This window comes from Bradyrhizobium diazoefficiens (assembly GCF_016616885.1).
Classification (GTDB): domain Bacteria; phylum Pseudomonadota; class Alphaproteobacteria; order Rhizobiales; family Xanthobacteraceae; genus Bradyrhizobium; species Bradyrhizobium diazoefficiens_F.
Genome location: NZ_CP067102.1, coordinates 1253401 through 1310601, shown reverse-complemented (window position 1 = coordinate 1310601; position 57201 = coordinate 1253401). Strand labels below are relative to the sequence as shown.

Sequence of the window (57201 nt, the reverse complement as noted above, 5' to 3'; positions counted from 1 at the left end):
ACCGACAAGGAAAACCTCGCGCCCTATCGCGTGATCCATTTCCTCGCGCTCGCTTTCATCGCGACCCACCTCATCCCGCCCGACCATCCGGGGCTGCAATGGAAGGCGCTTCAGATGGTGATCAAATGCGGCGAGGAATGGCTCGCCGTATTCTGCGTCGGCGTATTCCTGTCCTTCGCCGGCCATCTCATCCTGATCACCGGTGCCAATCTGGTCGTGATGCAGATCGGGGTGAGCCTTGCCGGTTTCGCGGCGATGACGGCGGTGGCCTATTATATCTCCTGGTCGAAGCGTCAGGACGAGCCGGCAGCTGTACGGCAGCGAGCCTGACGCTCGGGCCTACCGGCGATTTGTGCTAGGCACAGCCCGCAGGGCTGCGCTATGCCGGATAGACAGGCCGCGGTAAAAGCGCGCGGTCTCGGCGCAGCAGGCGAGGTCATGGCAAAAGGTACGAGCGAAGCGGCTGAGAGCGCGCCCCGGCGCGGTCGGCCGCGCTCGATCGAGACCACGAACGCCATCCTCGAAAGCGCCTATGCGCTGATGGCGACGACTGACCTTGCCGCGACCACGATCGATGCCGTTGCGCGCCACTCCAACGTCTCCAAGATGACGATCTACAAATGGTGGCCGTCGCGGGAAGCGCTGCTGATCGACGCCTTTCTCCATCACGCCGCCCAAATGCTGCCGCTGCCGCCGGTGAGTGCGGGCACGCCTGCGGCGCGTGCGCGCCGCCATGCCGCGGCCTATGCGGAGGCCTTGCAAGGCGAGTTCGGCAAGGTGCAGCTTGCGGTCATCTCCGAATGCATCTCCAAGACCGGCTCGGCCGAATTGTTCTATGCCCGCTACCTTCAGTTCCGCCGCGATGCGTTGGTGGAGATGATCGCGACCGGTCAGCGTGACGGCAGCATTTTGGCCGCGGCTCCGGCGGAGGATCTCTACGACGCCATCTACGGCAGCCTGTTTTATCGCTATGTCTTCGGCATTGCGCCGATCACGCCGGCCTATGCATGCAACCTGGTCGACCTGGTGTTGCGGCCGAAAGGCTAGCGCACCGGCTTCACAGGCTGCGACAGCTTTTCCGTGCGGTCGCGCTCGGTCATGTCCACGACCGTCTCCATCGGCGCCGTCAGCTCGTAGACATAGGAGACATCGGTGAAGTAGCGCTTGGCTGTACCACCGAGCGCTTCGGGCGCGACGCGGTCGAGCAGGATCAGGCCGAAATCCGAATCCGGCCGGCGCGTCGCCTCGCTGGTGTTGAACTCCTCCCAGCGGAAATGAAACACCGTCTCGGGCTCCTCGCCCGTGACCGTCCAGTTTGCGGTGATGTGCGGATGCTTGCCGACCAGCGACAGGCCTTCGTCCGAATGCGAGGCGAGCTCGAAGAACAACAGCGACAGGCTCTGGGCGGCGCGTGCGCTGACTGCGATGTCCGGGCCGGTGACGGCGATGCGATCGGCGTGCGGAATGGCGCGCGCCTCGAACAGGCCCTTCAGCTTGACGCCCTGCCACTGGCTCTCGCTGAGCAGCGAGACCACGTTGGACATGGCGTGGATGCGGCCGATCAGCAGCTCGCGCGCGACATCGATGTCGGAGCCGTGGCGCAGCGTGCGCGTCACGATCGACTGGATCACCGCAAGGATGTTCTTGACCCGGTGGTTGAGCTCGTCGATGACAGCCGTCAACCGCCGCTCGAAGCCGATCCGCACCTGGATCTCGCGGCTGAGCCTCAAGTTATTGTAGGCGACGTAACCGAACAGGCCGCACACCATCGCGGTGATGGCGAAGCCGATCGCCGCGACGATGATTGCGGTCTGCTCGGCGCGCCGTGCCGAATTGGTCTTGGCGTAATAACCGAGCTGCCAGTCGCGGCCGCCAAAACTCACGGTGCGCGTTGCCGACGGGGCCTGCCCATCCGGCGTCGTCATGCGGGTGGAGACGACGCCCTGGTCGTTGGCAACGAGCTCGCTGCCTTCCTTGCGCGGGTCTTTGAGCGCGACCGAGAACAACGACAGATCGTCGTTGGTCAACATCAGCGAAGCCAGCTCGTAGGAAAAGGTGACGAAGCCGACCGGCTCGGTGGCGCCCTCGGGAATGACGGGGGCGGCCACGATGACGCCGATCGGCCCGTTGCCGCCCAGGAGCGGTATCGGGTCGGAGGCAACCGACCGCTTCTCGACCCTGGCCCGCGTCAGCATGGCGTTGCGAACCGGGTCGTTATCGTAGCTGCGGCCCGGCAGCGCCTTGGTCTCGTCGCTGCGCGGCTCGAGGTCCATCAGCACGTCGATCGGCTGGGTCAGGCTTGCCGGGTTGATCGGCTTGTCGTTGTAGTCGCGGATCTGCGGCTTCGGGAAGCCGGCGGCCGCGATCGCGGTCTGGGCCGCGGCAAGCTCACTCGGCTGCAGCCGGGCGACCCAGCCGGCCACCACGAAATCGGTCTTGAAGGCGTAGATCGCCGAGCGCAGCGGCTCCAGCATGTTGGGCTTCAGCACCGACGGCGCGCGGAACAGGCCTGAGGCGACACGCGCCAGCAGCTCGCGTTCGGTCGACCTGTCCTGGACGAGGCTCGCATGAACGTCGATCGCCCGCGCCAGCGCAATCCGGTCCAGCGCCAGCTCCTGGTCGTGGACGCGATAGGCCGCGAGCCCGGAGAGCAAGGCTCCGAGCAGAGCGATGAAGCCGATGATGAAACCCAGCCGGACCACGCGACTACTCAGGCGAAGGCAGGAGGTCGGCAATAAACGCGGAGCATATCAACGCCGCTCGAACGGCCATGTGCCGAAACAGGGGGAGCCCAGTGGCAGGGATAATGACGGAGGTGGCATCTGTACGCAACTTCGGTCGCCCAAAAAGCTTAATCCGCCCGGCCGATCGTCTGGCCAAGAAAGGCTCTGCTCCGGGCGCCGGAGGTAGACAATCGCCATGTCCGAAATTTGTTCCGCTGATGCGGTTTTGCCTCAGACGTTAACGACGGAAAATGCCTGTGCCATGTCGCCGCGGCCCGTCAGCCCGCCCGTTTCAGCCCACCTTTGGTCTCGATGAAGCCGACGATGCGGTCGAGCCCCTCGCTCTTCTTCAGGTTGGTCATGACGAAGGGGCGCTCGCCGCGCATGCGCCTGGCGTCCGTGTCCATCTTCTCGAGGGAGGCACCGACATGGGGCGCGAGGTCGATCTTGTTGATGACCAGAAGGTCCGAGCGGGTGATGCCGGGGCCGCCCTTGGACGGAATCTTGTCGCCGGCGGCAACGTCGATCACATAGATGGTGAGGTCGGCGAGCTCCGGAGAAAAAGTGGCAGCGAGATTGTCACCGCCGGATTCGATCAGCACAAGATCCAGCCCGGGAAATTTGGCGCGCATGTCGGCCACCGCGGCGAGATTCATCGAAGCGTCCTCGCGGATCGCGGTGTGCGGGCAGCCTCCAGTCTCGACGCCGGCGATGCGGTCCGGCGTCAGCGAGCCCGATCGCACGAGGAATTCAGCATCCCACTTGGTGTAGATGTCGTTGGTGATCGCGGCGATGTCGTAGCGCTCGCGCATGGTCTTGCAGAGCAGATCCATCAGCGCGGTCTTGCCCGATCCCACGGGGCCGCCAACGCCGACACGCAAGGGGCCGTGAGAAGTTGCCATGTCACTCGCTCTCTCTTGATCAGTTGAAGGCCGTACCGCTCACGAGCGAAACAGCCGCGTATATTGTGTCTCGTGCCGCAGGCTGGCGAGGTCGGCGCGAAAGGTCGCGCTGCCGAGGTCATCCAGCGTCGCGTTGAGCGCCCGATAGGCGGTTATGGCGACGGCAGCTTCCAATTTCACCAGTACGCGCTGGCTGTCGGTCTGGCCCAGCGGAATGAGCCGGCTCGCCGCCGAAATCCAGTTCGAGACCAGCGCGTGCAGGAAGGCGTGCAGCGTCGACGCCAGCGGCACCCCGTGCAGCGCGGCGACGACGCCGACCGCGACAGGATAGACCAGTGGCGACCGGCATGCCGCGACCATGGCATCGAGGCCCTCGGCATCCCACGCCGCGCCGGAGATGTCGATGAAGGCGCGGCCCTGCGAGGTCGTCTCGAGCTGCCGTTCGCGCGACGGCACGAAGGCGGCAGCGAGCTCGGCGATATCGTTCAGCACAGCGTGTTCGCCGGCTTCAGCGGCACGATAGGCGTGGACCAGGAAGGTCGCATCGCAAAAACCGGAGCCGTCGCCGAGCATGGCATCTAGCCAATCAGCCAATGTCGCGACGTCGGTGACGTCCCCCGCTTCGACCGCCCACTCGATGCCGCTGGAATAGGAGAATCCGCCGACGGGAAACGCCGGCGACAGCCACGTCATCAGCCGGTACAGCGCTGCCGCCTCGCGCTCGGCGAGGTCGCCGACATTGACCGGCTCATTTGTGGTCATGAGCATGCTTGTGGCCGTGGTGATGGTCGGGATGATCGCAATGCTCGTCGTGGTGATGGTGATGATCATGCCCATGGTCATGCGCGGCATGGTCGTGTTGGTGGTCGTGGCCGTGGTGATCATGGCCATGATCATGATGGCCGTGATCATGATGATCGTGATCATGATGATCGTGATCGTGATGTCCATGGTCATCGTGGCCATGCGCATGGCCAGCCTCGGCATAGGCCCCGCCTTCGGGATCGAACGGCGCCTCGATCTCGACCACCCGCGCGCCAAGCCCCGTCACCATGGCCTCGATGACGTGGTCGCGGCGAATGCGCAAGGCTTTGGCCATGAGCTGCGTCGGCAGATGGCGGTTGCCGAGATGCCAGGCAACGCGGATGAGATGGTGCGGGTCGCGGCCGCGGATCTCGAGCAGCGGCTCCGGTGCCGCGACCACTTCGACCAGCCGGCCGTCCTCCAGCACCAGCGCATCGCCACCGCGCAGCGCGACGGCGTTCTCCAGGTCGAGCAGGAACTCGAGCCCCCGTGTCCCCGTCATCGCCATACGGCGGCGGTGCCGATCGTCGAAATCGAGCACGACCGTATCCGCCGGCGTTTCCGTGAAGCGGTGCTGCCCCTTGACCTGCGTCGCCCGGATCATGTGCTGTTACCTCGTCTCGACCTTTTCGGGCGTGATGACTTCGATCTTCGGCGGCGCCGTGAAGCATTTTACCGCGACGCGGCCGAACGTCTTCATGTGCTCCTGGCCGCGATGCGGCACCAGTGCTTCGGCATTCTCCCACTGCTCGACGAACACCATCTTGCTGGGATCGGTGACGCTCTCATGCAGATCATAGGCGATATTGCCGGGTTCTTTCCGCGTTTCCTTGATGCAGGCGGTGGCGGCTGCAATGAATTCGGCGCGTGTTTCGGGCTTGATGGTCAAGGTGGCAACGACGTAGATCACGAGAAATCCTCCCGGCTTTTCTTCTAAAGATTACGATACCGGGCGGGACCTTAGACCAGCCCGGTTCGAACGCAAAACCGGAAAAGCCGTCCCAAGACATGCAATCGGGCAGGCTCCGGGAACATGCGTTGAGGCGCTATTTCAGTACATGAAATATCGCTGTGCCATCGGCAGCACCTCGGCGGGCGCGCAAGTGAGCAATTCGCCGTCGGCACGCACCTCATAGGTCTCCGGATCGACCTCGATATTGGGCGTGGCGTCGTTGTGGATCATGCTCTTCTTCGAGATCTTGCTGCGGGTGTTCTGGACCGCATAGAGCTTCTTCTCGATGCCGAGCTTTCGCGCGAGGCCACCGGTGATGGCTGCCTTCGAGGTGAAGACCACAGACGACGCCGTGCGCGCCTTGCCGAAGGCGCCGAACATCGGCTGGTAATGCACCGGCTGCGGCGTCGGGATCGAGGCGTTGGGGTCGCCCATGGGCGCCGCGACGATCGAGCCGCCCTTGACGATGCAGTCCGGCTTGACGCCGAAGAAGGCGGGCGACCACAGCACGAGATCGGCGAGCTTGCCCTTCTCCACCGAGCCGATCAGCTTTGATACGCCGTGCGCGATCGCGGGATTGATCGTGTACTTGGCGATGTAACGCTTGACGCGAAAGTTGTCGTTGTCCTTGCCCTTGTCCTGGGCGAGCTGCCCGCGCTGCTTCTTCATCTTGTCGGCGGTCTGCCAGGTCCGGATGATGACCTCGCCAAGACGGCCCATCGCCTGGGAATCCGAGGACATCATCGAGAGCGCGCCGAGGTCGTGCAGGATGTCCTCGGCCGCGATGGTCTCTTTCCGAATGCGGCTCTCTGCGAACGCCAGATCTTCCGCAATGGAGGGATCGAGGTGGTGACACACCATCAGCATGTCCAGATGTTCGTCGATGGTGTTGCGGGTGAAGGGCCGCGTCGGATTGGTCGAGGACGGCAGCACGTTCTTCAGACCGGCGACCTTGATGATGTCAGGCGCGTGACCGCCGCCCGCGCCCTCGGTGTGGAAGGCGTGGATGGTGCGGCCCTTGAACGCCTTGATCGTGTCCTCGACGAAGCCGGATTCGTTCAGCGTGTCGGAATGCAGCATGACCTGAATGTCGTAATCGTCGGCCACCGACAGGCAATTGTCGATCGCGGCCGGCGTGGTGCCCCAATCCTCGTGCAGCTTCAGCGCACAGGCGCCGGCCTTGATCATCTCGACCAGCGCGGCAGGGCGCGACGCATTGCCCTTGCCGGAAATGCCGAGATTGACCGGGAAGGCATCGAAAGACTGGATCATTCGCCCGATGTGCCAGGGGCCGGGCGTGCAGGTCGTGGCGAAGGTGCCGTGCGAGGGGCCGGTGCCGCCGCCCAGCATCGAGGTGACGCCGGACATCAGCGCGTGCTCGATCTGCTGCGGGCAGATGAAATGGATGTGGCTGTCGAAGCCGCCGGCGGTCAGGATCTTTCCCTCGCCCGCGATCACGTCGGTGCCGGGGCCGATGATGATCGTGACGCCCGGCTGGATGTCGGGATTACCGGCCTTGCCGATGCCAGCGATCATGCCGTCCTTGATGGCGACGTCGGCCTTCACGATGCCCCAATGGTCGACGATCAGCGCATTGGTGATGACGGTGTCGGCCGCACCCTGCTTGTTGGTGACCTGCGACTGTCCCATCCCGTCACGGATCACCTTGCCGCCGCCGAACTTCACCTCCTCGCCATAGATGGTGAAATCCTTCTCGACCTCGATGATGAGATCGGTGTCGGCCAGCCGCACCCTGTCGCCGGTGGTCGGGCCGAACATGTCGGCATAGACGGAACGCTTCATCTTCACGGACATGTCAGCCCCCAATTCCCCACATCATCAAAACAGGCGTTTCGCCGCCTTCACCGTCTCATCGAATATCGAGTCCAGCCTGGCATTGGCGCCTCGGCAGCCCGCCACGACATGCTCCGCCCAGATCGCATAGGCGCCGAGATCGTTGCGCTGCACATCGCTCGGGTTCGGCACGATGCGCGCGCGGATGTTGCTGACCTTGTCGGCGATCTTGATGAGCTTGGCGCCCGGCGATTTATGCGGGGCGTCCTCGATCTGCTTCTGTCGTCGTTCCGTCTGAGACAGGTTCATATCATCGGTGCATTCGACGACGAGAGAGGCGACACGATCGGAAAATTTCTGCGCGAGCTCCTCACGCGTGGTGCCGGTGTCCTCGATCGTGTCGTGCAGCCAGCCGGCCGCGACCAGCTCGGCATCGGCGCCATCGGTCGCATCGGCGAGCAGGTTCGCGACTTCGGCCAGATGATTGATGTAGGGCTCCTCGCCCCGGCCCTTGCGCGCCATGCCGTTGTGGCGGCGCGCGGCGAGCTCGGCGGCTTCGGAAACGAGGCGGATCGGTGACAGCATGGCAAGAACCTCCGTTTTCGCCTCAACCCTGCCAGGCTTTGCTCGTTCCTGTGGAGTTCACAGCTTCCCCATGACGTCGCCACGGAAACCGTAAATGGTCTTCTTGCCGGCGAGCGCGACCAGTTGGACGTCGCGGGTCTGGCCGGGTTCGAAGCGGACGGCGGTGCCGGCGGCGATGTCGAGGCGCATGCCGCGGGACTTCTTGCGGTCGAACTTCAGCGCCGGATTGGTCTCGAAGAAATGGTAGTGCGAGCCGACCTGAATCGGGCGGTCGCCGGTGTTGGCCACCGTCAGCGTCACGGTCTTGCGGCCGGCATTGAGCTCGATCTCGCCGTCCTGGATGAAGAGTTCGCCGGGGATCATTCTATCCTCCTCGTCATTCCGGGGCTCGCGCAGCGAGAACCCGGAATCTCGAAACCAAAACCACTGGATTCCGTGTTCACCCTTCGGCGCCCCGGAATGACGAATTCAAACTACCTGATCGGTTCGTGCACGGTGACGAGCTTGGTGCCATCGGGGAACGTCGCCTCGACCTGTATGTCGTGGATCATCTCGGGGATGCCCGGCATCACCTGGTCGCGGGTCAGCACCTGCGCGCCGGATTGCATCAGCTCGGCGACGGTGCGGCCGTCGCGCGCACCCTCAAGGATGAAATCGGAGATGATCGCGATCGCCTCGGGATGGTTGAGCTTGACGCCGCGGTCGAGCCTGCGGCCCGCCACGATCGCCGCCATCGAGATCAGAAGCTTGTCCTTTTCGCGGGGAGACAGGTTCATGCGAAATCTCTTCCGTTCAACACTTCAATTCAGCCAGCCATCAATTCAGCCAGAGTCGCGGCAAGGCCGCGCCTGTGCGCGCCAGCACGGCCATCATGTCGGCGCGCAAACGCGCCGCATCTTGGGCACAGAACCGCGCCATTGCAAAGCCATTCCAGGCCGAGATTCCGACCTCGCCCGCGAAAGATTCCGATGCCTCACGAATGCGCTCGACCAGCGCCCCATCGCCGGGCACGATCAGGGCCGTGCCGATCGCAGCACCCGCGTTGGCGACCGCCGCGCGCGCGAGTTTGGCGCCGATATTGCCGTCGAGCCTGATGGTCTCGGCAAAGACCAGCCTGCCGCCACGGCGCAACCGCCAGCGGTCGACGAATTCGCCCTGCTCCACGCGCTCGCCCATGGCGGTACGGCCGAACACGACGATTTCACAAAGCAGGAGCGAGGCGGCCTCGTCGAGTTCGATGTCGAAGCGGCGACGAACCCGGGCGCGATCAAACAGGATCGTCTCCTGGGGCAACCAGCCAAGATGCGCGCCAGCGGCAACCCTCAGGGAAATGTTGAGCTGCGCAGCCGCGCCCGGCGCGCGATAAACCTTTTCGGCGGCCGCCGTAGTCAGCGTCAGACGCGCAGCGTCGGCGGCCGAGATCTCGATGTCGAAGCGATCGCCGCCAGCGACGCCGCCGGCCGTGTTGACGAGCACGCCGGACAGGCCATCGTCCTCCGGCGAGGGAAACCGCACGCGGAGCGAGCCGGATTCATGCAAGGTACCACGCCGCGTCACGCCGTCGCGGGCGTGCACGTCGAAGCGCACCACGCCGCGGGCGCGATTGGCTTCGAACACCGAAGATGTCGCCAAAGATGTGACCAAGGCGTCGCTGCGCATCCGTCTCCTCCAGCCGGCCGCGGCAGGATTTTTTGAGCCTACAATTTCCCGGCTTACAGCGCCATCTGGCGGCTGATCTCGCTGGCGTCGAGATTGGAGCGGTCGCAGGTGAACTTCACCGCACCGCGATCCATCACCGCGAAACTGTCGCCGAGCTCGCAGGCAAAGTCGAGATATTGTTCGACCAGCACGATCGCGATGTTGCCGAGGTTGCGCAGGTAAGAGATGGCACGGCCGATGTCCTTGATGATCGAGGGCTGGATGCCCTCGGTCGGCTCGTCGAGCAATAGCAGCTTCGGCCGCATCACCAGCGCACGCCCGATCGCAAGCTGTTGCTGCTGGCCGCCGGAGAGATCGCCGCCGCGCCGGCCGAGCATGGACTCCAGCACCGGAAACAGCGAGAACACGTCGTCCGGGATATGCTTGTCCTCGCGCTTGAGCGGGCCGAAGCCGGTCTTGAGGTTCTCCTCGACCGTCAGAAGCGGAAAGATCTCGCGGCCCTGCGGCACGAAGCCGATGCCCTTGCGCGCCCGCTCATAGGGCTTGAGGCTCGTGATGTCGCTGCCGTCGAACACGATCGCGCCCGAGGAGATTGGATACTGTCCGACCATGGCGCGCAACAGCGAGGTCTTGCCGACGCCGTTACGCCCGAGCACGCACGTCACCTTGCCCGGCTCGGCCGCGATCGACACGCCGCGCAGCGCCTGGGCCGCACCGTAGAACAGGTTGATGTCCTTGACCTCAAGCATCGCTCAGCGCCCCAGATAGACTTCGATGACCCGCTCGTTGGACGAGACCTGGTCGATGGTTCCCTCCGCAAGCACGGTGCCTTCATGCAGGCAGGTGACCTTGACCCCGAGCTCGCGCACGAACGTCATGTCGTGCTCGACCACCATGACCGTATGGGTCTTGTTGATCTCCTTGAGCAGCTCGGCGGTGAGATGCGTCTCGACGTCGGTCATGCCTGCGACCGGCTCGTCGACGAGGAGCAGTTTTGGGTCCTGCGCCAGCAGCATGCCGATCTCGAGCCATTGCTTCTGGCCGTGGCTGAGGCTGCCGGCGAGGCGGTTGCGGGCCTCGGTGAGGCGGATCGTCTCCAGCACCTTGTCGATGCGATCCGACTCCGCCGTGCTGCCGCGCCAGAACAGTGTGCCCCTGACGCTGTGATCGACATTGAGCGCGAGCAGGAGGTTGTCCTGCACGGTCTGGCTTTCGAACACCGTCGGCTTCTGGAATTTGCGGCCGATGCCGAGCTCGGCGATGCGGGTCTCGTCCAGCCGCGTCAAATCGGTGACGCCGTCGAACAGTACGGTGCCCTCGTCCGGCTTGGTCTTGCCTGTGATGATGTCCATCATCGTGGTCTTGCCGGCGCCGTTCGGGCCGATGATGGCGCGCATCTCGCCGGGTTCGAGCGTCAACGACAGATTGTTGATGGCGTGGAAGCCGTCGAACGAGACGTGCACGCCGTCGAGATAGAGCATTGCGGAGGTCGCACGGGTATCCATGACGTTCATGACCGCTTCTCCGCCATATCAGGTTCGGTGACGCCGTCTTCGGCCGCCGCACTCGCGTGGGCCTGCGCAGGACGCGTCTCTTTCGACGCTTCCCGCCAGGCATTGAAGGTACCGACGATGCCCTTCGGCAGCAGCAGCGTCACCAGGATGAACATCGCGCCCAGCATGAACAGCCAGTAAGGTGCGAGCGCGCCGGAGGTGAAGAACGTCTTGGCGTAATTGACGACGACGGCGCCGAGCGCCGCGCCGATCAACGTGCCGCGTCCGCCGACCGCGACCCAGATCACCGCCTCGATCGAATTGCCCGGCGCGAATTCGCTGGGGTTAATGATGCCGACCTGCGGCACATAGAGCGCGCCAGCCACGCCCGCCATGCAGGCCGACAGCGTGAACACGAACAGCTTGTAGGATTCGACGCGGTAGCCGAGGAAGCGGCTGCGCGATTCCGCATCCCGGATCGCGATCAGCACCTTGCCGAGCTTGGAGGACACGACGGAGCGGCAAATCAGGAAGCTGAGGATCAGCGCCAGACAGCTCAGCGCGAACAGCGCGGCACGCGTGCCCTCGGCCTGGACGTTGAAGCCCAGAATGTCCTTGAAGTCCGTCAGGCCGTTGTTGCCGCCGAAGCCGAAATCGTTGCGGAAGAAGGCGAGCAGCAGCGCATAGGTCATCGCCTGCGTGATGATCGACAGGTAAACGCCGGTGACGCGGGAGCGGAACGCAAGCCAGCCGAAGCAGAAGGCAAGCAGGCCGGGCACAAACAACACCATCAGCGCCGCGAACCAGAACATGTCGAAGCCGTGCCAGTACCACGGCAGTTTCGAGTAGTTCAGGAACACCATGAAGTCGGGCAGGATCGGATTGCCGTAGACGCCGCGGCTGCCGATCTGCCGCATCAAATACATGCCCATGGCATAGCCGCCGAGCGCGAAGAAGGCGCCGTGGCCGAGCGAGAGGATGCCGCAATAGCCCCAGATCAGATCGATCGACAGCGCGAGGATGGCGTAGCAGACATATTTGCCCCACAGCGCGACCAGATAGGTCGGCACTTGCAGGAACGAGCCCGCCGGCAGCAGCAGGTTGGAGAGCGGGATGAGGATGCCGCAGGCAGCAACGATCGCGAGGAAGATCGCCGCGCCGCGGTCCAGCGATCGCGTCAGCATGTGAAGGGTCATGCTTCCACCGCACGGCCCTTGAGCGCGAACAGGCCGCGCGGCCGCTTTTGAATGAACAGGATGATCAGAACCAGGATCGCGATCTTGCCGAGCACGGCGCCGGCGACCGGCTCCAGGAACTTGTTGGCGATGCCGAGCGTGAAGGCGCCGACCAGCGTGCCCCAGAGATTGCCGACCCCGCCGAATACCACGACCATGAAGCTGTCGATGATGTAGCTCTGGCCAAGATTGGGGCTGACATTGTCGATCTGCGACAGCGCCACGCCGGCGATGCCGGCGATGCCGGAGCCGAGCCCGAAGGTCAGCGCGTCGACGCGCGAGGTGGCGATGCCCATCGAGGCCGCCATGCGACGGTTCTGCGTCACCGCGCGCATCTCGAGACCAAGCGCGGTATAGCGCAGCATCGCGAGGAGGATCATGAACACCGCGAGCGTGAAGACGAGGATCCAGAGCCGGTTATAGGTGATGGTGATCTGGCCGAGATCGAACGCGCCGCTCATCCAGGAGGGGTTGCCGACCTCGCGGTTGGTCGGGCCGAACATGGTGCGCACCGCCTGCTGCAGCACCAGCGACAGGCCCCAGGTCGCAAGCAGCGTCTCCAGCGGCCGACCGTAGAGGAAGCGGATGATGCTGCGCTCGATCAGCACGCCGATGGCGCCGGCGACGAGGAAGGCGAGCGGCACGGCGATCAGCAGCGAATAGTCGAACAGGGCGGGGTAGCGGGTGCGGATCACCTCCTGCACCACGAAGGTGGTGTAGGCCCCGATCATCACCATCTCGCCATGGGCCATGTTGATCACGCCCATCACGCCGAAGGTGATGGCGAGCCCGATCGCGGCGAGCAGCAGCACCGAGCCGAGCGACAGGCCGTACCAGGCATTCTGCACCGTGGACCAGACTGCGAGCGAGCTCTGGATCGAGCTGATCGCGCTCGCCGCCGCCTTCGTGACGGAGGCCGGCTGGTCGGTGCCGATGTCGGACAACAGCGCCAGCGCCTCCTGATCGCCGCGCGCCTTGATGGTGGCGACGGCCTCGAGCTTCTGCACCTCCGTGGCGTCGGACTTGAACAGCAGGATGGCCGCGCGGGCGTCGCCGAGCGCGGCTTTGACCGATCTGTTGGTTTCCTTGGCGAGCGCGCTTTCGACGGGCTCGAGCGCGGTCTCCTCATGCGACTTGAAGACGGACTGCGCGGCCTGGAGCCGCGCGCCCAGATCGGGCGACTGCAGCGTCAGGCTGCCGATCGCGGCGTCGACGCTGCGGCGCAGGCGGTTGTTGAGGCGGACGGCGCTGGCGCTGTCGGGCACGCTGGCCACGGGCTCGCCGGTCGCGGCGTCGATGGATTTGCCGTCGGTGCCGGTGACGTAAACTTTTTTGCTGTCCGGATCGGCCATGAGACGGCCGTCCTGGAGCGCGTTGATGATGGGAAAGGCAAGCTTGTTGCCGCTGCTTGCGACCGCGCTGATCGCTTCGTCCGTATCGGAATAATCGTCGTTGGCAAATTTGGCGACCGCATCCTCGAACGGACCGGCAAAGGCCGGCAGCGCGAACGCGATCAGGAACAGCGAGAGCACAAAGGTAGAGAGACGAGCGGATAGATTGGTTGGCACTGTGGATCACCCCGGCAGAAGTGGGGAGAAGACGGCGGAATAGCCGTCTTCTCCCATTGTGCAGTCGAACGTCAGATCCGGATCAGGAGCCGGAGCCGAGGCACTTGTTGGTCTTGGTGTTGAAGTTGCCGCACTTCTTGCCGACCCAATCGCCGATCAGGTCCTTGGAGCCGTCGAGCTCCTTCGACCAGGCGTCGCCAGCGACGAGACCCGGGGTCTTCCAGACCACGTCGAACTGGCCGTTGCCCTTGATCTCGCCGATGAACACCGGCTTGGTGATGTGGTGGTTCGGCAGCATCTTCGACACGCCACCGGTCAGGTTCGGCGCCTCGATGCCGGGAAGCGCATCGATCACCTTGTCCGGATCGGTCGACTTCACCTTCTCGACGGCCTTGATCCACATGTTGAAGCCGATCACGTGGGCTTCCATCGGGTCGTTGGTCGTACGCTTCGGGTTCTTGGTGTAGGCCTGCCAGTCCTTGATGAACTTCTCGTTCGCCGGGGTCTTGATCGACTCGAAGTAGTTCCAGGCGGCGAGATGGCCGACCAGCGGCTTGGTGTCGATGCCGGCGAGCTCTTCCTCACCCACCGAGAACGCGACCACCGGGATGTCCTTCGCCTTGATGCCCTGGTTGCCGAGCTCCTTGTAGAAGGGGACGTTGGCGTCGCCGTTGATGGTCGAGACCACCGCGGTCTTCTTGCCGGCCGACCCGAACTTCTTGATGTCGGCCACGATCGTCTGCCAGTCGGAGTGACCGAACGGCGTGTAGTTGATCATGATGTCTTCCTGGGCGACACCCTTCGACTTCAGGTAGGCCTCCAGGATCTTGTTGGTAGTGCGCGGATAGACGTAGTCGGTGCCCGCGAGCACCCAGCGCTTCACCTTCTCGTCCTTCATCAGATAGTCGACGGCCGGGATCGCCTGCTGGTTCGGCGCGGCACCAGTGTAGAACACGTTGCGCTCGGACTCTTCGCCCTCGTACTGCACGGGGTAGAACAGGATGTTGTTGAGCTCCTTGAACACCGGCAGCACCGACTTGCGCGACACCGAGGTCCAGCAGCCGAACACGACCGAGACCTTGTCCTTGGTGATCAGCTCGCGCGCCTTCTCGGCGAACAGCGGCCAGTTCGAGGCGGGGTCGACGACGACGGCCTCGAGCTTCTTGCCGAGCACGCCGCCCTTCTTGTTCTGTTCGTCGATCAGGAAAAGGATGGTGTCCTTCAGCGTGGTTTCGCTGATGGCCATGGTACCGGAGAGGGAGTGCAGGACGCCGACCTTGATGGTGTCGTCCGCGGCTTTGGCACCGGAAATGGACGCCAGACCGAGCATCAGTCCGGTGGTCGCGGCGAGAACGCCGCGGCGGCTAAATGACGCCGCTATATCGTGAATGGATTTGGTAGGCATGGATGTATCATCTCCCTGACGCAGACGTGAAAAACGCTGCGAAACGGCCCCACGGCCGCCTGCGATTAACGGAATCGCAAGAACCATGCCATGGGCTGAGCACCTGCCAAGTGATTGGTCAGTCTAGACAATTCTGCCGCAATCGAAGTTTAGTCGGAGCCTTCCTGCTCAAAACTTGGGCGAATAAAATGGTTGCTTATGCGGCAGCCAGTTTATTTTTTGAGCAAAATGCCGCCGATGGCTAAAATTCCGGCATAACTATTTTTGCACCGCAATCGACGCCAGGTGAACGCCTGCCTTGAAAGCGCCGCGTCAATGTTCCATATGACTGTGGAGATCGCTTGCGAATCGAGCGGTCGTTGCGAGCCGCGTGTTCTTAAGCCCTCTACGGGCGTCTGGCTTGCCCCATATCTCCCAAGCCATCCGACACCCCAAACACGCAGGTGTCTTCACGACACCCCTTTGCGCGTGCCCCGCTAACTGCGCCGGGCGCCCGCTTTTGACATATGAAAAGAGCCCTCTTTTGACTTCCTTTCAGGACTTCGGCCTTGCCGAACCCATCGCGCGTGCCCTCACCGAAGAGAATTACGTCACCCCCACCCCCATTCAGGCCCAGACGATTCCCACGGCGCTGACCGGCCGCGACGTCGTCGGCATCGCCCAGACCGGCACCGGCAAGACCGCGTCCTTCGCGCTGCCGATCCTGCATCGCCTGCTGGAGAACCGTATCAAGCCGCAGCCCAAGACCTGCCGCGTGCTGGTGCTGTCGCCCACGCGCGAACTTTCGGGACAAATCCTCGACAGCTTCAACGCCTATGGGCGCCACATCCGCCTATCCTCGACGCTCGCCATCGGCGGCGTGCCGATGGGCCGCCAGGTCCGTGCCCTGATGCCGGGCGTTGACGTGCTGGTTGCCACCCCCGGCCGCCTGCTCGACCTCGTGCAGAGCAACGGGCTGAAGCTTGGCAGCGTCGAATTCCTCGTGCTCGACGAGGCCGACCGCATGCTCGACATGGGGTTCATCAACGACATCCGCAAAATCGTCGCCAAGCTGCCAATCAAGCGGCAGACGCTGTTCTTCTCGGCCACCATGCCGAAGGACATCGCCGAGCTCGCCGATGCCATGCTGCGTGACCCCGCCCGCGTCGCGGTGACTCCGGTCTCCTCGACCGCCGAACGCATCAACCAGCGCATCATCCAGGTCGATTTTTCGGCCAAGCCCGCCTTCCTGACCAAGCTCCTGAAGGACGAGCCGATCAACCGCGCGCTGGTGTTCACCCGCACCAAGCACGGCGCCGACAAGGTCGTGAAGACGCTGGAGAGGGCCGGCATCGCCGCCAGTGCCATCCATGGCAACAAGTCGCAGAACCATCGTGAGCGCACGCTCGCCCAGTTCCGCTCCGGCGAGATCCGCACCCTGGTCGCCACCGACATCGCTGCCCGCGGCATCGACGTCGACGGCATCAGCCACGTCATCAATTTCGACCTGCCCAACGTGCCAGAGACCTATGTGCACCGCATCGGCCGCACCGCGCGCGCCGGCGCCGACGGCACCGCGATCTCGCTGGTCGCAGGCGGCGAGGAGCTCAGTTATCTCCGCGACATCGAGCGGCTGATCAAGGTGGCGCTGCCGCGCGAGGACCTCCGCACCGATGCCGGCCGCCGCGATGCGGGCGCTCCCCCGCAGCAGCAACGGCAGGGCCGGCCGGGCGGCCGCCCGGGCCAGCGTCCGCAAGGCGCACGGCACAATGACGGACGGCGTAGCGACGAAAGGCATGGCGATGGACGCCACCACAGCGCCGGCAAGCAGGGCGACGGACGGTCCGGTGAAGGCCGGCATAGCGAGGCGCGGCATGCTGACGGACGGCGTGTCGAGGGGAGGCCCGCTAATGGCCCGAAGGCCTCGAAGGGATCTCGCAATCGTCGCGCCGGTGGAAAGATGCAGTCTTCGCAAACCGACCGCCCGGAACAGCGTTCAGCGCATAGCGCGGGGACGCCTGATGGGATACAAGGCGTGGCCTTTTTGCGCCGTGAGAGTCGGCCGAACGGCCACCCGAACCGCAAACCCCATTCGCACTAGCCGTCCACGACCTGGAGAAATTCATGGCTAAGGAAGAGCTGATCCAGTTCGAAGGACTGGTCACCGAAATCCTCCCCGACGCGCGCTACCGCGTGCAGCTCGACGCCGGGCACGAGATCGTCGCCTACACCGCCGGCAAGATGAAGAAGAACCGCATCAAGACGCTGGCGGGAGACCGCGTGACGGTGGAGATGTCGCCCTACGACCTCGAAAAGGGCCGGCTGATTTTCCGCCACAAGGACGAACGTCCCAGCGGAGTGGGCGGGCCTCCTCGTCCCGGGCAGCGCGGCGGCCAGTTCCGCCGCCGCTAAGCGGGCCATCCACGCGCGAGCGCGGAAGTAAAATGCCGACCTGTATGCTGATCCGCCTGGGCATCACGGCGGATCAAAAAATCGTGCGCGTCAGGATTGTTTTGCGGCCTTATTTCCAATAAAATCGGTTAATCGATTTTCGGCCGGACGATATTAGCATCCACCGGTACAGCCGGTTCAGACACGCTGACGACCCTTCCAGAAATTCGATCTAACCCGCCTGCGAAAGTGGGCTTCGACACTGCATATCTGAGAAGGACTACCCCGTGAGCATGGGAACCGTGAAGTGGTTTAACGCGACCAAGGGCTTTGGCTTCATCCAGCCCGACGATGGCGGCAAGGACGTGTTCGTTCACATCAGCGCGGTCGAGCGTGCGGGCCTCGGCTCGCTGCGCGAAGGCCAGAAGATCTCCTACGAGATCGTCGCCGATCGCCGCTCCGGCAAGTCGGCTGCCGACAACCTCCGCGACGCAGGCTGATTTCCAGCGCGAGCGCACCGACAACGAAAAAGGCCGTGCGGGATGCACGGCCTTTTTTATGCGGTATCGACGAGCTCGCCCGCTAGGCCAGCCACAGACGACAACGCCGCGCGGGACTGGATGGTCCCGCCCCTCGGCCTCTCGGCTGCCAGTTCGTCTTGCTAGTTCGTCTTGCTAGTTCGTCTTGCTAGTTCGTCTTGGCAGCCGCGCCGCCGCTGCCACTGGCACTGCTGCTCAGCGAGCCGGCCTGACTCATCGTGGTGCTGAAGTAGTTGTCGCTGTCGCCGAGCGTGACGCGGCGCTGGCAGATCGGCAGGCAGCTATAGGATTCCCGCTCGATCCCGCGATAGACGGTGACGAGCCGGTCGCTTGGGCCTTCGACCTGGATCTGCCGATCGACCAGGATCTCGCCGCCACGGTCGAGCGCGATGAAGTTGGTGGCGCCGTAACCCTTTCCGGTCACGACGATCATCCCGCCGGGCTGCAGCGTCACGTCGGCGATCAGGGGATTCCCGACCACGATCGTTGCCACCTTGCCGGGCAGCCGCACGAGCTTGGCCTGGTCGACATTGACCGCGATAGTATCGGCGGTGGGCTCGGCAAGGCCGATGGCCGGCGAAGCCAGCATCGCAGCCGCAGCCAGGAGACAGATGCGCGCATGACGGCGCAGGAACTCTTTACGCATACTCTTACCCCGGGACGTCACAAACCGGCAGAATCGATCAGGAAGCGGAGCCGGCGCCCGACCCGGTTAACCTGCCTGTAATTCGTGAACGTTCCGCAAACTCGGCAGGTATTGTTTGAACGGACTGGCGTTTTTGTCGCCCCGGCGCTGGGTGCAATCCTATTGGCGGAACGGGTAAGCAAGCTGACCGCCGATCTCCTTCGGCATTGTCGCTTCGTCCTTGCCGTAATCCTGCGGCAGTTCGCCCTTCGGCATGCGGAAGGTCCCGAACAGCACATCCCAGATCGGGAAGGTGCCGGCAAAATTGGTGTCGCCGCCCTCCTCGAGCGAGGTGTGGTGCCAGCGGTGGAACACCGGCGTCGCCAGCACATATCTGAATGGCCCGAAGGTCCAGTTCAGATTGGCGTGCACGAAGGCCGAATGGAAGGTCGTGAACGGGCCGACCCAGATCATCACGTTCGGCGAAATGCCGGCCATCAGCAGCACGACGTCGACGCCGATGGTGCCGAGCATCAGATTGACCGGATGGAAGCGGGCCGCCGAGATCCAGCTGATCTCCTCGGAGGAATGATGGACCGCATGATACTTCCAGAACCCGCCGCCGTGAAACAACCGGTGCAGCCAGTACAGCATGAAGTCGGCCAGGACCAGGAACAGCACGCCCTGCACCCAGAGCGGCAGTTGCGACAGCGGGCCGTGGCCATTGTCGTAGAAGGCGATCAGCTCGTCGGCGTCGTGGATGTTGAAGACGATGCCCGCGGTGACGATCAGGAGTCCGATCCGCATGGTGCGGGCGAACACCGGCACGAAAAACCAGTAGCAGATGTCCGTCACGATCTCGCGCTTGCGCCACCACGACGGACCGGCATTGCAGGCCCAGAAATGCTCGAGCACGGTGAAGACCACTGCGAGCATGAGAGTGACAGGGATCACCTTCTGGACGGTATCGCCGAGCATCAGGGCGACCTGCATGGGTAGGCTCGACATCATCGCTTCTGTTCCAGTCTGCTGATCCCCCTTACGCCTACTCCGCGAAATTTAAGGGAGGATGAAGTTGACGGCGCATTCGGAGCTGGAATGAATTGAGACGGCCGCCTTAAGGCGAAATTCACTCTGGCCAAAAGCATCGCGCGAGGCGCGCGTTTGACCGATCGAATTAACTCTACCGAAAGAGCTCGGCTCACATCTTCGCCGTGTCAAGACAGCGCCGATCGAGGCGACCTCACCCAGATGGAGTTTAGTTCATGAAGAACCTGATTGCGCGTTTCGCGAAGGATGAATCCGGCGCCACCGCCATCGAATACGGTCTGATCGCCGCTGGCATCGCGCTGGCCATCATCGCCGTCGTCAACCAACTCGGCACCACGCTGAACGGCAAGTTCGCCTCGATCAGCACCTCGCTGAAGTAAGCCGACCGGCAGACGACGGCAAAAGCCCCGGATTTCCGGGGCCTTTGTTTTTTGGATAGTGCGAGTTCCAGTGGCGTTGCGTAAGCACAGAACCGATGCCGCGATTGCGGCGAACGAGGCGGACACAGCGCGAGGTGACGCGTCGGCCTATTGGGTCTGCCTCGCGCTGCTGCTTGCCATGGTCACGCTCGCGATGCGCATCGCCAGCATGTGGTGAGCCTTGCGGCGCCGGTCGCCGGCCCCGCGGCAGCTGCGATCGTTGTCGGTTTGTTTAGCACTGCCCGCTAGCATGCGCCGACGCCCCGATCCGGGCGACAGACCCAGGCCTCAAGACGCAGCCCATGATCCTCGACCTCGCGCGCCTTCTGCTCTTCCCGGCCCTGATGGCGTTCGCAGCCGCTAGCGATCTCTTCACCATGACGATCTCGAACCGCGTCTCGCTGGCGCTGGTGGTCGGTTTCTTCGTGCTCGCCTTTGCCGGTGGCATGGCACCTTACGAGATGCTGAGCCATGTCGGCGCCGGCGTGCTGCTCCTGGTCGCGGCTTTCACTTGCTTTGCGATGGGCTGGATGGGCGGCGGCGACGCCAAGGTCGCAGCCTCCGTGGCGCTCTGGTTCGGCTTCGCCCCATTGATGGACTTCCTGCTCTACGCATCGCTGTTCGGAGGCGCGCTGACCCTGCTCTTACTCCAGTTCAGGCAATGGCCGTTGCCTTACGGGCTTGCCGGCCAGGCCTGGCTGGCACGGCTCCACGACAAGCAGACCGGCATTCCCTACGGCATCGCGCTCGCACTTGGCGCATTGATGGTCTACCCCGAGACCGAATGGGTGAAAGCGATCGACCTCGCTCACCTCGCGCTGCGCTGAACGCCCGGATAAACCCTGCGTTAAGCCGATTTAGATACGCCTCATTAACCATGCTTTGACGAATAGCTGGTCAACTGCCGATTACGGCGGCGGCAACGTCGCGGCGTTCTGTGGAAAGTGAAGCGTATGAATAGGGCACGCATAGTCGTCCTGACGGTCGCCATCTGCGCCGGCGGCGTCGCCGCGTATCTGGCGAGCGGCTCGGACTCTGCGCCGCCTCCAATGGCTCCGGTCGCACAGCTTCCCACCACCGACGTACTGGTCGCCAAGAACGACATCGGGCTCGGCCAGACCGTGAAGCCGGAAGACGTGCAGTGGCAGACCTGGCCGACCGCGACCGCCAGCTCCACCTTCATCCGCCGCAGCGAACGCCCCGAGGGCGCGACTCAAGTCGTGGGCTCGATCGCGCGCGCCCCCTTCATCCAGGGTGAGCCGATCCGCGACCAGAAGCTGGTCAAGGCTGACGGGTCCGGCTTCATGGCCGCGATCCTGCCGAGCGGCATGCGCGCCATCTCCACCGAAATCTCGCCGGAGACCGGCGCGGGCGGCTTCATCCTGCCGAACGATCGCGTCGATGTGCTGCTGACGCGCCGCCTCAAGAACCCGGACCAGAGCGCCGGCGCCCAGGATATCGTCACGTCCGAGGTCATTCTGGTCAATGTCCGCGTGCTCGCCATCGACCAGGCGCCGAAGGAGAAGGACGGCCAGAACGCGGTGGTCGGCAAGACCGTGACGCTGGAACTCAATGCCGCACAAACCCAGCTGCTCTCTTCGTCCCGCCAGGCCGGAACGCTGTCGCTGGCGCTGCGCAGCATTGCCGACGTCAAGACCAGCGAGATCACGCTCGATGATTCCGCGCAGAAGCGCGATGGCGTTTCGATCATTCGCTACGGCATTCCAACCCAGGCGGCGAAGGCACGATGAGGGCAGTCGATATGAAATGCAGGCCAGGTCTGGCGACGATGCGGACCTCGATGGTTCGCGCCCTGTCGTTCTCGGCCGCTCTCGCGCTGACGCTCAACCCCACGCTGACGCCCGTGATTGCAGCAGATTACCGTCCCGCGGCGCCGGTTGCAGCCGACGGCCAGATGAATGCGCGCTTCCTGTCGCTCGGCGTCGGCAAGTCGATCGTGATCGACCTGCCGCGCGACATCAAAGATGTGCTGGTTGCCGATCCCAAGATCGCCAACGCGGTGGTCCGCTCGTCCCAGCGCGCCTACATCATCGGCGCCACAGTCGGCCAGACCAACATCGTGTTCTTCGATTCCGCCGGCCAGCAGATCGCGGCCTATGACATCGCGGTCAAGCGCGACCTCAACGGCGTGCGTGCGGCGCTGAAGCAGATCCTGCCCAATTCCGACATCCAGATCGACGGTCTCGGCGACGGCATCATCCTGACCGGGACTGCGGCCAACCCGCTCGAAGCGCAGCAGGCCAACGACCTCGCCGCACGCCTTGCGGGCGGCGCCGAAAAGGTGGTGAATTCGATCGTGGTCCGCGGCCGCGACCAGGTGATGCTGAAGGTGACGGTCGCCGAAGTCGCACGCAGCGTCATTAAGCAGCTCGGCATCGATCTCACCGCGAACCTGAACTACGGCACCTCGGTGGTGACCTTCAGCAACTCCAACCCGTTCACGGCGCTTGGCAAAAATCTCGTAGACGGCAACGCTCTGAACACCAAGTTCGGAGCGACGCCGTCGGTGCAGGCCACCCTGCGGGCGATGGAAACCGCAGGCGTGATCCGGACGCTGGCCGAGCCGAACCTGACCGCGATCTCCGGCGAGGCCGCGACCTTCATCGCCGGCGGCGAATTCCCGGTGCCGGCAGGTTATGCCTGCGATCCCACCACGCATGTCTGTACCACCCAGATCAGCTTCAAGAAGTTCGGTATCTCGCTCAACTTCACCCCCGTAGTGCTGACCGAAGGCAAGATCAGCCTGCACGTGATGACCGAGGTCTCGGAACTGTCGAACGAAAATGCGATCACGCTGTCGCAGGCCGTGACCTCGACCTCGGTCAACTCGCTGACAGTGCCGTCGATCAAGACCCGCCGCGCCGAAACCTCGCTGGAAATTCCCTCCGGCGGCGCGATGGCGATGGCCGGCCTGATCCAGCAGCAGACCAAGCAGGCGATCAGCGGATTGCCGGGGCTCATGCAGCTCCCGGTCCTCGGCAGCCTGTTTCGCAGCCGCGACTTCGTCAACAACACGACCGAGCTGGTCGTGATCGTGACGCCCTATGTCGTTCGCGCGGCGTCGCCAAAGGACCTGTCGCGGCCGGATGACGGCTTCGCGGCGCCCGCGGATCCGCAGGCCGAACTGATCGGCAACATCAATCGCATCTATGGCGTGCCGGGCCGGACCGAACCGGCAAAGAACTATCGCGGCACCTACGGCTTCATCACGGACTGATGGCGGAACGGGGACACAGTATGATCACAACACGACCCCAGACCCGCTACCGCGCCGCCGGCCTCGGTGGCGCGCTCATCGGTATCGCGCTCGCGCTCGGCGGCTGCCAGCACGACGAGGTGGCCACCGCTTCCATTCCCGACGATTACAAGCAGCGGCATCCGATCGCGATCGAGGAACAGAACCGTTCGATCGTCGTGTTCGTCGGTCACGCCCGCGGCGGCCTGACCGCCGCCCAGCGCGCCGACGTGATGGGCCTGGCCTCGACCTGGATGCACGAGGGCACCGGCGCCATCCACATCGACGTGCCGTCCGGAACGCCGAATGCGCGTCCGGCGGCGGAATCGATGCACGAGATTCAGGCGATGCTGGCGGCGGCGGGCGTTCCCCCGCGCGGCATCATCGTCCGTCCTTACCAGCCGGAAGACAAGCGCTTCCTGCCGCCGATCCGGCTGACCTATTCCAAGATCGCTGCGGTCGCAGGCCCCTGCGGCCTGTGGCCGGAGGATCTCGGCCCCTCGATAAAGAACAAGAGCTGGTTCGAGAACAAGGACTACTACAACTACGGCTGCGCCTATCAGCGCAATATCGCGGCCATGGTCGACAATCCGTCGGACCTCGAGCAGCCGCGGTCCGAAACTCCGGCCTACACGGTGCGCCGCACTGCCGCCTTCGAGAAGTATCGCAAGGGAACTCCGACGGCGGTTGCCTATCCCGAGGCCGATAGGGCCAAACTCAGCGAAACCGGCAAATGATCAACTACGCGCGCCAGATTCAAGAAGAGCAGCCGGAGGCCCCTGGGCCGGTCGAGGAGCATATTGCGCCCGCGCCGCGCGTCTCGGTTCAGGCCTTCTGCGAAACCGTGGAGACTGCGGCGGCCGTGCAATCGGCCGGCGAGGATCGCCGTCTCGGCAAGGCCCATCTGAAGATCCAGATGGGCGGCATGGCGGCTGCGATCGAAGCCTATCGCTCGGCGCCGACGCCGAACGTGATCGTGCTCGAGAGCGATGCCCGTACCGACTTGTTGGCCGGGCTCGACCAGCTCGCCACCGTGTGCGACGCCGGCACCCGGGTGGTCGTGATCGGCCGCATCAACGACGTCATGCTCTATCGCGAGCTGGTGCGCCGCGGCGTCAGCGACTACGTGCTCGCGCCTGTTGGTGCGATCGACGTCGTTCGCTCGATCTGCAACCTGTTCTCGGCGCCGGAAGCCAAGGCGGTCGGCCGCATCATTGCCGTGGTCGGCGCCAAGGGCGGCGTCGGCGCCTCCACCATCTCCCACAACGTCGCCTGGGCAATCGCGCGGGACCTCGCGATGGACGCCGTGGTCGCCGATCTCGACCTCGCCTTCGGCACCGCCGGTCTCGACTACAACCAGGATCCGCCGCAGGGCATCGCGGATGCCGTGTTCTCGCCCGATCGCGTCGATACCGCCTTCATCGATCGCCTGCTGTCGAAATGCACCGATCACCTCAGCCTGCTGGCGGCGCCGGCGACGCTCGACCGGGTCTATGATTTCGGCACCGACGCCTTCGACGCGGTGTTCGACACGCTGCGCGCGACCATGCCCTGCATCGTGCTCGACGTTCCCCATCAATGGTCGGGCTGGACCAAGCGCGCTTTGATCGGCGCCGACGACATCCTGATCGTGGCGGCGCCGGACCTCGCCAACCTGCGCAACACCAAAAACCTGTTCGATCTCCTGAAGGCTGCGCGTCCCAACGACCGCCCGCCGCTGTACTGTCTGAACCAGGTCGGCGTTCCCAAACGGCCGGAAATCGCGGCGGCGGAGTTCGCCAAGGCGATCGAGAGCCAGCCAGTCGTCTCGATCCCGTTCGAGCCGCAGATCTTCGGGTCGGCCGCCAACAACGGCCAGATGATCGCGGAGATCTCCGCCAACCACAAGTCGATCGAGATGTTCCTCCAGATCGCCCAGCGCCTGACCGGCCGAAGCGAGACGAAGAAACAAAAGTCGTCCTTGCTTTCACCGCTGATTGAGAAGTTGCGGGGAAAATAGGCCGCCGCATGGAGTTGTTAAGTGTTTGGTAAGCGTAGCGGAACAGACACCGACCTTCGGGCTCCCAAGCCCGGCGCCGTGTCGCCAGAGCCTGCCCAGGCTCAGGCGCCGACGGTGTCGCGCGCGCCGCCCCCGCCGGCCGTCGCCTCCCCGCCGCTCGCCCCCTCCCGGCCTGCGCCGGCCATGGAGACCCGCCGCTCGGACAATTATTACGAGGTCAAGGCGACCATCTTCGGCGCGCTGATCGAGGCCATTGACCTCGCCCAGCTTGCCAAGCTCGATTCCGAGTCCGCGCGCGAGGAAATCCGCGACATCGTCAACGAGATCATCGCGATCAAGAACATCGTGATGTCGATCGCCGAGCAGGAAGAACTGCTCGACGACATCTGCAACGACGTGCTCGGCTATGGTCCGCTCGAGCCGCTTCTGGCGCGCGACGACATCGCCGACATCATGGTAAACGGGGCCGGTACGGTCTTCATTGAAGTCGGTGGCAAGATCCAGCGGACCGGCATCCGCTTCCGCGATAACCAGCAACTCCTCAATATCTGCCAACGCATCGTCAGCCAGGTCGGCCGGCGCGTCGACGAATCCTCGCCGATCTGCGACGCGCGCCTCGCCGACGGCTCCCGCGTCAACGCCATCGTGCCGCCGCTGGCGATCGACGGCCCCGCGCTCACCATTCGCAAGTTCAAGAAGGACAAGCTGACGCTGGATCAGCTGGTCAAGTTCGGCGCGATCTCGCCCGAAGGCGCGGAGATCCTCCAGATCATCGGACGTGTCCGCTGCAACGTGCTGATCTCCGGCGGTACCGGTTCGGGCAAGACCACGCTGCTCAACTGTCTGACCAACTATATCGAGCACGACGAGCGCGTCATCACCTGCGAAGACGCCGCCGAACTTCAGCTCCAGCAGCCCCACGTGGTGCGGCTCGAAACCCGGCCGCCCAACATCGAGGGCGAAGGCCAGGTCACCATGCGCGAGCTGGTGCGCAACTGTCTGCGTATGCGTCCTGAACGCATCATCGTCGGCGAAGTCCGCGGCCCGGAGGCCTTCGACCTCCTCCAGGCCATGAACACCGGCCACGACGGCTCGATGGGAACGCTGCACGCCAACAATCCCCGCGAAGCGCTGTCACGCTGCGAATCCATGATCACGATGGGCGGCTTCTCGCTGCCCTCGCGCACCATTCGCGAAATGATCTGCGCCTCGATCGACGTCATCGTCCAGGCCGCGCGCCTGCGCGACGGTTCGCGCCGCATCACCCACATCACCGAGGTGATGGGCATGGAAGGCGATACCATCATTACCCAGGACATCTTCCTCTACGATCTGGTCGGCGAGGACGCCAACGGCAAGATCATCGGCAAGCACCGCTCGACCGGCATCGGCCGCCCGAAATTCTGGGAACGCGCCCGTTACTACGGCGAAGAGAAACGCCTTGCCGCTGCGCTCGACGCCGCGGAATCGACACCGAAGACGTGAGCAGGTCGGCGCAGCCATGAATATCCAGGTCCTCGCCCTCGCCTTCCTCGCCACCGCCGCCGTCGGCGGCCTGGCCTGGGTCTTCCTCTATCCGCTGTTGTCAGGCGAACGGAAGGCCGAGAACCGCCGCGCCTCGATCTCCCGCGCCGATGTGCCCGCGGCCAAGCAGTCCGAGAAGAGCCAGCGATCACGCCGTGAGCAGGTCGAGAGCTCGCTCAAGGATCTCGAGGCGAGGCGCTCGCAGGAGAAGAGCGTTCCGCTTCACATCCGCATTTCGCAGGCCGGGCTCGACTGGACGCCGCAGAAATTCTGGATCGCGTCCGCTGTCGTGGCGGGCGTATTTTTCTTTGGCGCCCTGTTCGGTGGTGGCGGCCTGATCGGCGCGGCCGGTCTCGCCTTTGCCGGCGGCCTCGGGCTGCCGCGCTGGGCGCTGGGCTTCCTGAAGAAGCGCCGCGAGAACAAATTCCTGGCGGCCTTGCCCGACGCCGTCGACGTCATCGTCCGCGGCATCAAGGCCGGCCTGCCGCTGTTCGAATCGATCAAGGTCGTCGCGGCCGACGCGCCGGAACCGCTGCGCAGCGAGTTCCTCGCCATCATCGAGACGCAGGCGATCGGCATGCCGCTTGGGGAGGCCTGCTCGCGTCTGTATGACCGCATGCCGCTGCCGGAGGCCAACTTCTTCGGCATCGTGATATCGATCCAGCAGAAGTCGGGCGGCAACCTCTCCGAAGCCCTGGGTAATCTCTCCAAGGTGCTGCGCGACCGCAAGAAGATGAAGGAAAAGATCCAGGCGATGTCGATGGAGGCCAAGGCCTCCGCCGGCATCATCGGCTCGTTGCCGCCGATCGTGATGTTCCTCGTCTATCTCACGACGCCCGACTACATCTCCCTGCTGTGGACCCATCCCACCGGCCAGCTCATGCTGGTCGGCTGCGTCGTCTGGATGTCAGTCGGCATCATGGTGATGAAGAAGATGATCAACTTCGATTTCTGATGGTGCCGTATGGTCGATTTCCTCGTCACGAAACTGCACGATCCCCATTTCATGACCATGCTGCTGGCGGCCATCGCGGCCAGCGCCACCGTCTATACGCTGGTGATGCCGCTGTTCGCCGGCGAAGGCCTGTCCAAGCGCATGAAGGCGGTCGCAAGCGAGCGCGAACGTATCCGGCAGCGTGAGCGCGAACGCCTCAACAAGAGCGAGAAGGTCTCGCTGCGCCAGACGCCCAAGCAACTCGTCTCCCGGGTGGTCGAGGACTTCAACCTCACCAAATGGCTGGCGCAGGAAGCCGCGCGCGACAAGCTGATCATGGCGGGCTATCGCGGCCAGGCGCCTTACATCACGTTCCTGTTCGCCCGCATGGTGGCCCCGATCGTGCTGTTCGCCGGTTCAGTCGTGTACGTGTTCCTGATCGCTCATATGGACCGCCCAATGCCGATCAAGATCGGCATCTGCGTCGGCGCGGCCTATCTCGGCCTGCAGGCGCCGATGATATTCCTGAAGAACGCGATCTCGAAGCGCCAGCTCTCGGTCAAGCGCGCCTTTCCCGACGCGCTCGACCTGCTGCTGATCTGTATTGAATCCGGCATGTCGGTGGAAATGGCGTTCCGCAAGGTCGCGACCGAGATCGTGGGCCAGTCGATCGCGCTGTCGGAGGAGTTCACGCTGACCACCGCAGAGCTGTCCTATCTGCAGGACCGCAAGGTGGCATACGAAAACCTGGCGAAGCGCACCGGGCTCGATGGCGTCAAATCGGTGTGTCTGGCGCTTCAGCAGGCGGAACGCTACGGCACCCCGCTCGGCCAATCCCTGCGCGTCATGGCGCAGGAAAACCGCGACATGCGCATGAACGAAGCCGAGAAGAAGGCCGCCGCACTGCCGCCGAAGCTGACGGTGCCGATGATCCTGTTCTTCCTGCCGGTGCTGTTCGTCGTCATTCTTGGACCGACCGGCATCAAGATCTCCGAGATGCACTGACGCCAGGGATCGCGGACCGCACGCGGTCCGCAGCCAATTTCGGGATCGGAAGATCGGGTTTGATCAGTCGGGCTGGCTGAGCGAGGCGACCGGGGTCCGCTTCGACGCGCCGCGCGGGGTTTCGTTGCGGTTCAGCATTTCCTTGAGATACGCGACGTTGGCCGCAGCCTGATCCGGCGGCAGATCCGCCTTCACGATGGTCTCGGCCTCGGCGAAGCGGCCTTGGAGGCCGACCACCAGGCCGAGATTCTGCCGCACCCGGGAGCTTGCACGCGGCGAAGCATAGGCTTGCCGCAGCGCCTCTTCCGACTTCGGCAGGTCCCTCGACAACATGTAGGACAGGCCGAGATTGGAGAGCACGCCGGGATCGCCTGGTGCGATCTTCAGTGCGCTCGCATAATAAGCGCGGGCCTCGTCGTGACGGCCCATCTGGTCAAGCGCAGTGCCCTGCACCGAGAGCAGCCGCCAGTCCGGATTATCGGGCGAATGCGCCTTCGACAGCACGTCGAAGGCCTGCTGGAAATTACCGTTGTCGGCGAGCGCGCGGCCGTATTGGGCAAGCAGCGGCTTGTTGCCGGGATTGGCGATGGTCGCCTGTTCGAGCACGGCGGCGGCCTGGGCGCGCTGGCCGTTGGCACGCAGGGCCTGGCCATAGGCCAGCGCCACGTCGGGATCCTTGGGGTTGGCGCGGTAGCGCTCGCTATAGGTCTCGATGGCGCGCGCCGGATCGGCCGGGGCGGCTTCCGCCTTCGGACCGATCGAGCCGGTAACGTCCGAGAGCTTTGACATTGCCGTGCAGCCGCCGAGGCTCGCGGCCGCCAGCGCGATCAGCGAGGCGGAGGCAAGAAGCCGGGCAGGACGGAACCATTGACGCATGACGCTTTGACTCTCGAGCCGATTGATCGAGCCGAACGCGCCAGCAATAGACTGTTAACCCTAATGGCCGGTTAACGCGGAGCGCCGCCGCCTTGTGGCGGCATCTCGCCGCCCAGGCCCAGATCGAGGCCGAGCAGCTTCACCTGGTCGTTCAGGTCCCGCCATCCGCTCGCGCAGTGCCCCGGCAAGGGCCTCGATCGTCGCAAGCAGCCGGCCTGACCCGTCCAGATGCAGGTCGGATATCTGCGCAATGACAAACGATCTACTCGTTTTGCGCCGCTCATTGCGAATGCTGCGTCGCCCAAACGATTGAGAAAAATGCCTTCGACGAAGGGTTCAGGCAGGTACCAAACCGGATCGGCATCAACCGAGATTTAGCAGCGCTCTTGCATCCAATGCGTGCACAGTCGCGCTGAACCACGTAAAAATATCCAACAATAATGCCACAACCGCAGCGCTAGTAAAGCCCTGCGGCAACGCTCCCGTGAACGACAGTTCTCAAGCAAGATACGTGATCAGTCCGCACATTGTTTCGCCGGCTGGATCAATATTCGATGGCGAGACGCTTGCGGATTTCGTCGATGCGTTTGTCGAGCGCATCGAACCGCGCATGAATCGAACGGTCATGGAGATAGAAGACGTAGCCGCCCGCGAGGAATGCGAAGACCCAGTGGTGATGCTCGACATAGCCAAAGACGGCCTCGATCGCCTGGCCGATGAATGTGATTACGCCCCACACAATTTCCATTGCTATTCCTCCCGGCACGCTTCGTCTTCGGTCACCGGCGTTCTCTGCGCAACCTGGCAACCGCTGCCGGAACCTAGCATGGCTGCTTCTCTGCGAGTAGCGGCTCACTGAGCGGTGACCGCAAAGCCGATTGCAGCCACCGCAAAACTCTGCGAAGTCTCCTCCAGCCGAATGACCTTGCGGACCCGCCAATGCCTTCCGTCTTCGAGACGTCCACGACTGCTACCCCGATCACCTTCGTCACCAAATCGAGCTGGGATGCCGTACGCGAGACGCTGCCGCCGGCGCAACGCCAGTTCGCCACAGCGAGCGCCTTTGCCGCCAAGCCGGGCGGCTATCTCGCGCTGCCCGCGCCAGACGGCGCGATCGCGCAAGTGCTGTTCGGGCTCGAGGACGACGGCGCCAGATCGCGCGATCCGTTCCGGCCGGGCGCGTTGCCGGGCCTGCTGCCGCCGGGCACCTATCGCTTTGCCAATGCACCGCACGATTCACGACTGGCGGCGCTCGCCTTCGCGCTCGGCAGCTACCGCTTCGCCCGCTACCGCAAGGCTGACCGACCCGACGTCCGGCTGGTGCCGCCTGACGGCGTCGACCCCGCCGAGATCAACCGCATGGCGGATGCCGCGATGCTGGCGCGCGACCTCGTCAACACGCCATCCAACGATATGGGACCGGAGCAGCTCGCCGCAGCCGCGCAAGAGCTCGCAGCTGAGTTCGGTGCAAGCTACGCATGCACCATCGGCGCGGATCTCAAAGCGAACTTTCCGCTGATCCACGCCGTCGGCATGGCCTCGGACCGTGCGCCGCGGCTGATTGACATCATATGGGGTGATCCCGGCCATCCCAAGGTGACGCTGGTCGGCAAGGGCGTCTGCTTCGACACCGGTGGACTCGATCTGAAGCCGTCGAGCGGCATGCTGATCATGAAGAAGGACATGGGCGGCGCCGCCAACGTGCTGGCGCTGGCGCGCATGGTGATGGATGCGAAGCTGAAGGTCCGGCTGCGCGTGCTGATTCCGGCCGTCGAGAATGCGGTTTCAGGCAATGCCTTCCGACCGCTCGACATCTTCACCTCCCGTAAGGGCATCACGGTCGAGATCGGCAATACCGACGCGGAAGGCCGGCTGGTGCTCGCCGACGCGCTGGCGCTGGCCGACGAGGAGAAGCCCGAGCTGCTGATCGATCTGGGCACGCTGACCGGCGCTGCGCGGGTCGCGCTGGGACCGGATTTACCGCCCTTTTACACCAATGATGAGACGCTGGCCGCCGACGTCGCGCGCTGCGCGGTGAAGGAGAACGATCCGTTGTGGCGCATGCCGCTGTGGCCGCCTTACGATGCGTGGCTGGACTCCAAGACCGCCACCATCACCAACGCACCGTCCGGCGGCTTCGCCGGCTCGATCACCTGCGCGCTGTTCCTGCAGCGCTTCGTCGAGCAGGCCAAAAGCTGGCTGCATGTCGACATCTATGGCTGGACGCCGTCGGCCAAGCCGGCGCGGCCCGAAGGCGGCGAATGCCAAGCCGCCCGCGCCATCTACAAGGTGCTGAGCGAGCGCTATGCATGATCCAAAACACGATCCGCGGCTGACACCGGCGCGCGGCGACCTCGCCGCGGCATATCTCGAAGGCAAGGTGCAAGCCGATCGCTTCGTTACCGGTGAGGAATTCGAGGTGGTCGCACCGATCGGGCCGGTACGCGAACAGCCCTCCTCGAACGCGATGCTGATGACGGAGGCGCTGCGCGGCGAGCGCGTCATGGTCTACGACCGCAACGGCGAGGGCTGGGCCTGGGGCCAACTCGGCAGCGATGGCTATGTCGGCTGGCTGCCTGACGCGACGCTGATGAAGCCGGCGGCCGCGCCGACGCACAAGGTCAGCGCGCTGCGGACACTCGCCTTCCCCGGTCCCTCGATCAAGCTGCCGCCGGCCGACACGCTGGTGCTGGGATCGAAGCTCACGATCGCGCGCGAGGATGGCAGTTTCGCCGTCACGCGCGAGGGTACCTTCCTGCCGAAGACCCATCTCACGACGCTGGATCATCGCGAACCGGACTTCGTCGCAGTCGCCGAGCGCTTCGTCGGGACGCCCTATCTCTGGGGTGGCAAGAGCAGCTTTGGCATCGACTGCTCCGGCCTCGTCCAGGTCTCGCTGACATCGGCCGGCATCGGCTGCCCGCGCGACAGCGACATGCAGCAGGCCGGCCTCGGCCGCGCGCTGGAACCGCATGAGCGAAACAAGCTGCAACGCGGCGATCTGATCTTCTGGAAGGGCCACGTCGCCATCGTCCGCGACGGCAGCACGATGGTTCACGCCAACGCGCATCACATGGCAACGCTGATCGAGCCGATCGAACCGGCCATTGCACGGATCAGGCAGGCCGGAAGCGAAGTCGTCGCGATCAAGCGGCTGTGACGACAGCTACGTCGCTACCGACCCATCGCCGGCCGTATCCAGCCGGAACGCCGCAGCAAACAACGCGCGTGTGTAATCGGTGTGCGGGTTCTTGAAGAGCTCGGCGGCTTGCCCCTCCTCGACCACCTTGCCGCCGCGCATCACGATGAGATGGCTTGCGAGCGAGGCGACCACGCGCAGATCGTGCGAGATGAACATGTAAGTGAGTTCGCGTTTGCGCTGCAATTCACGCAGCAGATCGACCATCTGCGCCTGAATGAGCATGTCGAGCGCGCTGGTCGGCTCGTCCAGCACGACGAAATCGGGCTCCAGCACGACGGCGCGCGCAATGCTGATGCGCTGGCGCTGGCCGCCGGAGAATTCATGCGGATAGCGGAAGCGGGTATCCGGCTCCAGCCCGACGTCCTCCAGCGCCTTGACGACGCGCACCTCCCGCTCCTCGCGCGACAGCTTTGGCTGATGCACGGAAAGGCCTTCAGCGATGATGTCGGCGACCGACATGCGCGGGCTGAGCGAGCCGAACGGATCCTGGAACACGATCTGCATGTCGCGCCGGAATGGCCGCATCTCCTTGAAGCGCAGGCCCTGGATGTCCTTGCCCAGGAACACGATGCGTCCGTTCGAGGAGATCAATCGCAGCAGCGCGAGGCCCAGTGTGGTCTTGCCTGACCCGGACTCGCCGACGACGCCGAGCGTCTCGCCCTTGCGCACGGCAACGCTGACGCCGTCGACCGCCTTGATGTGACCGATCGTCTTGCGCATCAGGCCGCGCTTGATCGGAAACCACACCTTGAGATCATCGGCCGACATCACCACCGGCGCGCCCGGCTGCGGTGGCGCCGGATCCGGCTTCGGCTCGGCCGCGAGCAGATCGCGCGTATAGGCATGTTTTGGAGCCTTGAAGACCTGCTCGACCGGCCCCTGCTCGACGATCTCGCCGCCCTTCATGACGCAGACGGTGTCGGCGATGCGGCGCACGATGCCGAGATCGTGGGTGATGAAGAGCAGGCTCATGCCGAGCCGCGCGCGGATCTCGGCGAGCAGCGCCAGGATCTGCGCCTGCACGGTGACGTCGAGCGCCGTGGTCGGCTCGTCCGCGATCAGCAGATCCGGCTCGTTGGCGAGCGCCATCGCGATCATCACGCGCTGGCGCTGACCGCCGGAGAGCTGGTGCGGATAGCTCTTCAGCCGCGTCTCCGGCTCGGGAATGCCGACCTGCGTCAACAGCTCCAGCGTCCGCCTGCGCGCCTCCGCGTTGCTGGTCGGATTGTGCAGCTGGATGATCTCGCCGATCTGCGCCTCGATGGTGTGGAGCGGATTGAGCGAGGTCATCGGCTCCTGGAAGATGATGGAGATGTCGCTGCCGCGGATCTCGCGCATCTGCCGTTCGGTCTGGCCGATCAACTCCTGTCCCTTGAAACGGATGCTCCCCGAGGGATGCGACGCGTTGGGATAGGGCAGCAGCTTCAGGATCGAGAGAGCGCTGACCGACTTGCCCGAACCGGACTCGCCGACCAGCGCGACGCACTCGCCGCGCTTGATCTGGAACGAGACCTTGTCGACTGCGAGCGTGGTGGCGCCGCCCTGGTGGAAGGCCACCGAGAGCTCGCGCACGCTGAGCAAAGGCTGGTTGATCGCGTCCATCACGCCCTCACTTGAACGTCTTGCGCGGATCGAAAGCGTCGCGCACGGCTTCACCGATGAAGATCAACAGCGACAGCATGATCGCCACCGAGAAGAAGCCGGTGAAGCCGAGCCATGGCGCCTGCACGTTGGATTTGCCTTGCGACAGCAGCTCGCCAAGCGAGGGCGAGCCAGGCGGCAGGCCGAAGCCGAGGAAGTCCAGCGCGGTCAGCGTCATCACCGAGCTTGAGACGATGAACGGCAGGAACGTCATGGTTGCGACCATCGCGTTCGGCAACAGATGCCGGAACATGATCACCTTGTTGGACACGCCGAGGGCACGCGCCGCCTGGATGTATTCGAAATTGCGTCCGCGCAGGAACTCGGCGCGCACGAGGCCGACCAGCGACACCCACGAGAACAGCAGCAATATCCCGAGCAGCACGAAGAAGCCGGGCACCAGCACCGATGACAGGATCAGCAGCAGATAGAGCGAGGGGATCGCAGTCCAGATCTCGATGAAGCGTTGGAAGGTGAGATCGATCCAGCCGCCGAAATAGCCCTGGATGCCGCCGGCGGCGACGCCGACGATCGAGGAGACGATGGTGAGGCAGAGGCCGAACAGCACCGAGATGCGGAAGCCGTAGATCAGCCGCGCTACCACGTCGCGGCCCTGATCGTCGGTGCCGAGCCAGTTATATTCGAGATCGCGGCAGCTTTTCAGGCGCTTCTTCTCGACCACCGGCTTGCATTGCGCTTCCGTCAGCATCCAGGTCGGCGGCGATGGCGCCGGCGTCGGCAGATCGAGATTGTGGGTGTCGTAGGAATAGCGGATCAGCGGCCATTCGATGCTGCCGCCCTTGTCCTTGATCAGCTTCTGCAGATAGGGATCGCGATAGTCGGCCGCCGTTTCGAAGTCGCCACCGAAGGTCGTCTCCGAATAGGTGACGAAGGCCGGCCAGTAGAGATGGCCGTCATATTTGATCAGGAACGGCCGGTCGTTGGCGATCAATTCGGCAAATAGCGACACGATGAACAGGACCATGAAGATCCAGAACGACCAGTAGCCGCGGCGGTTCGCCTTGAAATTTTCCCAGCGCCGCCTGTTCAGCGGCGATGGCGCGAACGCCTTGTGTGTGGCCGGAACGGCTTCGCCAAGCGGCGACGTCGTGGTGGTCTCGATCGGGGTTGGGGCGGTCAGCGTCATCAGACCTCCCTCGCCTCAAAATCGATCCGCGGATCGATCCACATGTAGGTCAGATCGGAGATCAGATTGACCACGAGACCGACGAGCGAAAAGATGTAGAGCGTGCCGAACACGACAGGATAGTCGCGGTTGAGCACGCTCTCGAAACTCAGCAGTCCGAGCCCGTCCAGCGAGAAGATCGTCTCGATCAGGAGCGAACCGGAGAAGAAGGCGTGGATGAAGGCACCCGGGAAGCCCGCGATCACGATCAGCATCGCATTGCGGAAGATGTGGCTGTAAAGCACCTGGGTCTCGCTGCAACCCTTGGCGCGCGCCGTCATGACATATTGCTTGCGGATCTCGTCCAGGAACGAGTTCTTGGTCAGCAGCGTCATGGTCGCGAATGCGCTGAGCCCCATCGAGATCAGCGGCAAAGTGAGGTGCCAGAAATAATCGATGATCTTCCAGTACCAGGGGAATTGCGACCAGCCGTCCGAGGTCAGGCCGCGCAGCGGAAACACATTGAAGAACGAGCCGCCCGCAAACAGGATGATCAGCAGGATGGCAAACAGAAAGCCCGGAATCGCGAAGCCGATGATGATGATCGCCGAGGTCCAGGTATCGAAGCGCATGCCGTCCTTCACCGCCTTGCGGATGCCGAGCGGGATCGAGATCAGATAGGTGATCAGCGTCAGCCAGATGCCGAGCGAGATCGAGACCGGCAGCTTCTCCTTGATCAGCTGGATCACGCTGACGTCGCGGAAATAGCTCTTGCCGAAATCAAAGCGGGCGAAATTCCACACCATCAGCGCAAAGCGCTCCGGCGCCGGCTTGTCGAAGCCGAATTGCACTTCGAGCTTCTTGATGAAGTCGGGATCGAGGCCCTGCGCGCCGCGATATTTCGAGTTGACGGCATCGCCGCCGGCGCCCAGCTGCCCGGGCGCGCGTTGCGCAAAGTCGCCGCCGCCCGAGATCCGCGAGCTGCCGCCGGTGTCGGCGCCCGATAGCTGCGCGATCACGCGCTCGACCGGGCCGCCCGGCGCGAACTGCACGACGACAAAGGAGACGAAGAGGATCCCGAGCAGCGTCGGAATCATCAGGAGGATGCGGCGGGCGATATAGGCGCTCATGATTATTTCGCCTGCTCGAGCTTGGCCGCCTTGGCGGCATCGAACCACCAGTTCTCAGGCGCACCAACGCCTTGCGCATATTTCGGCGGCTTGTCGGGATGGCCGAACTGGTCCCAATAGGCGACGCGATGGAAATTCGCGTACCATTGCGGCACCCAATAGCGCCCGGCCCGGAACACGCGGTCGAAGGCACGGCAGGCCGTGGTCAGCTCCGCCCGGCTCTGCGCGGCAATGATCTTCTCGATCAGCGCATCGATGATGGGATCGGAGATGCCGGCGAGATTGTACGAGCCTTTGGTCTTGGCTGCCTGGGAGGAGAAGAACGCCCGCATCGCATCGCCGGGAGTCGCCGACATCGAGAAGCGCTCGATCGTCATGTCGAAATCGAAATCCTCGAGCCGCGCGCGGTACTGCACGGCATCGACCAGGCGGAACGTGGCGTCGATGCCGAGCGTCGCGAGGTTCTTCAGATAAGGCCCGTGATGCGGCTGGATCGACTGCTCGTCGTTCAGGAATTCGATCGTGAACGGCTCGCCATTGGGCAGCACGCGCTTGCGGTCCTTGACGACGTAGCCGGCCTCGTTGAGCAACTCGCCCGCCTTGCGCAGCAGGGCGCGGTCCTGACCGGAGCCGTCCGATACCGGCGACACGAAAGGCCGGCCGAACACCTCGTCGGGCACCTTGCCACGGAAGGGCTCGAGCAGCGCCAGCTCCTCAGGCGAAGGCGGGCCGGAGACCATCATGTCCGAGTTCTGGAACGGCGATTGCGTGCGCGCATAGGCGCCGTACATGATCGACTTGTTGGTCCATTCGAAGTCGAAGGCGTAGATCAGCGCTTCGCGCACGCGCGGATCTTTGAACTTGTCACGACGCGTATTGATGAACCAGCCCTGTGCGCCCGACGGGGTCTCGTCCGGCAACTGCTCCTGCTTGACGCGGCCGTCCTTCACCGCCGGGAAATCATAACGCGTGGCCCAGATGCGCGCCGTGAGCTCCTCGCGGAACAGATAGTTCTTGCCAGTAAAACCTTCGAAGGCGACGTCGCGATCGCGGTAGAATTCGTAGCGCACCGTGTCGAGATTATAGCTGCCGCGGCAGACCGGCAGATCGGCGCCCCACCAGTCCTTGACGCGTTCGTATTCGATGTAGCGGTTGACCTCGAACTTGCCGACCTTGTACGGACCGGAGCCCAGCGGGGTATCGAGTGTCGATTCATCGAAGGCGCGCGTGGCGTAATACGCCTTGGAGAAGATCGGCAGGCTCGCGACATAGAGCGGCACGTCGCGCGCACGGTTCGGCGCGAAGGTGACGACCACGGTGGCGTCGTCGAGTGCCTCGGCCTTCACGAAATCGCGGAGCTGCACGACGATCAGCGGGTGGCCCTTCTCCTTCAGCGCGTTAAGCGAGAAGGCGACGTCCTGCGCGGTGAGCCTGGAGCCGTCGTGGAAGCGGGCCTCGGGCCGCATCGTGAAGGTGTAAGTCAGCTTGTCCGGCGAGATCCGCACCGATTTCGCGGCAAGCCCGTACATCGCGTCGGGCTCGTCATTGGCGCGCGCCATCAACGGCGCGAAAGTCATGTCCATGCCCTGCGCGCCCTCGCCTTTCAGGATGTAGGCGTTGAGCGAAGAGAATGTGAAATAGGACTGGTTATAGGCCCGCACCGAGGGGATGAGCGAGAATGCGCCGCCTTTCGGCGCGTCGGCATTGACGTAGTCGAAATGGTGGAAGTCGACCGGATATTTGAGATCGCCGAAGGCCGACATGCCGTGAGCCTCGGCAGCCACCTCCGACGCCCGCGCGCCGCGCACCAGCGGCGCGGTCAGGGCACCGGCACCCAGGGCCAACACGTGCCGGCGTGAAAGCTGCGCCATGCGCAATTGCTTCCTCAAGAGCGTTTTCCGATGCGAGCCGCCTTTTCAGCGTCGTACCACCACAGCGTCGGCAGACCGGAGCGGCCATATTTCGGCAGCGGCTCGGCATGGCTGAAGCGGTCCCAACGGGCGTAGCGCGAGAAGCCGTAGGTGAATTGCGGCACGAGGTAGAAATTCCACAGCAGCACGCGATCAAGCGCATGAGTCGCCGCGACCAGCTCGCCGCGGTTCTTGGCGTAGATCACCTTCTCGATCAGCGCGTCAACCGCGGGATTCTTGATGCCGATGGTGTTGCGCGCACCCGGAATGTCGGCGGCCTGGGAGCCCCAGAACTCGCGCTGCTCGTTGCCGGGCGAAAGCGACTCGCCCCACTGATCGATGATCATATCGAAGTCGAAGCTGCGTAGCCGGTTCTGGTATTGCGCATCGTCGACGACGCGGATCGAGGCGCTGACGCCGATCCGCTCCAGCGACGGCTTGTAGAACAGCGCGATGCGCTCCGACGATGGATCCTGCACCAGGATTTCGACCGAGAGAGGCTTGCCGGTGCTATCGACCAGCTTGTGGTCGCGCACCTCGAACCCGGCTTCCTTCAGGAGTTTTGCTGCTTCGCGCAGATTGGCACGCACGGCTTCCGGATTGCCGCCGACCGGATTCTGGTAGGCCGTCGTGAAGACCTCCGGAGGCACCTTGTCCTTCACGGCTTGAAGGATCGCCAGCTCCTGTCTCTCCGGCAAACCGGAAGAGGCCAGCTCGGTGCCCTCGAAGTAGCTGTTGATGCGCTTGTACTGGCCGTAGAACAGCTGCTTGTTCATCTCCTCGAAGTCGAATGCGTAGTTGAAGGCCCGGCGCAGCCGCGCGTCCTTGAACTGATCGCGGCGGATGTTGAAGGCGAAGGCCTGCATGCGGCCGGAATCGTTGATCGGAAATTCTTCCTTGAGCACCCGCTTATCGGCCACCGCCGGGAAGTCGTAGGCCGTGGCCCACTGCTTGGCGGAGTTTTCCGCAATCCAGTCGGCCTGATCCGCCTTGAAGGCCTCCAGCGCGACGAGGTTATCGCGGAAGAACTCGAAGCGCAGCTCGTCGAAATTGTTGGTGCCGATCTGGCTCGGGACGTTGGCGCCCCAATAGTCCTTCACCCGCTCGAGCTTGATCGAGCGTCCGGCCACGAATTCCTTGATCTTGTAAGGACCCGAGCCGAGCGGCGGCTCCAGCGTGGTCGCGCCGATGTCGCGCTTGCGCCCCTGGGTGTCGGTGCCCTCCCACCAATGCTTCGGCAGCACGGTGAGCTCGCCGACGATGGTGGGCAGCTCGCGATTGCCGGGCGCATCGAAAGTGAACTTGACGTCGCGCTCGCCGCTCTTCTCCACCTTCGCGACGTGGCGGTAGTAAGAGGCATACATCGGGCTCAGCTTCTTCAGGCTCTCCAGCGAGAAGATCACGTCCTCGGGCGTCACCGGCTTGCCATCGTGCCAGCGCGCCTCTTTCCGCAAGCGGTAGGTGACCCAGGAAAAATCGTCCGGATGCTGCGCGGATTCGGCGAGCTCGCCATATTCGGTGGCGACCTCGTCCTGGGCACGCGTCATCAGCGTTTCGTAGATCAGCGCCGCGGCCGGCGCGAGCGAGCCCTTGATGCCGGCCACCGCGATGTTGAAATTGTCGAAAGTGCCGAGCGAGATCAGCCGCGCCACGCCGCCCTTGGGCGCATCCGGATTGACATAGTCGAAGCGCTTGAAGTCGGCCGGGTACTTGATGTCGCCGAACAGCGACAGCGCATGGCGCCAAGGGAGCGCACTTGAAGCCAGCTCACCGGCCGATTGCGCCTCTGCCGTGCGGACGACGGGAACGCCGGCCACGGAGCCGAGGGCGGGGAACGCAGCAACGGCCGCGCCGGTGAGCAGGAGATCGCGTCGGGTAATGGCCAAATCAATAGTCCTGTCTTGAAGGAGGCTACTCCTTTAAGTTCGCAATATAGGCGAGGTTTCGACGGAATATGTTGCTTTTTCCTCATCTTGGAAGGCCGGACGACCTACGAGATGCGGCCAAACGCCCCGATAACAACGCCGCGAGGCCCGGATATGGAAACGGCCAGGCTTTGAGGCCTGGCCGCATATCTGAGATCGAGACTGAAGAGCCTTATTTCGCCGCGGTCGGGAGCGGCTTCGGACTGTCGGACAGGCTGTTCAGATAGGCGATGACGTCGGCGCGTTCCGAGTCCTTCGGAATGCCGGCAAAACCCATCGCGGTGCCGGGGATGTCGCCCTTCGGATTGGCGATGAACTTGTTCAGCTCGTCGATGGTCCAGGTGCCGCCCTTGGCCTTCATCGCGGCCGAGAAGTTGAAGCCGTTGCGGCCTTCGCCACGATGGTCGCCAACGATGCCATAGAGGTTCGGACCGACCCGGTTCGGGCCGCCCTTCTCGAAGGTGTGGCAAGCGGCGCACTTCTTGGCGGCGGAGGCGCCCTTCTCGACCGAGGCGGTCTGGAGCAGCTTTTCGATCGGCTCGGATGGGGCTGCGGCAGCAGCGGCGCCGCCCTTGTCGCCGGCTTCTTCCTTCACCGCGATCTCAAAACCCGGCTTTTCCGGCATCTTGGGCGAGAACAGCGCCTGGGCAGTGAAGCTCGTCACCAGCAGAATGAGACAGGTACCGAGCACGGCACCGAGAATCTTGTTCAGTTCGAAAGAGTCCATTTCCGGCCAGGCCCCACACCGCAAGAAGAATAAGCGGCCGGGCGGCCGCCAGGACGAGCCTCGGGAGAATCAAAAACGTTCCTTATTGTTTCCCCGAGTTTTGCCATTGAGATATCGGTTTGCCCGGGGTCTGGCAACCCGTATAAGCGACCCTTCTATCAGCCCGTCCCCACCCCATTTCTCGACGCGGAAAACGCCCCGTTTCCAGGCCCTTGAACCCAGCCCCTTGAACTAATGATCGATCCCCGCATCCTGGTGCTGATTCCGGCCCGCATGGCCGCTACCCGCCTGCCCGGCAAGCCGCTCGCCGATATCGCGGGCCTGCCAATGATCGTGCACGTGATGAGGCGCGCCGAAGCCGCCGGTATCGGCCGGGTTGCGGTCGCAACCGATACGGACGAGATCGCCGCGGTCGTAAACGCCCATGGCGGCGAGGCGGTGATGACCGGCCCGGAACATCCGTCCGGCTCCGACCGCATCCATGAGGCCATGCAGAAGCTCGATCCGGCAGGGAAGGCCGAGATCGTGATCAATCTTCAGGGTGATTTCCCAACCATCACGCCTGAGACCATTAGCGAGGTGCTGCCGCCCTTTGCCGACCCAGCGGTCGATATCGTGACGCTAGCCTCGCAGATCCACACCGAAGAAGAGGACCTTGCGCCGAGCGTCGTGAAGGCCATCGGTTCGCCAATCGGCCCGAGACGGCTGCGAGCGCTCTATTTCACCCGCGCCACCGCCCCCTATGGCGTCGGACCGCGCTACCACCATATCGGCCTCTACGCCTATCGGCGCGCGGCGCTGGAACGATTTGTGTCGCTGCCACGCTCCCCCCTGGAAGTTCAGGAAAATCTGGAGCAGCTCCGGGCGGTGGAAGCCGGCATGCGCATCGATATCATGATCGTCGACAGCGTGCCTCGCGGCGTCGATACGCCGCCGGACCTCGAAACCGCGCGCAGCATCCTTTCCAAATCCTGAGCCGCTGCTACAAGGCCCGTCATGAGCAAGCTGAAGATTGCATTCCAGGGCGAACCTGGCGCCAATTCCCACATCGCCATCGTTGAGGCCTATCCCGACGCCGAGCCGATGCCGTGCGCCACCTTCGAGGACGCACTGTCGGCGATCTCGTCGGGCGAGGCCGATCTCGGCATGATCCCGATCGAGAATTCGGTCGCCGGCCGCGTCGCCGACATCCATCATCTGCTTCCGGCCTCGGGCCTCTTCATCATCGGCGAATGGTTCCTGCCTGTCCGGCATCAATTGATGGCCGTGAAGGGGACCAAGCTCGAAGACATCAAGAGCGTCGAGAGCCATGTGCATGCGCTCGGCCAATGCCGCCGCATCATCCGCAAGCTCGGCATCAAGGGGATCGTGCACGCCGATACCGCCGGCAGCGCCCGCGATATCTCCGAGCGCAAGGACAAGACCGTCGCCGCGATCGCTTCGCGGCTGGCTGCGCAAATCTACGGCCTCGACATTCTTGCCGAGGACATCGAGGACGAGGCCCACAACACCACGCGCTTCGTGGTGTTGGCGCGCGAGCCGAAATGGGCCGCACAGGGTTCGGGCCCGCTGGTCACCACTTTTGTTTTCCGGGTGCGCAACTTGCCTGCCGCGCTCTACAAGGCGCTCGGCGGCTTTGCCACCAACGGCGTCAACATGACCAAGCTCGAGAGCTATATGGTCGACGGCAATTTCTTCGCCACGCAGTTTTATGCTGACGTTGACGGCCACCCTGAAGACAAGGGCCTTGCGTTTGCGATCGAGGAGCTAAAGTTCTTCTCGCGCGAATTCCGCATTGTCGGCGTGTATCCCGGCCACCCGTTCCGCGCGACGTTCAGCGAGACGGAGCAGGATTGAGGCCGTCGTTCCGGGGCACGCGAAGCGCGGGCCGGGACTCAGAGGCCGCGAGACTCGGGGCTGCGATGGGCCCCGGCTCAGCAGCGCACCGCTGAAGAAGCGCTGCGCTGCGTCCGGGGCACGAGAGCGGGTTAAGCCACCTCTCTTTTCGTCAGCCCAAACGCCTCTGCCAGCAGCGAATACGACTTCTTGCGCGCGTCGTGATCATACACGGCCGTGATCACCATCAACTCGTCCGGCTGGCTCGCATCCATCAGCGGCTGAAGCTTCTTCTGCACCGTCGCCGGATTGCCGACGAACAGACGCGAGCGGTTGCGCGCGATCGAGATGCGCTCGGAATCCGTGCAGGGATAGGCCAGCGCCTCCTCGACGCTCGGCAGCGGCAGATATTGGCCGCGGTCGCGCCGCAGCCGGTTGAGGTCGAAAGACGTGGCGAGCTTTTCGGCCTCCTCGTCCGTGTCGGCCGTGATGACGGCGACCGCGAGAATCGCGTGCGGGCTTGCGCGCCAGGCCGAGGGCTGGAAGCGATCGCGATAGTGCACCATCGCGTCGATCGCATCATGGGACGCGAAATGATGGGCAAAGGCGAAGCCCATGCCGACTTGCGCGGCGAGTTCCGAGGAATAGTCGCTGGAGCCGAGCAGCCAGATCGGCGGCAGCGGGCTGTCGTCGGGCATGGCGACGACGTTATGATAGGGGTGCCCCGACGGGAATTCGCGGGTCTCCCACAGGATCAATTCGTGCAGCCGCTCCAGAAAGTCGTCGCCCTCGCGGCGGTCGAGACGGCTGCGCAGCGCATAGGCCGTGGCGCCGTCAGTGCCGGGGGCGCGGCCGAGGCCGAGATCGATGCGGCCGGGAAACAACGCCTCCAGCATCTTGAAGCGCTCGGCCACCACCAGCGGCGCGTGGTTGGGCAGCATCACGCCGCCGGACCCGACGCGGATATGCTTGGTCACCGCAGCGATCTGCCCGATCATCACGTCGGGCGCGGGGCTCGCCACCGAGGCAAGGTTGTGATGCTCGGCGAGCCAGTAGCGGACATAGCCGAGCCCATCGACATGGCGCGCCAGGTCGATGCTGTTGCGCAACGCCGCAGCGGGCTTTGTGCCTGATGTGACGACGGAGAGGTCGAGGACTGAGAGCGGGATCATGGCGCGCTAACGTAGTGGAGGACCGCGTGGCGGCAATGGGCCGACAGCGCAGGTCTGGCGTGTGCGGGCGCAGAGCGCGGGCGCCAGAGCGCGGCGTTGGGACGAATGCAGGCAATGTAACCCAAAATTTATTCTGCCCACCACCTACCGATCGATCTAGTCCGCCACAAAAATGGATCTATATAATTGATATTGTTATATAACAGATCTCTCTAGATAATTTCCCACTCTCATCATCAGCATCGCAATATTAGACATCTTCCCCCAAAAAGTGGGCGATTTCCCATCTCGGATGGGCTGTCGAGAAACCTGCCTTTGCCCTATCTTAGCCTCTCCAAAGCTAGACCCGGCCGCCGGCAGGCAGGCCTCCTGGAGTGAGTGGTGCCATGACCGATTTGACGACGCCTGCCCACACTGATGGGCAAGACGGGCACCTCGCCACAAAGCGGCCTGCGATCTCCTTCGAGTTCTTTCCGCCCAAGACCGAAGATATGGAGCGGAATCTCTGGGAGACCATCAACCGGCTGGCCCCGCTCGATCCGAAATTCGTCTCGGTGACCTACGGTGCCGGCGGTTCGACCCGCGAACGCACCCATTCGACCATCTCGCGCATCCTGAAAGAGACTGCGCTGCTGCCGGCCGCGCATCTGACCTGCGTCGGCGCCTCGCGCGGCGAGATCGACGAGATCGTCGACCGCTATCACGAAGTCGGCGTCCGCCACATCGTTGGCCTCCGCGGCGATCCCGCCGGCGGCATCGGCACGCCCTATGCGAGCCATCCCGACGGCTATCAAAGCTCGGCCGATCTCGTCGCGGGAATCAAGAAGCGGCACGCCGATATCGAGGTGTCCGTCTCGGCTTACCCGGAGAAGCACCCCGAAGCGCGCGACTTCGACGTCGATATCGATACGCTTAAGGCCAAAGTCGATGCGGGCGCGACGCGCGCGATTACCCAGGTCTTCTTCGACAACGACCTCTACTTCCGTTATCTCGACCGCGTCCGCGCCCGCGGCATCAACATCCCGATCGTGCCGGGCATCATGCCCATGCACAATTTCAAGCAGGCGAGAGCCTTCGTCACCCGCGCCGGCACCACAGTGCCGGACTGGTTCGCCGCGAAATTCGAGGGCCTCGATGACGACGCCGAGACCCGCAAGCTGGTGGCCGCAACCGTCGTGGCCGGCCAGGTGCAGAAGCTCGCCAAGCACGGCGTCGACACCTTCCATTTCTACACCATGAACCGCGCCGATCTCGTGTTCGCGATCAGCCATTTGCTCGGCATTCGCGCCAAGAGCGCGCAGAAGGCGGCCTAAGACACCATGACCGTATCCACCTCGCCCAAGCGAACCGCCCTGATCAACGCCGCGCGCGAGCGTATTCTCGTGCTCGACGGCGCCATGGGCACGATGATCCAGAACCTCCAGTTCGACGAGGCCGCTTTTCGCGGCGAGCGCTTCAAGAATTTCCATCGTGACCTGCGTGGCAACAACGATCTCCTGATCCTGACCCAGCCGCAGGCGATCGAGGATATTCACGCCGCTTACCTCCGCGCCGGCGCCGATATCGTCGCGACCAACACCTTCTCGACCACCTCGATCGCGCAGGCCGATTACGATCTCACCGACATCGTCTACGAGATGGCGCGCGAAGGCGCCCGCCTCGCCGGCAATGCTGCCAAGCGCGTTGCAGCCGAGGACGGCAAGCCGCGCTTCGTCGCCGGCGCCATCGGCCCCACCAACCGCACCGCCTCGATCTCCCCCGACGTGTCCAATCCCGGCTACCGCGCCGTCACCTTCGACGACTTACGCAAATCCTATGGCGAGCAGATCCGCGGCCTGATCGACGGCGGCGTCGACCTTCTCTTGGTCGAGACGATTTTTGATACGCTGAACGCCAAGGCCGCGCTCTATGCGATCGCCGAGATTACCGAGGAGCTCGGCATCGACATGCCGGTGATGGTGTCGGGCACCATCACCGACAAATCCGGCCGCCTGCTCTCGGGCCAGATGCCGGAAGCGTTCTGGAATTCGGTGCGGCACGCCAAGCCCGTCACCATCGGCTTCAACTGCGCGCTCGGCGCAGAAGACCTGCGCGCGCACATCGCCGACATCGGCCGCGTCGCCGACACGCTTGTTTGTGCTTACCCCAACGCCGGCCTGCCCAACGAATTCGGCCAGTATGACGAGACGCCGGAATACATGGCGCGCCTGGTCGGCGAGTTCGCCCGCGACGGTCTCGTCAACATCGTCGGCGGCTGCTGCGGCACCACGCCGGATCATATCGCGGCGATCGCCGCGGCGGTTGCCCCGCACAAGCCGCGCATCGTGCCGGAGATCGCGCCGAAGCTGCGGCTCTCCGGCCTCGAGCCGTTTGTGCTGACGGATGCGATTCCCTTCGTGAATATCGGCGAGCGTACCAACGTTACGGGCTCGGCGCGCTTCCGCAAGCTGATCACCAATGGCGACTACACCGCCGCGCTGCAGGTCGCGCGCGACCAGGTCGAGAACGGCGCGCAGATCATCGACGTCAACATGGACGAGGGGCTTCTGGATTCGGAAGCCGCGATGGTGACCTTCCTCAACCTCGTCGCCGCCGAACCCGACATCGCCCGCGTGCCCGTGATGGTCGACTCGTCAAAGTTCTCGGTGATCGAAGCCGGCCTGAAATGCGTGCAGGGCAAGCCGGTCGTCAATTCGATCTCGATGAAGGAAGGCGAAGAGAAATTCATCCACGAAGCCAAGATCGCCCGCCGTCATGGTGCCGCTGTCGTGGTGATGGCGTTCGACGAGGTCGGCCAGGCCGACACGTTCGCGCGCAAGACCGATATCTGCAAGCGCGCCTACGACATCCTGGTCAACCGCGTCGGCTTCCCGCCGGAAGACATCATCTTCGATCCGAATATTTTCGCGATCGCGACCGGCATCGAGGAGCACAACAATTACGGCGTCGACTTCATCGAGGCGACGCGCTGGATCCGCAAAAACCTGCCGGGCGCGCACATCTCGGGCGGCGTCTCCAATCTGTCGTTCTCGTTCCGCGGCAACGAGCCGGTGCGCGAGGCCATGCACTCGGTGTTCCTGTATCACGCCATCAAGGCCGGCATGGACATGGGCATCGTCAATGCCGGTCAGATGATCGTCTATGACGACATCGATCCCGAGCTGCGCCAGGTGTGCGAGGACGTCATCCTCAACCGCGACGCCGGCGCGTCCGAACGGCTGCTGGCGCTCGCGGAGAAATTCCGCGGCAACAAGACCCAGACCAAGGAAGCCGATCTCGCCTGGCGCGAATGGCCGGTGGCGAAGCGGTTGTCGCATTCGCTGGTCCATGGCATCACCGAGTTCATCGAGCAGGACACCGAAGAAGCCCGCAAGGCCTCCTCGCGCCCGCTCGACGTGATCGAGGGCCCGTTGATGGCCGGCATGAACGTGGTCGGCGACCTCTTCGGCGACGGCAAGATGTTCCTCCCACAGGTCGTGAAGTCCGCCCGCGTCATGAAGCAGGCGGTGGCCTGGCTGATGCCGTTCATGGAGGAAGAGAAGGCTCGCAACCTCGCCAATGGCATCGGAACCGAGGGCTCCTCGTCCGCCGGCAAGATCGTGCTTGCGACGGTGAAGGGCGACGTCCACGACATCGGCAAGAACATCGTCGGCATCGTGCTCCAGTGCAACAATTACGAGGTGATCGATCTCGGCGTGATGGTGCCGGCGTCCAAGATCGTCGAGACGGTGAAGGCGGAGAAGGCGGACATCGTCGGCCTGTCCGGCCTGATCACGCCTTCGCTCGACGAGATGGCATTCTTCGCCGGCGAGCTGCAGCGCGAAGGGCTGAAGCTGCCGCTGCTGATCGGCGGCGCCACCACAAGCCGCGTGCATACGGCGGTGAAGATCGACCCGAGCTATCGCGCCGGCCCGGTCGTCCATGTCAACGATGCCAGCCGTGCCGTCGGCGTGGCGTCCTCGCTGCTCTCGCCGGAGAAGCGCGAGGCCTATGCAGCCGAGGTGCGCGCCGAATACGCCAAGATCTCGGACGCGCATCTGCGCGCGCAGGCCGACAAGAAGCGGCTAAAGCTGGCCGACGCCCGCAAGAACCGCGTGCCGGTCGACTTCGCCGCCAACAAGCCGGTGAAGCCGACCTTCCTCGGCACCAGGAGCTTCGACGAATACGATCTGGCCGAGCTCGTGCCCTATATCGACTGGACGCCGTTCTTCCAGACCTGGGAGCTCGCCGGCCGCTTCCCCGCGATTCTCGAGGACGCCAAGGTCGGCGAGGTCGCGCGCTCGCTCTATGCCGACGCACGCAAGATGCTCGACCTGATCGTCAGGGAAAAATGGTTCCGGGCACGCGCCACCGTCGGCTTCTGGCCGGCCAATGCGGATGGCGACGACATCGTGCTCTATGCCGATGAGAGCCGCACCAGGAGCATCGCGACGCTGCACACGCTCCGCCAACAGCTCGAGAAGCGCGAGGGCCGCTTCAACGCGGCGCTCGCCGACTTCATCGCGCCCGCGGGCGTGCCTGACTATGTCGGCGGCTTCGTGGTCACCGCCGGCATCGGCGAGGACGTGGTCGCCGACCGCTTCAGAAGCGCCAACGACGACTACTCCTCGATCCTGTGCAAGGCTCTGGCCGACCGCCTGGCCGAAGCGTTCGCCGAGCGCATGCATGCCCGCGTGCGCCGCGAGTTCTGGGCCTATGCGCCGGACGAGGCGCTTTCACATGACGACCTGATCCTCGAAAAGTATCAGGGCATCCGCCCCGCGCCCGGCTATCCCGCGCAGCCTGATCACACCGAGAAGGCGACGCTGTTCGAGCTGCTCGACGCGGAAGCCACCGCCGGCGTGAAGCTGACGGAGAGCTTTGCGATGTGGCCGGGCTCGTCGGTCTCCGGGCTCTATTTCGCGAACCCCGAGAGCTATTATTTCGGCGTCGGCAAGATCGAGCGCGACCAGGTCGAGGACTACGCCGCGCGCAAGGGCATGAGTGTGGCCGAGACTGAGCGCTGGCTCGCACCGGTACTGAACTACATCCCGTCGCGAGAGGACGCCGACAAGGCCTTTGCGGCAACGCCCGCGAATGACGAGACGTCGAAGGACCTCGCCTCGCATCCGCCGGGCTGCACCTGCGCGGTGCATCTGGTCTGGCAGAAGAAGCGCGCCGGGGCAGGGTAGGCGCCCGCGGACTCAAAAAGCGAAAACAACCCCATGCACAGTAGGGATGGGGTTGAAAAACCTGAATAATTTCTGTTTTACAGAAAAATGCTTGCTCCGTCGGGCAAAACACCTGTATCAATGCATGGTCGGGTGCCACGCCTGACACTCTCGGGCCTCGCCCATCAAGCAACTCTCGTCCCCACGCGCGGTCCCGATCCTCCCCTGGAGGGGCAGGCCTCACCCCTTCGGCGGCGCTAGTGGCTGCACGATCTCCTTGAACGGCGCCAGCGCCTCGCAGCGTTCGGCGTGGGCTGCGAGCGCTGGATAGCGCGCCGTGTCGAATAGTTGCGGATGCGCCTCGCGGGTGAAGCGGGTGACACAAGCGACCGCGATGTCGGCGTGGCCGATGCGGTCGCCGAGCCAATACGGCGTTGCCACCTTGGCGCGCTCGGCTTCCAGCACGGCGAGCACGTCGCCGATCTGCGCCTGGCAGCGCTCGACCCAGAGCGCAAGCTGCTCCTTCCGCAGCACGCGCTCGTAGAGCAGGCTGACCGCCTTGTCGCCGAGGCCGGAGGCCAGCGCGCAGATGCGCAGGTGCTTCCGCCGATCAACGCCGGTTCGCGGCAGCATCGCCTTGTCTGCGCCGACGAGTTCGTCGAGATAATCCAGGATGATCGTGCTCTCGATCAACGCCTCGCCGTCATCCAGCACCAGGGTCGGCACCCGGCGCAGCGGATTGTACGGCGCTATTCTGTCGGCATCGCCGAAGGTCGACCACGGCTTGTGCTCGAAGGCGAGCCCGTAGAGCCGCAGCGCAATCGCGACGCGGCGGACGAAGGGGGAATCATATTGGCCGATCAGGAACATGGCTCTCGCTCTTCTCTGGCGTTGGACAAGACAGGGCCGACCAGTTTCCACGATGAGATCGTAGCCGCGCAAGGACAATCCTGGACATGGAGCATTGCGCCGAATGCAACGGCGCTCGCGACAATGTCTCCCGGATGCGCTATCAAGGACGGCATCATCACAGCGACATCAGACATCAATCGGGAGCGGATCGCGGCGACCGAGGCCGTCATCCGTCCGCACATCAGGCGCACGCCGCTGGTCCAGGCCGATCTCGCCGACTTCGGCCTGCCGCCGGCGCCCGTCACGTTCAAGCTCGAAATGCTGCAGCATTCCGGATCGTTCAAGGCGCGGGGTGCGTTTGCCAATCTGCTGCTGCGGCAGGTGCCGCAAGCCGGCGTCGTCGCCGCATCCGGCGGCAATCACGGCGCGGCGGTCGCCTATGCGGCGCAGCGGCTCGGGATTCCCGCCACGATTTTCGTTCCTGACATCACCTCGCCCGCCAAGGCCGAGCGGATCAGGGGTTGTGGCGCCGAGCTCGTGATCGCGGGCAACCGCTACGCCGATGCGCTTGCGGCCAGCGAAGCGCATGTCGCGAGGACCGGCGCGATGGCCGTTCACGCCTACGACCAGATCGAAACCCTGCTCGGCCAGGGCAGCGTCGGACTGGAGCTGGAGCAGGACGCCCCTGACATCGACACGCTGTTGGTGGCTGTGGGCGGCGGCGGACTGATCGGCGGCATCGCGGCGTGGACCGCCGGCAGAACCCGCATCGTAGCCATCGAACCCGAACTCTCGCCAACCCTGCACAGCGCGTTCGAAGCAGGCGCCCCGGTCGACGCACCGGCCAGCGGCCTCGCCGCCGACAGCCTCGCACCGCGGCGCGTCGGAGAATTGATGTTTCCGATCGCGCGCGCCCATGTCGACCGGGTCGTCCTCGTCAGCGACGACGCGATCCGGCAGGCGCAGGCCGCGCTGTGGTCGCGCCTGCGTCTCGTCGCCGAGCCCGGCGGCGCAGCGGCTTTCGCTGCGTTGCTCTCCGGCCGCTATCGTCCGTCGGCAGGCGAACGTATCGCGGTGCTGATCTGCGGGGCGAATACGACGGCGGTGAATTTTGATAACTAGCGGTGGGGCATTGCTCACACTCCGTCATTGCGAGCGAAGCGAAGCAATCCAGAATCTTTCCGAGGAGGCAGCCTGGATTGCTTCGTCGCAAGAGCTCCTCGCAATGACGATGCGGAAGCAGCCGCGCGCTAATCAATGATCGGCACATGCCGCGCCGCCGTGCGGGGTGCCGTGCCGTCGAGGCGCGGATCGTCCGCCACCTCGATCTGCCGGCGGAACGGACGAAAGCCTGAGCGCTGATAGAATGCGACTGCTGATGGATGATCGAAGGTGCAGGTATGCACCCAGACGCGGTGCACGTCGTCGCGTGACCAAGCGCGCTCCAGCGCGCGGTTCATCAGGAAGCGGGCGGCGCCCGTGCCGATCAGGCTGGCGGTGACGCCGAAATAGACCAACTCGCACTGGCCGGGTTCGCGGAAGTCCAGCTCGAGCAGGCCTTCGTCGCGACCGTCCACGACCAGTGCGTAGACCTCGATGCCTGCGGCGCGGATGATCGCGGCGAGCTCGGTGTCGCTCATGCGCGCCCGCGAGAACCACAGCCAGTCCTCGCCGACACGGCGGAAGAGATCGCGGTACCAGTCGAGCGGAGGCGCATCGGCCTTGCGCAGAGTCCACGTGCCGGGTGGATCGACGCGAGCAGCGGGGCGTGCGGTCATTTCGAGATGGGTGACGACGGCGGCGATCTTGCCGGCGGGGATGTCGGAATAACCGTCGGGGAGGATCATGGGGCTGGCTCGTTCAGTTGGGCCAATGCGGTGCTCCGTTCCCTCCCCTGGGGGAGGGAACGGAGAGAGCACCACTCACCTTGGCGTCAGTGTGATCGCTTCCGCAGTCGCAGCCTCCACCGCCGAGAGGCTGTAGAGCAGCGGCACATACTGACCCGTCGCCCAGAGCGGGGCGAGGTCGCGGTAGTGGCCGCTGAAGGGATCGCCGGATTGGCCGGGCGTGTTGATGGTGCGGCTGGCATCCCAATTGCCGACGTCGAGCACCATGCGGAACGAGGCGCCCGAGAAAAGCCGATAGTCCGCGCGGCGATAGGTGGCGGCGCGCGGCACGTTGGCGGCGCCGCCATAGGCGAGCGGGCCGACCGACAATTGCGCCGCGGTTGCCTTGTCGGCGAGCGGCATCAGCGCGTGATCGAATTTGGCGACATGCAGGCGGCCCCAGCGCCAAGTGGAGGGATCAGGACCGAGCTTGCTCGCGACATCGGCCACGGCCGCACCCAGGCTGTCGCGCAAAATCCGGTCGCGCGCGGCTGCGGGATCGGCGCCGAAGGACGCATCTGGCGATTCCACCGCGGCGACGAGCCCCGAAATGCTGGAGGCCTCGGGCGCGATCAGGTCGACGGCCTTGGGCGCCGTGGTCTTCAGCAACACCGGGCCGAGATGATTGGCGATCCACACCTCGAACACGGCGGCCGCAGCACTATCGGCGGCGTCGCGTGCGTCCCATGGCTTGAGCAGATCGAGGCCCTGCTTCACATGAGCGTCGTCGGATGTGAGCGGCTGCAACAGCTTGACCAGCCGGCGCCCGAGCATCGCGGTGTCGTCGTTCTGCAGATCCATGGCGTCGGCGAGCGTCACCTTGGTGTTCGCCGCAAGCACTTCGGTGATGCGCTGCCAGCGTGCGCTGTCGGCCCATTCGAAGCCGACCTTGCGTTCGGCGACCGGATAATCGGCCGGCAGGTTCATCTGATTTGCGGTGGCGAGAAAGCCCTGCTTGGGCTGATAGGCTTTCGGCAGCTCGTCGAGCGACAGGAATCCCTGCCATTCATAGCGACCGTCGCCAGGCACCGGCATCAGGCCGTCATAGCCAACGCGGCGCGGCGTCTTGCCGGCGGCGACCCAGCCGATATTGCCCTTGGTGTCGGCATAGACCTGGTTCTCCGACGGCGCGCCCCAGCGCCGCATGGCGCCGAGGAAGCCGTTCCAGTCCTTCGCGGTCATGTAATCCGACGAGCCGAAATAGGCCGACGTGCCGGGCTCGAACCAGATCGAGCGCACCGCGAAGGCGCGGTTGTTGGCGTCGTCGACGAGGATCACGGGTCCGTGGCGGGTGAATTTCAGCTCGAGGTCGCGATTCCCTTCGCCCTTCACCTGCTCGGTCTCGTGGACGATGCGCATGTCCTCCCAGCCGTTGCCGTAGCGATACTGGTTGGGATTTTGCGGATTGAGCTCGTAGACGTAGAGGTCTTCCTGGTCGACATTGAAGATGGTGAGGCCGAAGGCGATGGTGCCGTTGTGGCCGATCGAGATGCCGGGCAGCGCCGGTTCGCCGGCGCCGATCACGGAGATACCGGGCGCATTGAGCCCGACGATATAGCGCAGCGAGGGCACGCTGTGCTCGCGATGCGGATCGTTGGCGAGGATCGGACGGCCCGTCGCGGTGCGCGAGGCCGCGATCACCCAATTGTTGGAGCCGATGGTGTCGCGCTGCTGGTCGGCCTCGGTGAGAAACTTGTCGGGATCGTGCGCGAGTGCGGCCTTCTGGTCCTTTGGCGCGGCAAAGGCCACCGGGCGCGTCGCGAGATCATAGGGCGCGAGCACGGCCTTGGGCACGCTGCAGGGATCGAGTCCATCCGGGATTTTCGTGGTCCAGGCCGGCTCGAGCTTCACGCGAAACCGATCGGCATCGAGGCCGGCGGCGCAGGCAACCAGCGAGCGCTTCACTTCAGAAGCGACGTTGCGCGTCAGGCCGTGGCTGCGGATGCGGACGACGTCGTCCGCGGTCCAGGGATCCGGCATGGTGCCGGCGATCCTGAACTCGATCGGCAGCGGCCGCTTGCCTGCGCGCACGTCGGCGACGTAGGCATTGACGCCGGCGACGAAGGCGTCCGCATAGGTCTTCGCCTTGGGGCCGTAGGCCGCCCACTCCGCGTTCATGTCGCCGCGATAGAGAAATAGCCGCAGCGCCTTGTCCTGCTCGGCATAGGCCGGGCCGAAATCCCTGGCGAGCAGGCCGAGTCCCCGCTTGCGCCAGAGATCGATTTGCCAGAGCCGGTCGCGCGCGGCGTTGAAGCCTTGCAGGAAGAACAGGTCGTGCTCGTTGCCGGCATAGATGTGCGGGATGCCCCAAACATCGACCAGGATCTGGGCGGTGGCGTTGAGACCGGCGACATCTGTTTTGGTTTGCCGCGCGCTGCCGAGCGGGTTCAGCTTGTCGCGCGCGATGGCTGGCGAGGTGAGCAGCGCGGCAGAGATCGCCGCGGTGCAGAGCTTTTGGATGACCCGGTTGAGATCCGTGTTCATTGTTGGTCCTCTCTTTGTTGTTGATTGGGGCGCGATACGCGCCCGCTATTCCCCTTCGTCGCTTGCCAGCACACCCTTCACCGCGCGGGCCCAGCCGGCGAGCTTCCGGTCGCGCGTGGCCTGGCTCATGTTGGGCTTGAAGCGGTGCTCGAGGCGCCAGTTGTCGGCGAATTTCGTCGGCTCGGGATAGACGCCGGCGTTGAGGCCGGCGAGATAGGCCGCACCCAGCGCCGTGGTCTCCTGGATCACGGGACGGTCGACCGGCGCGTCGAGGAGATCGGCGAGGCGCTGCATGGTCCAGTCCGATGCGGTCATGCCGCCGTCGACGCGCAGCACGACGCTTGCGATTTCCGAGCTCGGCCAGTCCGCGCGCATCGCGGCCCAGAGATCGAACGTCTGGTAGCAGACGCTTTCGAGTGCGGCGTGGGCGAGCTCGGCAGGCCCCGTGTTGCGGGTAAGGCCGAACAGCGCGCCGCGGACGCGGGGATTCCAGTAGGGCGCGCCCATGCCGACGAAGGCCGGCACCAGATAGACGCTCTGCATGGAGTCTGACTGATCAGCAAGAGGTCCGGTTTCAGCGGCGTGCTTGATGATGCCGAGGCCGTCGCGCAGCCATTGCACCGCTGAGCCTGCGACGAAGATCGAGCCTTCGAGCGCGTAGGTGCGTTTGCCGTCGAGCTGGTAGGCGATGGTGGTGAGCAGCTTGTTCTTCGACACCACAGGCGTGGAGCCGGTGTTGAGCAGCGCAAAACAACCGGTGCCATAGGTCGACTTCATCATGCCCGGGCGGAAACAGGCTTGCCCGATGGTCGCGGCCTGCTGGTCGCCGGCGATGCCGGAGATCGCGATTGCGCCGCCGAACAGGTCCGGCGTGCTCTCGCCGAAACGGGCGGAGGAATCCTTCACCTCGGGCAGCATCGAGCGCGGCACGCCGATGATCTCGAGCAGCTCGTCGTCCCACTGGCCGGTGTGGATGTTGAACAGCAGCGTGCGCGAGGCGTTGGTGGCATCGGTGGCGTGCACCTTGCCGCCGGTGAGGCGCCAGAGCAGATAGCAATCGACCGTGCCGAACATCAGCTCGCCGCGGGCGGCACGCGCGCGCGCGCCGGGGACATGGTCGAGGATCCAGGCGACCTTGGTGCCGGAGAAATAGGGATCGATGATCAGGCCGGTCTTCTGCGAGATGGTGGGCTCACGTCCCTCGTGCTTGAGCTTCGCGCAGATGTCGGCAGTGCGGCGGTCCTGCCAGACGATGGCGCGGTGCACGGCCTGCCCGGTGGCGCGATCCCACACCACGGTGGTCTCGCGCTGGTTGGTGATGCCGATCGCAGCGATGTCCTTGGCGGTGATGCCCGCCTTCTCGATCGCCTCGCGGCAGACCGTCACGGTCGAGGTCCAGATGTCCTCCGGCTCGTGTTCCACCCAGCCCGAGGCCGGAAAATGCTGCGGAAACTCCTGCTGCGCGCGCGCGGCAATCGAGATGTCGCCACGAAACACGATCGCGCGCGAAGAGGTGGTGCCCTGGTCGATGGCGAGGACGAAAGACATGGAGGCTTACCTTGGCGTTTTCTTGGCGTAGTCTCAGCGTTTCCCCGGTGACGGGTCATTGTGTCGCGCCAAAAGGAGCGGATTAGGGCGGCAAGGTCAAGGTGGGACGCGGGCGCGCCGCCCCTTCCTTCTCCCCTTGCTTGTGGGAGAAGGTGGCGCGAAGCGCCGGATGAGGGGTTCTGTCCGTGCCTTCGCTAAAAGTTGGACACGCGGATAGAACCCCTCACCCGTCTCGCCGCTATGCGGCGAGCCACCCTCTCCCACAGGGCTAGCGTGAGCACACATCTTTCCGCGATTTATCAAGCATTTGGGACTTGAGCGGAGGGAATCCGATGTGATTCTTTATCTGCTGTCGCGATTCTCACGAGAAGGCGGTGGCGGAGATGAATCTTGGGCATTTTGGCGACGCGCGTCTTAAAAAAACGGCGCGCGGCTGTTGCAGCGCGTGTCGGATCGGCAGACGATCTGCCTGCGTCAACTTGGCGACACGCGTGCCGAGCAAGTCGCATTCCGCCGGTTTGTGCTGAACGATCGGGTCACAGTCTCGAAGATGGTGCTGCATCAGAGAGCACGGGTAGCCGAGGCCAGCGCCGATCGTCATGTGCTGGTGATCCAAGATACCAGCGAAATCAATTATGAGAGCCAGCGCGAACGCAAACGCGGCCTTGGCACCGTCGGCAATGGCCGCGATGTCGGGTTGTTCGTGCATCCGATGCTGGCGGTAGACGCCGAGCATGGACATTGTCTCGGTCTGCTTGACGTCCAGGTCTGGCGGCGCTTGAAGGCCAAGAGCAAGGATTATCGCAAGCAGCCGATCGAGGAAAAGGAGTCCTACCGCTGGCTCAAGGGTCCTCAACGCGCCAAGGCGGCGCTGGGCAAGGCCGTCCGGGTCACG

At 64.2% G+C, this 57201-nt stretch carries 53 protein-coding genes (2 of these 53 cut by a window edge); 23 read left to right on the top strand and 30 right to left on the bottom strand.

The window, feature by feature from the left end; translation table 11 throughout:
* Together JJC00_RS06105 and JJC00_RS06100 are read left to right on the top strand one after the other, a co-directional pair.
* Nucleotides 1-330, top strand: the 3' end of a protein-coding gene (locus JJC00_RS06105; RefSeq protein WP_200471818.1) for an OpgC domain-containing protein. Its footprint begins 813 nt before the window's first position; only the last 330 of its 1143 coding nucleotides appear in the window; its start codon lies beyond the left edge, outside the window; it ends in the stop codon at nt 328-330.
* A gap of 108 nt (nt 331-438) precedes the next feature.
* A complete protein-coding gene (locus tag JJC00_RS06100; RefSeq protein ID WP_200471817.1) occupies nt 439-1047 on the top strand; it encodes a TetR/AcrR family transcriptional regulator in 609 nt (202 codons plus the stop codon).
* Here JJC00_RS06100 and JJC00_RS06095 read toward each other — a convergent pair.
* The 15 genes from JJC00_RS06095 to urtA form a co-directional block, all read right to left on the bottom strand.
* Nucleotides 1044-2702 (bottom strand): CHASE domain-containing protein, encoded by a 1659-nt coding sequence (locus JJC00_RS06095; RefSeq protein WP_200471816.1) that lies wholly within the window; start codon nt 2700-2702, stop codon nt 1044-1046. The genes JJC00_RS06100 and JJC00_RS06095 overlap by 4 nt on opposite strands.
* A gap of 299 nt (nt 2703-3001) precedes the next feature.
* Nucleotides 3002-3625 carry an urease accessory protein UreG gene (gene ureG / locus JJC00_RS06090; RefSeq protein WP_148776805.1) on the bottom strand — a complete coding sequence of 208 codons (624 nt, stop codon included), beginning with the start codon at nt 3623-3625 and terminating at the stop codon, nt 3002-3004.
* Between the two features lie 39 nt (nt 3626-3664).
* A complete protein-coding gene (locus tag JJC00_RS06085; protein WP_200473990.1) occupies nt 3665-4393 on the bottom strand; it encodes an urease accessory protein UreF in 729 nt (242 codons plus the stop codon).
* Nucleotides 4374-5033 carry an urease accessory protein UreE gene (locus JJC00_RS06080; RefSeq protein WP_200471815.1) on the bottom strand — a complete coding sequence of 220 codons (660 nt, stop codon included), beginning with the start codon at nt 5031-5033 and terminating at the stop codon, nt 4374-4376. Before JJC00_RS06080 ends, JJC00_RS06085 begins: the two co-directional genes overlap by 20 nt.
* 6 nt (nt 5034-5039) lie before the next feature.
* Nucleotides 5040-5339, bottom strand: coding sequence for a putative quinol monooxygenase (locus tag JJC00_RS06075; RefSeq protein ID WP_027530199.1), 300 nt, complete (start codon nt 5337-5339; stop codon nt 5040-5042).
* Between the two features lie 141 nt (nt 5340-5480).
* On the bottom strand, nt 5481-7196 hold the full coding sequence (ureC, locus tag JJC00_RS06070) for an urease subunit alpha (protein WP_200471814.1): 1716 nt from the start codon (nt 7194-7196) through the stop codon (nt 5481-5483).
* Between the two features lie 24 nt (nt 7197-7220).
* Entirely contained in the window at nt 7221-7760 is a 540-nt protein-coding gene (locus JJC00_RS06065; protein ID WP_200471813.1) for an HD domain-containing protein, read from the bottom strand.
* Between the two features lie 57 nt (nt 7761-7817).
* Nucleotides 7818-8123: an urease subunit beta gene (locus JJC00_RS06060; protein ID WP_092227079.1), complete on the bottom strand. Its 306-nt coding sequence runs from the start codon at nt 8121-8123 to the stop codon at nt 7818-7820.
* Nucleotides 8124-8233: 110 nt separating this feature from the next.
* Entirely contained in the window at nt 8234-8536 is a 303-nt protein-coding gene (locus JJC00_RS06055) for an urease subunit gamma (RefSeq protein ID WP_200471812.1), read from the bottom strand.
* Between the two features lie 40 nt (nt 8537-8576).
* On the bottom strand, nt 8577-9419 hold the full coding sequence (locus JJC00_RS06050; protein WP_200471811.1) for an urease accessory protein UreD: 843 nt from the start codon (nt 9417-9419) through the stop codon (nt 8577-8579).
* Between the two features lie 53 nt (nt 9420-9472).
* Entirely contained in the window at nt 9473-10168 is a 696-nt protein-coding gene (gene urtE, locus JJC00_RS06045; protein ID WP_200471810.1) for an urea ABC transporter ATP-binding subunit UrtE, read from the bottom strand.
* Nucleotides 10169-10171: 3 nt separating this feature from the next.
* Nucleotides 10172-10933, bottom strand: coding sequence for an urea ABC transporter ATP-binding protein UrtD (gene urtD, locus JJC00_RS06040; protein ID WP_200471809.1), 762 nt, complete (start codon nt 10931-10933; stop codon nt 10172-10174).
* Complete coding sequence (gene urtC, locus JJC00_RS06035) at nt 10930-12108, bottom strand: urea ABC transporter permease subunit UrtC (RefSeq protein WP_200471808.1); 1179 nt, start codon at nt 12106-12108, stop codon at nt 10930-10932. The genes urtD and urtC overlap by 4 nt, the downstream gene beginning before the upstream one ends.
* Nucleotides 12105-13715 carry an urea ABC transporter permease subunit UrtB gene (gene urtB / locus JJC00_RS06030; protein ID WP_200471807.1) on the bottom strand — a complete coding sequence of 537 codons (1611 nt, stop codon included), beginning with the start codon at nt 13713-13715 and terminating at the stop codon, nt 12105-12107. The genes urtC and urtB overlap by 4 nt, the downstream gene beginning before the upstream one ends.
* Before the next feature lie 82 nt (nt 13716-13797).
* Nucleotides 13798-15120, bottom strand: a complete 1323-nt coding sequence (gene urtA, locus JJC00_RS06025; RefSeq protein ID WP_200471806.1) for an urea ABC transporter substrate-binding protein — start codon at nt 15118-15120, stop codon at nt 13798-13800.
* Between the two features lie 523 nt (nt 15121-15643).
* Here urtA and JJC00_RS06020 point away from each other — a divergent pair.
* From JJC00_RS06020 to JJC00_RS06010, 3 genes are all read left to right on the top strand, one after another.
* Entirely contained in the window at nt 15644-17200 is a 1557-nt protein-coding gene (locus JJC00_RS06020; RefSeq protein ID WP_200471805.1) for a DEAD/DEAH box helicase, read from the top strand.
* Between the two features lie 23 nt (nt 17201-17223).
* Nucleotides 17224-17511, top strand: coding sequence for a translation initiation factor IF-1 (infA, locus tag JJC00_RS06015; protein ID WP_008131890.1), 288 nt, complete (start codon nt 17224-17226; stop codon nt 17509-17511).
* A gap of 266 nt (nt 17512-17777) precedes the next feature.
* On the top strand, nt 17778-17990 hold the full coding sequence (locus JJC00_RS06010; protein WP_148776819.1) for a cold-shock protein: 213 nt from the start codon (nt 17778-17780) through the stop codon (nt 17988-17990).
* Nucleotides 17991-18177: 187 nt separating this feature from the next.
* On the opposite strand, the gene JJC00_RS06005 is transcribed toward JJC00_RS06010, so the two are convergent.
* Nucleotides 18178-18675, bottom strand: coding sequence for a pilus assembly protein N-terminal domain-containing protein (locus JJC00_RS06005; RefSeq protein WP_200471804.1), 498 nt, complete (start codon nt 18673-18675; stop codon nt 18178-18180).
* A 159-nt stretch (nt 18676-18834) separates the two neighbouring features.
* Entirely contained in the window at nt 18835-19662 is an 828-nt protein-coding gene (locus JJC00_RS06000; protein ID WP_200473989.1) for a sterol desaturase family protein, read from the bottom strand.
* 257 nt (nt 19663-19919) lie between these two features.
* Between JJC00_RS06000 and JJC00_RS05995 the strand changes: the two genes are divergently transcribed.
* The 10 genes from JJC00_RS05995 (at nt 19920) to JJC00_RS05950 (ending at nt 28841) form a co-directional block, all read left to right on the top strand.
* Nucleotides 19920-20084: a Flp family type IVb pilin gene (locus tag JJC00_RS05995; RefSeq protein WP_200471803.1), complete on the top strand. Its 165-nt coding sequence runs from the start codon at nt 19920-19922 to the stop codon at nt 20082-20084.
* Between the two features lie 70 nt (nt 20085-20154).
* Complete coding sequence (locus tag JJC00_RS05990) at nt 20155-20301, top strand: hypothetical protein (protein WP_200471802.1); 147 nt, start codon at nt 20155-20157, stop codon at nt 20299-20301.
* Nucleotides 20302-20425: 124 nt separating this feature from the next.
* A complete protein-coding gene (locus JJC00_RS05985) occupies nt 20426-20950 on the top strand; it encodes an A24 family peptidase (protein WP_200471801.1) in 525 nt (174 codons plus the stop codon).
* Nucleotides 20951-21076: 126 nt separating this feature from the next.
* Complete coding sequence (gene cpaB / locus JJC00_RS05980) at nt 21077-21874, top strand: Flp pilus assembly protein CpaB (RefSeq protein ID WP_200471800.1); 798 nt, start codon at nt 21077-21079, stop codon at nt 21872-21874.
* Nucleotides 21875-21885: 11 nt separating this feature from the next.
* Nucleotides 21886-23361 (top strand): type II and III secretion system protein family protein, encoded by a 1476-nt coding sequence (locus JJC00_RS05975; RefSeq protein ID WP_200473988.1) that lies wholly within the window; start codon nt 21886-21888, stop codon nt 23359-23361.
* Between the two features lie 20 nt (nt 23362-23381).
* Nucleotides 23382-24116 (top strand): CpaD family pilus assembly protein, encoded by a 735-nt coding sequence (locus JJC00_RS05970; protein ID WP_200471799.1) that lies wholly within the window; start codon nt 23382-23384, stop codon nt 24114-24116.
* On the top strand, nt 24113-25378 hold the full coding sequence (locus JJC00_RS05965) for an AAA family ATPase (RefSeq protein WP_200471798.1): 1266 nt from the start codon (nt 24113-24115) through the stop codon (nt 25376-25378). Before JJC00_RS05970 ends, JJC00_RS05965 begins: the two co-directional genes overlap by 4 nt.
* A gap of 21 nt (nt 25379-25399) precedes the next feature.
* Nucleotides 25400-26863, top strand: a complete 1464-nt coding sequence (locus JJC00_RS05960) for a CpaF family protein (RefSeq protein ID WP_200471797.1) — start codon at nt 25400-25402, stop codon at nt 26861-26863.
* 16 nt (nt 26864-26879) lie between these two features.
* Nucleotides 26880-27857 (top strand): type II secretion system F family protein, encoded by a 978-nt coding sequence (locus JJC00_RS05955; RefSeq protein ID WP_200471796.1) that lies wholly within the window; start codon nt 26880-26882, stop codon nt 27855-27857.
* A gap of 9 nt (nt 27858-27866) precedes the next feature.
* Entirely contained in the window at nt 27867-28841 is a 975-nt protein-coding gene (locus tag JJC00_RS05950) for a type II secretion system F family protein (RefSeq protein ID WP_200471795.1), read from the top strand.
* 63 nt (nt 28842-28904) lie between these two features.
* Here the strand turns inward: JJC00_RS05950 and JJC00_RS05945 are convergent, their stop codons facing one another.
* Nucleotides 28905-29717 (bottom strand): tetratricopeptide repeat protein, encoded by an 813-nt coding sequence (locus JJC00_RS05945; RefSeq protein WP_200471794.1) that lies wholly within the window; start codon nt 29715-29717, stop codon nt 28905-28907.
* 544 nt (nt 29718-30261) lie between these two features.
* A complete protein-coding gene (locus JJC00_RS05940; RefSeq protein ID WP_200471793.1) occupies nt 30262-30465 on the bottom strand; it encodes a hypothetical protein in 204 nt (67 codons plus the stop codon).
* A 191-nt stretch (nt 30466-30656) separates the two neighbouring features.
* Here JJC00_RS05940 and JJC00_RS05935 point away from each other — a divergent pair, with 191 nt between their 5' ends.
* Both JJC00_RS05935 and JJC00_RS05930 read left to right on the top strand, forming a co-directional pair.
* Nucleotides 30657-32030, top strand: a complete 1374-nt coding sequence (locus JJC00_RS05935; protein WP_200471792.1) for a leucyl aminopeptidase family protein — start codon at nt 30657-30659, stop codon at nt 32028-32030.
* Nucleotides 32023-32877 carry a C40 family peptidase gene (locus JJC00_RS05930; RefSeq protein WP_200471791.1) on the top strand — a complete coding sequence of 285 codons (855 nt, stop codon included), beginning with the start codon at nt 32023-32025 and terminating at the stop codon, nt 32875-32877. The genes JJC00_RS05935 and JJC00_RS05930 overlap by 8 nt, the downstream gene beginning before the upstream one ends.
* Before the next feature lie 6 nt (nt 32878-32883).
* Here the strand turns inward: JJC00_RS05930 and JJC00_RS05925 are convergent, their stop codons facing one another.
* The 6 genes from JJC00_RS05925 to JJC00_RS05900 all read right to left on the bottom strand — a co-directional run bounded on the left by JJC00_RS05925 (nt 32884) and on the right by JJC00_RS05900 (nt 41378).
* Nucleotides 32884-34521, bottom strand: coding sequence for an ABC transporter ATP-binding protein (locus JJC00_RS05925; RefSeq protein WP_200471790.1), 1638 nt, complete (start codon nt 34519-34521; stop codon nt 32884-32886).
* A 7-nt stretch (nt 34522-34528) separates the two neighbouring features.
* A complete protein-coding gene (locus JJC00_RS05920) occupies nt 34529-35707 on the bottom strand; it encodes an ABC transporter permease (RefSeq protein ID WP_200471789.1) in 1179 nt (392 codons plus the stop codon).
* The gene (locus JJC00_RS05915; protein WP_200471788.1) at nt 35707-36816 is read right to left on the bottom strand and encodes a microcin C ABC transporter permease YejB; all 1110 of its coding nucleotides are present in this window, start codon (nt 36814-36816) and stop codon (nt 35707-35709) included. Before JJC00_RS05915 ends, JJC00_RS05920 begins: the two co-directional genes overlap by 1 nt.
* A 2-nt stretch (nt 36817-36818) precedes the next feature.
* Nucleotides 36819-38687: an extracellular solute-binding protein gene (locus tag JJC00_RS05910; RefSeq protein WP_200471787.1), complete on the bottom strand. Its 1869-nt coding sequence runs from the start codon at nt 38685-38687 to the stop codon at nt 36819-36821.
* Nucleotides 38688-38701: 14 nt separating this feature from the next.
* Nucleotides 38702-40612, bottom strand: a complete 1911-nt coding sequence (locus tag JJC00_RS05905) for an extracellular solute-binding protein (protein ID WP_200471786.1) — start codon at nt 40610-40612, stop codon at nt 38702-38704.
* Between the two features lie 211 nt (nt 40613-40823).
* Entirely contained in the window at nt 40824-41378 is a 555-nt protein-coding gene (locus JJC00_RS05900; protein ID WP_200471785.1) for a c-type cytochrome, read from the bottom strand.
* Between the two features lie 234 nt (nt 41379-41612).
* On the opposite strand from JJC00_RS05900, the gene JJC00_RS05895 reads away from it, so the two are divergent.
* Complete coding sequence (locus JJC00_RS05895) at nt 41613-42353, top strand: 3-deoxy-manno-octulosonate cytidylyltransferase (RefSeq protein WP_200471784.1); 741 nt, start codon at nt 41613-41615, stop codon at nt 42351-42353.
* 21 nt (nt 42354-42374) lie between these two features.
* Nucleotides 42375-43235: a prephenate dehydratase gene (locus JJC00_RS05890; RefSeq protein ID WP_200471783.1), complete on the top strand. Its 861-nt coding sequence runs from the start codon at nt 42375-42377 to the stop codon at nt 43233-43235.
* A 131-nt stretch (nt 43236-43366) separates the two neighbouring features.
* On the opposite strand, the gene JJC00_RS05885 is transcribed toward JJC00_RS05890, so the two are convergent.
* Nucleotides 43367-44386 carry an LLM class flavin-dependent oxidoreductase gene (locus JJC00_RS05885; protein WP_200471782.1) on the bottom strand — a complete coding sequence of 340 codons (1020 nt, stop codon included), beginning with the start codon at nt 44384-44386 and terminating at the stop codon, nt 43367-43369.
* 386 nt (nt 44387-44772) lie between these two features.
* Between JJC00_RS05885 and metF the strand changes: the two genes are divergently transcribed.
* Nucleotides 44773-45699 (top strand): methylenetetrahydrofolate reductase [NAD(P)H], encoded by a 927-nt coding sequence (metF, locus tag JJC00_RS05880; RefSeq protein WP_200471781.1) that lies wholly within the window; start codon nt 44773-44775, stop codon nt 45697-45699.
* A 6-nt stretch (nt 45700-45705) separates the two neighbouring features.
* Entirely contained in the window at nt 45706-49557 is a 3852-nt protein-coding gene (metH, locus tag JJC00_RS05875) for a methionine synthase (RefSeq protein ID WP_200471780.1), read from the top strand.
* Between the two features lie 219 nt (nt 49558-49776).
* Here the strand turns inward: metH and JJC00_RS05870 are convergent, their stop codons facing one another.
* Nucleotides 49777-50406 (bottom strand): glutathione S-transferase family protein, encoded by a 630-nt coding sequence (locus tag JJC00_RS05870; RefSeq protein ID WP_200471779.1) that lies wholly within the window; start codon nt 50404-50406, stop codon nt 49777-49779.
* A gap of 123 nt (nt 50407-50529) precedes the next feature.
* Between JJC00_RS05870 and JJC00_RS05865 the strand changes: the two genes are divergently transcribed.
* On the top strand, nt 50530-51510 hold the full coding sequence (locus JJC00_RS05865) for a threonine/serine dehydratase (protein WP_200471778.1): 981 nt from the start codon (nt 50530-50532) through the stop codon (nt 51508-51510).
* Between the two features lie 128 nt (nt 51511-51638).
* Here JJC00_RS05865 and JJC00_RS05860 read toward each other — a convergent pair whose 3' ends face one another.
* The 3 genes from JJC00_RS05860 to glpK form a co-directional block, all read right to left on the bottom strand.
* The gene (locus JJC00_RS05860; RefSeq protein ID WP_200471777.1) at nt 51639-52235 is read right to left on the bottom strand and encodes a GNAT family N-acetyltransferase; all 597 of its coding nucleotides are present in this window, start codon (nt 52233-52235) and stop codon (nt 51639-51641) included.
* A gap of 75 nt (nt 52236-52310) precedes the next feature.
* Nucleotides 52311-54758: a penicillin acylase family protein gene (locus tag JJC00_RS05855; protein WP_200471776.1), complete on the bottom strand. Its 2448-nt coding sequence runs from the start codon at nt 54756-54758 to the stop codon at nt 52311-52313.
* A gap of 45 nt (nt 54759-54803) precedes the next feature.
* Nucleotides 54804-56306 carry a glycerol kinase GlpK gene (gene glpK, locus JJC00_RS05850; RefSeq protein ID WP_200471775.1) on the bottom strand — a complete coding sequence of 501 codons (1503 nt, stop codon included), beginning with the start codon at nt 56304-56306 and terminating at the stop codon, nt 54804-54806.
* 445 nt (nt 56307-56751) lie between these two features.
* Between glpK and JJC00_RS05845 the strand changes: the two genes are divergently transcribed.
* Nucleotides 56752-57201, top strand: partial view of an IS4 family transposase gene (locus JJC00_RS05845; RefSeq protein WP_246774251.1) — the 5' end (the start) only. Its footprint extends 852 nt past the window's final position; 450 of the gene's 1302 nt are visible here — the first part of the coding sequence; it begins with the start codon at nt 56752-56754; its stop codon lies off the right edge, out of view.

What these genes read in the sequence shown, in the direction of transcription:
- JJC00_RS06060 (WP_092227079.1), bottom strand. Translation starts at nt 8,123, where the DNA reads ATGATCCCCGGCGAACTCTTCATCCAGGACGGCGAGATCGAGCTCAAT.
- urtD (WP_200471809.1), bottom strand. Translation starts at nt 10,933, where the DNA reads ATGAACGTCATGGATACCCGTGCGACCTCCGCAATGCTCTATCTCGAC.
- JJC00_RS05895 (WP_200471784.1), top strand. Translation starts at nt 41,613, where the DNA reads ATGATCGATCCCCGCATCCTGGTGCTGATTCCGGCCCGCATGGCCGCT.
- JJC00_RS05860 (WP_200471777.1), bottom strand. Translation starts at nt 52,235, where the DNA reads ATGATCCTCCCCGACGGTTATTCCGACATCCCCGCCGGCAAGATCGCC.
- JJC00_RS05935 (WP_200471792.1), top strand. Translation starts at nt 30,657, where the DNA reads ATGCCTTCCGTCTTCGAGACGTCCACGACTGCTACCCCGATCACCTTC.
- JJC00_RS05920 (WP_200471789.1), bottom strand. Translation starts at nt 35,707, where the DNA reads ATGACGCTGACCGCCCCAACCCCGATCGAGACCACCACGACGTCGCCG.
- JJC00_RS05870 (WP_200471779.1), bottom strand. Translation starts at nt 50,406, where the DNA reads ATGTTCCTGATCGGCCAATATGATTCCCCCTTCGTCCGCCGCGTCGCG.
- JJC00_RS05890 (WP_200471783.1), top strand. Translation starts at nt 42,375, where the DNA reads ATGAGCAAGCTGAAGATTGCATTCCAGGGCGAACCTGGCGCCAATTCC.
- JJC00_RS05915 (WP_200471788.1), bottom strand. Translation starts at nt 36,816, where the DNA reads ATGAGCGCCTATATCGCCCGCCGCATCCTCCTGATGATTCCGACGCTG.
- glpK (WP_200471775.1), bottom strand. Translation starts at nt 56,306, where the DNA reads ATGTCTTTCGTCCTCGCCATCGACCAGGGCACCACCTCTTCGCGCGCG.
- JJC00_RS06100 (WP_200471817.1), top strand. Translation starts at nt 439, where the DNA reads ATGGCAAAAGGTACGAGCGAAGCGGCTGAGAGCGCGCCCCGGCGCGGT.
- JJC00_RS06055 (WP_200471812.1), bottom strand. Translation starts at nt 8,536, where the DNA reads ATGAACCTGTCTCCCCGCGAAAAGGACAAGCTTCTGATCTCGATGGCG.
- JJC00_RS05965 (WP_200471798.1), top strand. Translation starts at nt 24,113, where the DNA reads ATGATCAACTACGCGCGCCAGATTCAAGAAGAGCAGCCGGAGGCCCCT.
- JJC00_RS06065 (WP_200471813.1), bottom strand. Translation starts at nt 7,760, where the DNA reads ATGCTGTCACCGATCCGCCTCGTTTCCGAAGCCGCCGAGCTCGCCGCG.
- JJC00_RS05950 (WP_200471795.1), top strand. Translation starts at nt 27,867, where the DNA reads ATGGTCGATTTCCTCGTCACGAAACTGCACGATCCCCATTTCATGACC.
- JJC00_RS05995 (WP_200471803.1), top strand. Translation starts at nt 19,920, where the DNA reads ATGAAGAACCTGATTGCGCGTTTCGCGAAGGATGAATCCGGCGCCACC.
- JJC00_RS05865 (WP_200471778.1), top strand. Translation starts at nt 50,530, where the DNA reads ATGTCTCCCGGATGCGCTATCAAGGACGGCATCATCACAGCGACATCA.
- ureG (WP_148776805.1), bottom strand. Translation starts at nt 3,625, where the DNA reads ATGGCAACTTCTCACGGCCCCTTGCGTGTCGGCGTTGGCGGCCCCGTG.
- JJC00_RS05885 (WP_200471782.1), bottom strand. Translation starts at nt 44,386, where the DNA reads ATGATCCCGCTCTCAGTCCTCGACCTCTCCGTCGTCACATCAGGCACA.
- infA (WP_008131890.1), top strand. Translation starts at nt 17,224, where the DNA reads ATGGCTAAGGAAGAGCTGATCCAGTTCGAAGGACTGGTCACCGAAATC.
- cpaB (WP_200471800.1), top strand. Translation starts at nt 21,077, where the DNA reads ATGAATAGGGCACGCATAGTCGTCCTGACGGTCGCCATCTGCGCCGGC.
- urtE (WP_200471810.1), bottom strand. Translation starts at nt 10,168, where the DNA reads ATGCTTGAGGTCAAGGACATCAACCTGTTCTACGGTGCGGCCCAGGCG.
- JJC00_RS05955 (WP_200471796.1), top strand. Translation starts at nt 26,880, where the DNA reads ATGAATATCCAGGTCCTCGCCCTCGCCTTCCTCGCCACCGCCGCCGTC.
- urtC (WP_200471808.1), bottom strand. Translation starts at nt 12,108, where the DNA reads ATGACCCTTCACATGCTGACGCGATCGCTGGACCGCGGCGCGGCGATC.
- JJC00_RS06005 (WP_200471804.1), bottom strand. Translation starts at nt 18,675, where the DNA reads ATGCGTAAAGAGTTCCTGCGCCGTCATGCGCGCATCTGTCTCCTGGCT.
- metF (WP_200471781.1), top strand. Translation starts at nt 44,773, where the DNA reads ATGACCGATTTGACGACGCCTGCCCACACTGATGGGCAAGACGGGCAC.
- JJC00_RS05910 (WP_200471787.1), bottom strand. Translation starts at nt 38,687, where the DNA reads ATGGCGCAGCTTTCACGCCGGCACGTGTTGGCCCTGGGTGCCGGTGCC.
- JJC00_RS05900 (WP_200471785.1), bottom strand. Translation starts at nt 41,378, where the DNA reads ATGGACTCTTTCGAACTGAACAAGATTCTCGGTGCCGTGCTCGGTACC.
- JJC00_RS05940 (WP_200471793.1), bottom strand. Translation starts at nt 30,465, where the DNA reads ATGGAAATTGTGTGGGGCGTAATCACATTCATCGGCCAGGCGATCGAG.
- JJC00_RS05975 (WP_200473988.1), top strand. Translation starts at nt 21,886, where the DNA reads ATGAAATGCAGGCCAGGTCTGGCGACGATGCGGACCTCGATGGTTCGC.
- JJC00_RS05930 (WP_200471791.1), top strand. Translation starts at nt 32,023, where the DNA reads ATGCATGATCCAAAACACGATCCGCGGCTGACACCGGCGCGCGGCGAC.
- urtA (WP_200471806.1), bottom strand. Translation starts at nt 15,120, where the DNA reads ATGCCTACCAAATCCATTCACGATATAGCGGCGTCATTTAGCCGCCGC.
- JJC00_RS06080 (WP_200471815.1), bottom strand. Translation starts at nt 5,033, where the DNA reads ATGATCCGGGCGACGCAGGTCAAGGGGCAGCACCGCTTCACGGAAACG.
- JJC00_RS06085 (WP_200473990.1), bottom strand. Translation starts at nt 4,393, where the DNA reads ATGCTCATGACCACAAATGAGCCGGTCAATGTCGGCGACCTCGCCGAG.
- JJC00_RS05985 (WP_200471801.1), top strand. Translation starts at nt 20,426, where the DNA reads ATGATCCTCGACCTCGCGCGCCTTCTGCTCTTCCCGGCCCTGATGGCG.
- ureC (WP_200471814.1), bottom strand. Translation starts at nt 7,196, where the DNA reads ATGTCCGTGAAGATGAAGCGTTCCGTCTATGCCGACATGTTCGGCCCG.
- JJC00_RS05970 (WP_200471799.1), top strand. Translation starts at nt 23,382, where the DNA reads ATGATCACAACACGACCCCAGACCCGCTACCGCGCCGCCGGCCTCGGT.
- metH (WP_200471780.1), top strand. Translation starts at nt 45,706, where the DNA reads ATGACCGTATCCACCTCGCCCAAGCGAACCGCCCTGATCAACGCCGCG.
- JJC00_RS05925 (WP_200471790.1), bottom strand. Translation starts at nt 34,521, where the DNA reads ATGGACGCGATCAACCAGCCTTTGCTCAGCGTGCGCGAGCTCTCGGTG.
- JJC00_RS05945 (WP_200471794.1), bottom strand. Translation starts at nt 29,717, where the DNA reads ATGCGTCAATGGTTCCGTCCTGCCCGGCTTCTTGCCTCCGCCTCGCTG.
- JJC00_RS06000 (WP_200473989.1), bottom strand. Translation starts at nt 19,662, where the DNA reads ATGTCGAGCCTACCCATGCAGGTCGCCCTGATGCTCGGCGATACCGTC.
- JJC00_RS06050 (WP_200471811.1), bottom strand. Translation starts at nt 9,419, where the DNA reads ATGCGCAGCGACGCCTTGGTCACATCTTTGGCGACATCTTCGGTGTTC.
- JJC00_RS05855 (WP_200471776.1), bottom strand. Translation starts at nt 54,758, where the DNA reads ATGAACACGGATCTCAACCGGGTCATCCAAAAGCTCTGCACCGCGGCG.